The sequence below is a fragment of the Microcoleus sp. B4-C2 genome (assembly GCF_036705265.1).
GTDB lineage: Bacteria > Cyanobacteriota > Cyanobacteriia > Cyanobacteriales > Microcoleaceae > Microcoleus.
The window spans coordinates 1-57,671 of record NZ_JAUBUB010000012.1 but is presented as its reverse complement, the minus strand read 5'-3'; the positions used below and the strand labels follow the sequence as shown (position 1 = coordinate 57,671).

Annotated in this window: 52 protein-coding genes (1 of these 52 running past the window's edge); 26 read left to right on the top strand and 26 right to left on the bottom strand. The window is 45.9% G+C overall.

The window, feature by feature from the left end; genetic code table 11:
- From QUB20_RS06770 to QUB20_RS06730, 9 genes are all read right to left on the bottom strand, one after another.
- Nucleotides 1–184, bottom strand: partial view of a CO2 hydration protein gene (locus QUB20_RS06770; RefSeq protein ID WP_333209656.1) — the 5' portion only. The gene continues 1,139 nt to the left of window position 1, outside the view; 184 of the gene's 1,323 nt are visible here — the first part of the coding sequence; the start codon lies at nucleotides 182–184; its stop codon lies beyond the left edge, outside the window.
- A gap of 109 nt (nucleotides 185–293) precedes the next feature.
- Complete coding sequence (locus QUB20_RS06765) at nucleotides 294–680, bottom strand: NirD/YgiW/YdeI family stress tolerance protein (RefSeq protein WP_333244901.1); 387 nt, start codon at nucleotides 678–680, stop codon at nucleotides 294–296.
- A 151-nt stretch (nucleotides 681–831) separates the two neighbouring features.
- A complete protein-coding gene (locus QUB20_RS06760) occupies nucleotides 832–2,385 on the bottom strand; it encodes an NADH-quinone oxidoreductase subunit M (protein WP_333055349.1) in 1,554 nt (517 codons plus the stop codon).
- A 271-nt stretch (nucleotides 2,386–2,656) separates the two neighbouring features.
- Nucleotides 2,657–3,376: a carbonic anhydrase gene (locus QUB20_RS06755; protein WP_333244904.1), complete on the bottom strand. Its 720-nt coding sequence runs from the start codon at nucleotides 3,374–3,376 to the stop codon at nucleotides 2,657–2,659.
- A 104-nt stretch (nucleotides 3,377–3,480) separates the two neighbouring features.
- Nucleotides 3,481–5,340 carry an NAD(P)H-quinone oxidoreductase subunit F gene (locus QUB20_RS06750; protein ID WP_333244906.1) on the bottom strand — a complete coding sequence of 620 codons (1,860 nt, stop codon included), beginning with the start codon at nucleotides 5,338–5,340 and terminating at the stop codon, nucleotides 3,481–3,483.
- A gap of 497 nt (nucleotides 5,341–5,837) precedes the next feature.
- Nucleotides 5,838–6,779 (bottom strand): glycosyltransferase, encoded by a 942-nt coding sequence (locus QUB20_RS06745; RefSeq protein ID WP_333244909.1) that lies wholly within the window; start codon nucleotides 6,777–6,779, stop codon nucleotides 5,838–5,840.
- 196 nt (nucleotides 6,780–6,975) lie between these two features.
- Nucleotides 6,976–7,107 (bottom strand): hypothetical protein, encoded by a 132-nt coding sequence (locus tag QUB20_RS06740; protein WP_333291253.1) that lies wholly within the window; start codon nucleotides 7,105–7,107, stop codon nucleotides 6,976–6,978.
- An 11-nt stretch (nucleotides 7,108–7,118) separates the two neighbouring features.
- The gene (mraY, locus tag QUB20_RS06735; protein WP_333244911.1) at nucleotides 7,119–8,234 is read right to left on the bottom strand and encodes a phospho-N-acetylmuramoyl-pentapeptide-transferase; all 1,116 of its coding nucleotides are present in this window, start codon (nucleotides 8,232–8,234) and stop codon (nucleotides 7,119–7,121) included.
- A 130-nt stretch (nucleotides 8,235–8,364) separates the two neighbouring features.
- Nucleotides 8,365–8,604: a DUF3134 domain-containing protein gene (locus QUB20_RS06730; RefSeq protein WP_006631296.1), complete on the bottom strand. Its 240-nt coding sequence runs from the start codon at nucleotides 8,602–8,604 to the stop codon at nucleotides 8,365–8,367.
- Between the two features lie 412 nt (nucleotides 8,605–9,016).
- Between QUB20_RS06730 and QUB20_RS06725 the strand changes: the two genes are divergently transcribed.
- From QUB20_RS06725 to QUB20_RS06700, 6 genes are all read left to right on the top strand, one after another.
- The gene (locus QUB20_RS06725; RefSeq protein ID WP_333244914.1) at nucleotides 9,017–10,693 is read left to right on the top strand and encodes a glycosyltransferase family 4 protein; all 1,677 of its coding nucleotides are present in this window, start codon (nucleotides 9,017–9,019) and stop codon (nucleotides 10,691–10,693) included.
- A gap of 255 nt (nucleotides 10,694–10,948) precedes the next feature.
- Nucleotides 10,949–11,533 carry a PAP/fibrillin family protein gene (locus tag QUB20_RS06720; RefSeq protein ID WP_333105632.1) on the top strand — a complete coding sequence of 195 codons (585 nt, stop codon included), beginning with the start codon at nucleotides 10,949–10,951 and terminating at the stop codon, nucleotides 11,531–11,533.
- Between the two features lie 321 nt (nucleotides 11,534–11,854).
- Nucleotides 11,855–12,115 carry a hypothetical protein gene (locus QUB20_RS06715; protein WP_333244917.1) on the top strand — a complete coding sequence of 87 codons (261 nt, stop codon included), beginning with the start codon at nucleotides 11,855–11,857 and terminating at the stop codon, nucleotides 12,113–12,115.
- Between the two features lie 223 nt (nucleotides 12,116–12,338).
- Nucleotides 12,339–13,007 (top strand): Uma2 family endonuclease, encoded by a 669-nt coding sequence (locus tag QUB20_RS06710; protein WP_333244919.1) that lies wholly within the window; start codon nucleotides 12,339–12,341, stop codon nucleotides 13,005–13,007.
- 122 nt (nucleotides 13,008–13,129) lie between these two features.
- Nucleotides 13,130–13,423, top strand: a complete 294-nt coding sequence (locus QUB20_RS06705; RefSeq protein WP_333140545.1) for a DUF433 domain-containing protein — start codon at nucleotides 13,130–13,132, stop codon at nucleotides 13,421–13,423.
- A complete protein-coding gene (locus QUB20_RS06700; protein WP_333244922.1) occupies nucleotides 13,420–13,764 on the top strand; it encodes a DUF5615 family PIN-like protein in 345 nt (114 codons plus the stop codon). Before QUB20_RS06705 ends, QUB20_RS06700 begins: the two co-directional genes overlap by 4 nt.
- 120 nt (nucleotides 13,765–13,884) lie before the next feature.
- Here the strand turns inward: QUB20_RS06700 and QUB20_RS06695 are convergent, their stop codons facing one another.
- A complete protein-coding gene (locus tag QUB20_RS06695; RefSeq protein ID WP_333244925.1) occupies nucleotides 13,885–16,977 on the bottom strand; it encodes a type ISP restriction/modification enzyme in 3,093 nt (1,030 codons plus the stop codon).
- A gap of 186 nt (nucleotides 16,978–17,163) precedes the next feature.
- Between QUB20_RS06695 and QUB20_RS06690 the strand changes: the two genes are divergently transcribed.
- The 4 genes from QUB20_RS06690 (at nucleotide 17,164) to QUB20_RS06675 (ending at nucleotide 25,968) form a co-directional block, all read left to right on the top strand.
- Nucleotides 17,164–18,003 carry a PD-(D/E)XK nuclease family protein gene (locus QUB20_RS06690; protein WP_333244928.1) on the top strand — a complete coding sequence of 280 codons (840 nt, stop codon included), beginning with the start codon at nucleotides 17,164–17,166 and terminating at the stop codon, nucleotides 18,001–18,003.
- A gap of 287 nt (nucleotides 18,004–18,290) precedes the next feature.
- Nucleotides 18,291–20,846: a DHH family phosphoesterase gene (locus tag QUB20_RS06685; protein ID WP_333244930.1), complete on the top strand. Its 2,556-nt coding sequence runs from the start codon at nucleotides 18,291–18,293 to the stop codon at nucleotides 20,844–20,846.
- Between the two features lie 478 nt (nucleotides 20,847–21,324).
- On the top strand, nucleotides 21,325–23,628 hold the full coding sequence (locus QUB20_RS06680; RefSeq protein WP_333244934.1) for a serine/threonine phosphatase: 2,304 nt from the start codon (nucleotides 21,325–21,327) through the stop codon (nucleotides 23,626–23,628).
- 1,098 nt (nucleotides 23,629–24,726) lie between these two features.
- Nucleotides 24,727–25,968, top strand: coding sequence for a protein kinase domain-containing protein (locus QUB20_RS06675; RefSeq protein WP_333244938.1), 1,242 nt, complete (start codon nucleotides 24,727–24,729; stop codon nucleotides 25,966–25,968).
- 193 nt (nucleotides 25,969–26,161) lie between these two features.
- Here QUB20_RS06675 and QUB20_RS06670 read toward each other — a convergent pair whose 3' ends face one another.
- Nucleotides 26,162–26,380, bottom strand: a complete 219-nt coding sequence (locus QUB20_RS06670; protein ID WP_193973492.1) for a DUF4327 family protein — start codon at nucleotides 26,378–26,380, stop codon at nucleotides 26,162–26,164.
- 639 nt (nucleotides 26,381–27,019) lie between these two features.
- Here QUB20_RS06670 and QUB20_RS06665 point away from each other — a divergent pair.
- Nucleotides 27,020–28,000 (top strand): aspartate carbamoyltransferase catalytic subunit, encoded by a 981-nt coding sequence (locus QUB20_RS06665; RefSeq protein ID WP_333055331.1) that lies wholly within the window; start codon nucleotides 27,020–27,022, stop codon nucleotides 27,998–28,000.
- A gap of 280 nt (nucleotides 28,001–28,280) precedes the next feature.
- On the opposite strand, the gene QUB20_RS06660 is transcribed toward QUB20_RS06665, so the two are convergent.
- On the bottom strand, nucleotides 28,281–28,685 hold the full coding sequence (locus QUB20_RS06660; RefSeq protein WP_333055329.1) for an SH3 domain-containing protein: 405 nt from the start codon (nucleotides 28,683–28,685) through the stop codon (nucleotides 28,281–28,283).
- Between the two features lie 636 nt (nucleotides 28,686–29,321).
- Here QUB20_RS06660 and QUB20_RS06655 point away from each other — a divergent pair.
- The 3 genes from QUB20_RS06655 to QUB20_RS06645 all read left to right on the top strand — a co-directional run bounded on the left by QUB20_RS06655 (nucleotide 29,322) and on the right by QUB20_RS06645 (nucleotide 31,293).
- Nucleotides 29,322–29,813 carry a molybdenum cofactor biosynthesis protein MoaE gene (locus QUB20_RS06655; RefSeq protein ID WP_333228440.1) on the top strand — a complete coding sequence of 164 codons (492 nt, stop codon included), beginning with the start codon at nucleotides 29,322–29,324 and terminating at the stop codon, nucleotides 29,811–29,813.
- A 93-nt stretch (nucleotides 29,814–29,906) separates the two neighbouring features.
- A complete protein-coding gene (locus QUB20_RS06650; protein ID WP_041622468.1) occupies nucleotides 29,907–30,566 on the top strand; it encodes a sigma-70 family RNA polymerase sigma factor in 660 nt (219 codons plus the stop codon).
- A gap of 139 nt (nucleotides 30,567–30,705) precedes the next feature.
- A complete protein-coding gene (locus QUB20_RS06645) occupies nucleotides 30,706–31,293 on the top strand; it encodes a zf-HC2 domain-containing protein (RefSeq protein WP_333244943.1) in 588 nt (195 codons plus the stop codon).
- A 233-nt stretch (nucleotides 31,294–31,526) separates the two neighbouring features.
- Here QUB20_RS06645 and QUB20_RS06640 read toward each other — a convergent pair whose 3' ends face one another.
- A complete protein-coding gene (locus QUB20_RS06640; RefSeq protein WP_333244946.1) occupies nucleotides 31,527–33,944 on the bottom strand; it encodes an NACHT domain-containing NTPase in 2,418 nt (805 codons plus the stop codon).
- A 526-nt stretch (nucleotides 33,945–34,470) separates the two neighbouring features.
- On the opposite strand from QUB20_RS06640, the gene QUB20_RS06635 reads away from it, so the two are divergent.
- Nucleotides 34,471–34,758: an ATP-binding protein gene (locus QUB20_RS06635; RefSeq protein WP_333244949.1), complete on the top strand. Its 288-nt coding sequence runs from the start codon at nucleotides 34,471–34,473 to the stop codon at nucleotides 34,756–34,758.
- Nucleotides 34,759–34,817: 59 nt separating this feature from the next.
- Complete coding sequence (locus tag QUB20_RS06630) at nucleotides 34,818–35,558, top strand: response regulator transcription factor (RefSeq protein ID WP_333244952.1); 741 nt, start codon at nucleotides 34,818–34,820, stop codon at nucleotides 35,556–35,558.
- A gap of 20 nt (nucleotides 35,559–35,578) precedes the next feature.
- Here the strand turns inward: QUB20_RS06630 and QUB20_RS06625 are convergent, their stop codons facing one another.
- Entirely contained in the window at nucleotides 35,579–35,983 is a 405-nt protein-coding gene (locus tag QUB20_RS06625; RefSeq protein WP_333244955.1) for a gamma-glutamylcyclotransferase, read from the bottom strand.
- A gap of 120 nt (nucleotides 35,984–36,103) precedes the next feature.
- On the opposite strand from QUB20_RS06625, the gene QUB20_RS06620 reads away from it, so the two are divergent.
- On the top strand, nucleotides 36,104–36,703 hold the full coding sequence (locus tag QUB20_RS06620; protein ID WP_333244958.1) for a glyoxalase-like domain protein: 600 nt from the start codon (nucleotides 36,104–36,106) through the stop codon (nucleotides 36,701–36,703).
- Between the two features lie 150 nt (nucleotides 36,704–36,853).
- Here the strand turns inward: QUB20_RS06620 and QUB20_RS06615 are convergent, their stop codons facing one another.
- From QUB20_RS06615 to QUB20_RS06580, 8 genes are all read right to left on the bottom strand, one after another.
- On the bottom strand, nucleotides 36,854–38,131 hold the full coding sequence (locus QUB20_RS06615; RefSeq protein WP_333244961.1) for a bifunctional sterol desaturase/short chain dehydrogenase: 1,278 nt from the start codon (nucleotides 38,129–38,131) through the stop codon (nucleotides 36,854–36,856).
- A gap of 73 nt (nucleotides 38,132–38,204) precedes the next feature.
- Nucleotides 38,205–38,639, bottom strand: coding sequence for a hypothetical protein (locus tag QUB20_RS06610; protein WP_333244963.1), 435 nt, complete (start codon nucleotides 38,637–38,639; stop codon nucleotides 38,205–38,207).
- Nucleotides 38,640–38,948: 309 nt separating this feature from the next.
- A complete protein-coding gene (locus QUB20_RS06605; protein WP_333244966.1) occupies nucleotides 38,949–39,845 on the bottom strand; it encodes a polysaccharide deacetylase family protein in 897 nt (298 codons plus the stop codon).
- A 256-nt stretch (nucleotides 39,846–40,101) separates the two neighbouring features.
- Entirely contained in the window at nucleotides 40,102–41,745 is a 1,644-nt protein-coding gene (locus QUB20_RS06600) for a family 10 glycosylhydrolase (protein ID WP_333245001.1), read from the bottom strand.
- A 358-nt stretch (nucleotides 41,746–42,103) separates the two neighbouring features.
- Entirely contained in the window at nucleotides 42,104–42,502 is a 399-nt protein-coding gene (gene psb27 / locus QUB20_RS06595; RefSeq protein WP_333055314.1) for a photosystem II protein Psb27, read from the bottom strand.
- A 148-nt stretch (nucleotides 42,503–42,650) separates the two neighbouring features.
- Nucleotides 42,651–43,883 carry an AAA family ATPase gene (locus QUB20_RS06590; protein ID WP_333209625.1) on the bottom strand — a complete coding sequence of 411 codons (1,233 nt, stop codon included), beginning with the start codon at nucleotides 43,881–43,883 and terminating at the stop codon, nucleotides 42,651–42,653.
- A 380-nt stretch (nucleotides 43,884–44,263) separates the two neighbouring features.
- Complete coding sequence (locus QUB20_RS06585; RefSeq protein ID WP_333244969.1) at nucleotides 44,264–47,089, bottom strand: cation-translocating P-type ATPase; 2,826 nt, start codon at nucleotides 47,087–47,089, stop codon at nucleotides 44,264–44,266.
- Nucleotides 47,090–48,027: 938 nt separating this feature from the next.
- The gene (locus tag QUB20_RS06580) at nucleotides 48,028–48,267 is read right to left on the bottom strand and encodes a hypothetical protein (protein WP_333291250.1); all 240 of its coding nucleotides are present in this window, start codon (nucleotides 48,265–48,267) and stop codon (nucleotides 48,028–48,030) included.
- Nucleotides 48,268–48,553: 286 nt separating this feature from the next.
- Here QUB20_RS06580 and QUB20_RS06575 point away from each other — a divergent pair, with 286 nt between their 5' ends.
- The 6 genes from QUB20_RS06575 to QUB20_RS06550 all read left to right on the top strand — a co-directional run bounded on the left by QUB20_RS06575 (nucleotide 48,554) and on the right by QUB20_RS06550 (nucleotide 53,319).
- Nucleotides 48,554–49,072: a phycocyanin subunit beta gene (locus QUB20_RS06575; protein ID WP_333037001.1), complete on the top strand. Its 519-nt coding sequence runs from the start codon at nucleotides 48,554–48,556 to the stop codon at nucleotides 49,070–49,072.
- A 102-nt stretch (nucleotides 49,073–49,174) separates the two neighbouring features.
- Nucleotides 49,175–49,663, top strand: coding sequence for a phycocyanin subunit alpha (gene cpcA, locus QUB20_RS06570; protein ID WP_006631256.1), 489 nt, complete (start codon nucleotides 49,175–49,177; stop codon nucleotides 49,661–49,663).
- 148 nt (nucleotides 49,664–49,811) lie between these two features.
- Complete coding sequence (locus QUB20_RS06565) at nucleotides 49,812–50,627, top strand: phycobilisome linker polypeptide (protein ID WP_333244975.1); 816 nt, start codon at nucleotides 49,812–49,814, stop codon at nucleotides 50,625–50,627.
- Nucleotides 50,628–50,820: 193 nt separating this feature from the next.
- A complete protein-coding gene (locus QUB20_RS06560) occupies nucleotides 50,821–51,690 on the top strand; it encodes a phycobilisome linker polypeptide (protein ID WP_333157465.1) in 870 nt (289 codons plus the stop codon).
- 172 nt (nucleotides 51,691–51,862) lie between these two features.
- Complete coding sequence (locus QUB20_RS06555; RefSeq protein WP_333244978.1) at nucleotides 51,863–52,147, top strand: phycobilisome linker polypeptide; 285 nt, start codon at nucleotides 51,863–51,865, stop codon at nucleotides 52,145–52,147.
- Between the two features lie 332 nt (nucleotides 52,148–52,479).
- On the top strand, nucleotides 52,480–53,319 hold the full coding sequence (locus QUB20_RS06550; protein WP_333244981.1) for a HEAT repeat domain-containing protein: 840 nt from the start codon (nucleotides 52,480–52,482) through the stop codon (nucleotides 53,317–53,319).
- A 60-nt stretch (nucleotides 53,320–53,379) separates the two neighbouring features.
- Here QUB20_RS06550 and QUB20_RS06545 read toward each other — a convergent pair whose 3' ends face one another.
- Nucleotides 53,380–53,523 (bottom strand): hypothetical protein, encoded by a 144-nt coding sequence (locus QUB20_RS06545; RefSeq protein WP_333244984.1) that lies wholly within the window; start codon nucleotides 53,521–53,523, stop codon nucleotides 53,380–53,382.
- An 18-nt stretch (nucleotides 53,524–53,541) separates the two neighbouring features.
- Here QUB20_RS06545 and QUB20_RS06540 point away from each other — a divergent pair, with 18 nt between their 5' ends.
- Complete coding sequence (locus tag QUB20_RS06540) at nucleotides 53,542–54,168, top strand: HEAT repeat domain-containing protein (protein WP_333244987.1); 627 nt, start codon at nucleotides 53,542–53,544, stop codon at nucleotides 54,166–54,168.
- On the opposite strand, the gene QUB20_RS06535 is transcribed toward QUB20_RS06540, so the two are convergent.
- Nucleotides 54,157–54,450, bottom strand: coding sequence for a DUF2103 domain-containing protein (locus tag QUB20_RS06535; protein ID WP_333055302.1), 294 nt, complete (start codon nucleotides 54,448–54,450; stop codon nucleotides 54,157–54,159). The two genes, QUB20_RS06540 and QUB20_RS06535, sit on opposite strands and share 12 nt — an antisense overlap.
- Nucleotides 54,451–54,550: 100 nt before the next feature.
- A complete protein-coding gene (locus QUB20_RS06530) occupies nucleotides 54,551–55,018 on the bottom strand; it encodes a response regulator (RefSeq protein ID WP_333244991.1) in 468 nt (155 codons plus the stop codon).
- 170 nt (nucleotides 55,019–55,188) lie between these two features.
- Between QUB20_RS06530 and QUB20_RS06525 the strand changes: the two genes are divergently transcribed.
- Nucleotides 55,189–56,196 (top strand): Rpn family recombination-promoting nuclease/putative transposase, encoded by a 1,008-nt coding sequence (locus QUB20_RS06525; protein ID WP_333244995.1) that lies wholly within the window; start codon nucleotides 55,189–55,191, stop codon nucleotides 56,194–56,196.
- Between the two features lie 123 nt (nucleotides 56,197–56,319).
- Nucleotides 56,320–56,646 (top strand): antibiotic biosynthesis monooxygenase, encoded by a 327-nt coding sequence (locus QUB20_RS06520; protein ID WP_333055299.1) that lies wholly within the window; start codon nucleotides 56,320–56,322, stop codon nucleotides 56,644–56,646.
- Here the strand turns inward: QUB20_RS06520 and cas6 are convergent, their stop codons facing one another.
- Nucleotides 56,647–57,528: a CRISPR-associated endoribonuclease Cas6 gene (cas6, locus tag QUB20_RS06515; RefSeq protein WP_333244998.1), complete on the bottom strand. Its 882-nt coding sequence runs from the start codon at nucleotides 57,526–57,528 to the stop codon at nucleotides 56,647–56,649.
- Nucleotides 57,529–57,671 lie beyond the last annotated feature (143 nt).

Genomic DNA, 57,671 nt, shown 5'->3' with positions numbered 1-57,671 from the left:
GCAAATCCCGCCAGTAGAAGTCCATCGGCACCGCGTAAGCTTTCCAGATAGCGATGATTTGCATCAGATTTTCCGGCGTATCTGGAATCATAGCGCCGCCCGCTTCCAGTCTGTGAATTATTTCGGCAAATTCGTGTTTTGAAGGCGGTAGTTTAGTTGCTGGTTTATTAGGGGTTTGTACCATTGTTTCTTCTTTTGTTTGACTGAATTTTACAATTTATAAATTGCTCTATTCGGGAATTAGGTTCTCCCAAATCTCATGCTTTTCGGAAAGATAGCGCTGCTTTTTACAGTTATTTTTCCTCTTTTCCAGCCCAAGGAGGCGGGCCTTGTGGAGAGCGGATGTTGATAATTGATCCGTTCGACAGAGTAATCGAAAAAGCATCAAATTCGCCGTCATCCATTTCGCCAACAACGGTAATTGTTTCCCCTTCTGATAGATTAATATTGCGCCACCTGCGCGGGCCGGCATCGACTTTAACTTGACCGCTGCCGTCATTTAAAATCCACTCATTTTCATCAGCTTCTCCAAAAGCGACTACTCGGCCAGAGATGGTAATTCCTGTTTTCGATGCTGGCAAATCGCGAATGCGAGTTATAGCTTGTGCAAAAGCAGAAGTTGCCACTACTAAAAGAAGGGTTGTAACTGCGGATACACTGAAAAGTTTTTTCGGTTTCATGAGCGCTCATATCCTGGTATTTATCTGGAGGCTCTGCGTCCAAAATCTTTCATTAAAATTGGATACAGAGCCTAGTAACGAGTAGATATTTGTGAGGCAGCATAGTCGGACACAAGGCAAGTGCCGACCCTATTTTAATCGCTGAGCTATCTCAGTCTGCGGAGACAGACTTCGTTTGTGTAAAGGCGATTTCAATCGCTGATTTTTTCCAAGGATAGCTAATAGCAACTTGGGTATTCCTGTCAGCCGGCAGAGTAGCAACGATCGCATTTGTAGTCGATTCGCTCCACTTGAGCAGCCAAGCAGGTTGAATTCCCAACACGAAAATGATGCCCGCCAAAACCAGCGCCGGCATATTTTCAGCAAACGTAACTGGAGGGTAGTAAGCCGTGGCATTGTCCAACTTCCCAAAACAGGTGCGGTTGAGCAGAATCACAAAGTAAACGGCTGTTAAACCCGAAGCTAAAATGCAGATTAAAGTGGGAATTGGAAAGATAGAGAAACTGCCTTGAAATACTAAAAATTCGGCAATAAAACCCACCAAACCCGGAATGCCGGCGCTTGCCATGCCGCCCAAAACTAACAGGGAACTAGCCGTGGGTAAACCCCGCATCGGATTCATCAAACCGTTGAGCACGTCCAAATCTCGCGTGCCGACTTTGCTTTCGATGATGCCTACTAAATAAAATAGCAAAGCTAAAATTAAGCCGTGGCTTACCATTTGCCCGACTGCACCGATTAATGCCAGCTTCGTACCCGCAGCGCAGGCAACGAGGATGTAGCCCATATGCCCGATCGAACTATAGGCTACCATGCGCTTGATGTCTTTTTGGGCGATCGCGCTCAAAGCACCGTACATCACGCTCACAGTCCCGATAATCGCTAAACCGGGAGCTATAATCGACCAAGTTTCGGGAAACATCTGCAAGCCAAACCGCACTAAACCGTAAGTTCCCAACTTCGCCAGAATCCCTCCCAGCAAAATTGCTGTTGCTGGCGAAGCTTCCACGTAAGCATCGGGTAGCCAAGTATGCAGCGGCACCAAGGGAATTTTAATTCCCAACCCAATTAGCAAAATTGTTAGCAGGATTAACTGCACATTTCTCGGCAATTCTTGAGTGGTAATCGCACTGTAATCGAAATTTAAAGAACCGCTCAGCCAAGCAACACCCAAAAATGCTGCCAGCACTAAAAGTCCCGAAACTGCCGTGTAGATCAAAAACTTCATGGCAGCGTATTCCCGCTGCTTTCCGCCCCAAATCGCAATCAACAGGTAAAAAGGAATTAATTCTACTTCGTAAAACAGTACAAACAGCAGCAAATTTTGAGACATCAAAGCTCCGGCAATACCAGCATTGATTAGCAAAATCAAAGCGTAGTAAAGCTGGGGGCGCTCCATCTTTTCGCCAGTGCCGTAAATGACTAATAGCGTCAGCAAAGCACTTAAAACCAGCAGCGGCAAGGACAAGCCATCAATGCCCAAGTTGTAGCTCAAACCTAATTGGGGAATCCAAGGCAAATATTCTTGAAATTGCAGTCCAGAATTTGCTGGATCGAATTGAGTTAACAGCCAGATATTCAATATGAAAATAGCTGCTGCAAAAGCCGATGCTATTGAACGCAGGCGCATCCCATTTATGTTTCCGGGCAGGAACCCGACTACCGCAGCGCCCAACGCGGGCAACCAGAGCAAGGCACTAAGCATAATGTGTGAAGAGTAAAGAGTAAAGAATCTATTGAGAGTTGATAGTTGATAGTCAATCTTTGAGAGTTGATAGTTGATAGTTGATAGTTATCAAGCGTCAATTGTCAAATTTCAATTTTTCGCTGTTACAAACCCCTCGCTGTCAATTGTCAACTGTCAATTGTAGGCTGTTAAAACCCCTTGCTGTCCCAGGTCAACTGTCCCAGGTCAACTAACTCTGGGGGCACAGCCCCTACCAACTGTCAACTGTTAACTGTTAACTGTTAACTGTTTAAGACTCAACCAACCTATTGATGAGACCCGTATCTAAATCGTAATAGCCACCCACCACTTTCAGTTTATTCTCCAGAATTAACTGAGAGATCACTGGAGATGCTTTTAATTTTCTAGTTTGCAGGATAACATTTGCTTTTGAAGCATTTTCTAGATGATCGCCCGTTTGGTTTTTCGAGCTTTCTACAGCAGGCTTAATGGCGTCGAGCAAACTGCCAATTTGACCGGGAACTTGAGCGCCTTTAATGGTAGCTTCTACCGCACCGCACCTTTTATGCCCGATTACCATCAGCACTTTTGCTCCCAACACCAACGTGCCAAATTCCAGGCTGCCAATTTCTTCGGGAGTCGCCACATTGCCGGCGACTCGACAGACAAATAAATCTCCAAATCCTTGGTCGAAGATAATCTCGGAAGGGAAACGGGAATCCGAACAGCCGAGAATAGCAGCAAAAGGTTTTTGAGATATGGCAACTTGGGCGAGATCGGATAAGTTTTGGTTAAAACCTCGGCGTTTTTTTTCAACAAACCGCTTGTTCCCGTTCATTAACTTTTGCAAAGCTGCATCGGGAGTCATGTCATTTTGAGCAATTGCTGGTTCGGGTGCAGCCAAATCAGCGCCTGCTCCTGCTGCGAGTATCCCTGTACCAATGGCACCTGCGACAAATTTGAGGGAATTGCGTCGGGAAAGATTGAATTGTCTGTTGTTTGAGGTCATTTATGCTGCCTTATTGGAACGAGTTGGAAATCTTTGTTCAAGACTTCAGGTTTTTAAGATTTTAGATTAAAACTGTCACCTAAAATCTTCAATCTTATATCTCTTTACCCGCCTACAATCAGCGACAAGCGAGCTAGCAAAGGCCAGCTTATGAGTAGTCCCAAAACTGCTACTCCGAACAGAATTGTCAGGGCGTAAAACTGAGTTTGACCGTTAACGTTGTATTTGAGGCTTTGCCCGCCGAAAACCGTTGCAAAACCGATTAAGTTCGCGAATCCGTCAACAATATTGCGATCGAACCAGGAGATGATTTGAGCAACTAAACCGACTGCAAATATCACAGTCACCCGGTAAAGTTTGGCAGTGTAAAAGTCGTAAGCAAAAAAGTCTTGCAAAGCTTCAGAACCAATTCGTACAGGTTTTTCCCATTTTTCGTTCAGGTAAACAAATGCTCCGGCACCGATGCCGATCGCCGTTGACAAAACTAGCAATCCAGTTGCGGTATAATTCAAACTTGCCCCCGGCAATAAATGCCACGCAGCCAGCAAGTGCGGAACGTGCAAAGTAAAGCCCATTAAAACAGTCATCGGCAAGATAAAAGGCCAGTGAACTTCCGGCGAACGTTCGGTCATTTGCTTTGGTTTGCCGCCGAAAACTAAACCGAAGACGCGCACCAAGCCAAAAGCAGTTACACCGTTTACAAACAGCACTATTCCTAACAAGGAAGGGTGAGCTTCCGACAGTCCTGATGTGAATTCTTCTAAAGCCCAGAAGCAGCCGAAGGGCGGTAGTCCCACCAATCCAGCGCTACCGACAATAAACGATATGGCCGATATCGGCCGCTTTGCCCACAAACCGCCGAGAGAACGGACATCCTGAGTGATGCTGTTCCAAACTACCGAACCGATGCTCATCACCAGCAAACCCATTGCCAAGCTGTAGGCAAATATTAATGTCAGGGCTGTCTGGGCTTGTCCGGTGCCGACGGCGATAAATACTAAGCCCATGTAAGAGCTGACTATATAGGAAAGCGTGCGCTTGATGTCAATTTGGGCGATCGCAATTAATGAAGCACCAACCGCCGTCGCAGCGCCTACAATAATAGTTGTCTTCAGTCCGATCGGCGACAAAGCAATCACCGGCTGCAACTTAATCAATATCCAAGCACCAGTTTCCACAACTACGGTGTTCCGCAAAATTGTCGCAGGCAGGGGGCCTTCCATCGCCTCATCCAGCCACAGGTGCAAGGGAAACTGGGCGCATTTGCCCATCGGCCCGGCAATCAAAGCTAAGCTCAACAGCGTCGCTACAGTAGTGTCAAGCTTTGCAGTCTGAGCCCAAACAGCCAACTCGTCAAAATTCCAAGTTCCAGCCAGTGGCAGAATTGCGACTACTCCCATCAGCAGGAATAAATCTCCCACCCGCTTTGTTAAGAAAGCGTCGCGGGCGCCTGTCACCACCAAAGACTGATTGAACCACAGCCCGACTAGCAGGTAAGTACCCAAAGTCAGAACTTCCAAAATCATGTAGCTGAAGAAGAGAGAATTGCACAGTACCAAGCCGCACATCCCCGCTTCAAATAGCCCCAGCAGGGAAAAGAACCGAGCCCAGCCCCAGTCCATTTCCATGTAACCGAAAGCATAAATCTGTGCCAGAAAGTTCAGTCCGGTAATCAAAACTGTCGCCCCAACGGTGACAGCAGAGATTTCTACGGGAATGGTTAAGTCTAAACCTGCTACATTCAGCCAGGGAATGAACTGGTGTTGCGCCGGTTGGTTCCAGATAGCTGCGAGGGCGATGACGCCGTGTAGGAAAGCGAACAAGGTTAATATGGCGTTCACATAACCGGATGGTCTTGGCCCTGTGCGGCGGGTAACAGCCGGAAACCACAGCATCGACAGAACTCCGCCGATGAGTGGATAGCAAGGTATAAACCAAACCGTCTGGAGTAAGATTTGAGCCATTGGCATTACCTGTAAAGGTTACAAAAATTTAAAATTCTGAGAATAATTCCGATCGGGCAAACGACAGCACTGAAAACCCAGAAGGCAGAATTAGAGGCTATTTTGGCGTCAGTATTCGAGTTACTCGTTGTTTTGATACTAGGCGGGAAGAATAGACTTATTAATTTTATATTAAGTATTGCGTTAAATTTTCATATTTCTGATTCAGCATACTTATCTATACCGATAACCTCTACTTATAGGTATATAGGGGGGGGATGGTGTACAAACGAATATTTGTCGATCGCACATCTTGCACCATTTTGAGGAACAGGCAAGATGCCTGTTCCACAAAGAATTCAATTTTTTTGTGGGGAGTAGGGGTTGGGCTTCCTGCCTGCCCGTGAAATGCTTATTTAGAACAGGCAAGATGCCTGTTCCACAAAGAATTCAATTTTTTTGTGGGGAGTAGGAGTTGGGCATCCTCCCCGCCCGTGAAATGCTTATGGTCTAAAATATTAAAATCGCTCAATCTGCCAAGCTGCTAAAGGAAGTTTGGCTTGGCGCTGCCCCATCGCCCTTGCCCTAACATTCACTAGACCGATCGGCGTATTAAACAAATCTACCATATCGGCTTGGGCCATCGCACTTTTGGCAGCAGCCACAGGCAATTCTTTTAACAGCCATCTAGCCAGCCGATAAAAATATTCCGGTGCTGTCAATTCTCGCATCAAATCGACACCGTGGAGTTCGTGCAAATATTTATTAGATTCGCCGTACCGATACCATTGACTTTGCAACTGTTTTATTGTAGAACGGTGGCGGTGTCGGACGATCGCATTTTCGGCAAAATACATTTTATAGGATGTTTCCCGCAAAATCCGCCAACACAAGTCAGCATCGCCACCGCTGGTGAGGTAAGGGCGAAATAATCCTATTTGTTGTAAAACTAACCTCCGTACAGCTAAATTTGCAGTTTGGCCGTAGGGACAAAAAGGGTGAGCGAGAGTATGTTTTTGAGATAAAGTATTTTGGCGATCGGCGTGTTGTTCTAAGATAGTTTTACCGGGTAGTGCGACTATTTCCCCAGCGCTAATTCCTACTTCTTTGTCAACAAATGGCTTAACTAAATTTTCCAGCCAGTCAGATTCCGGGCGACAGTCTGCATCGGTAAATGCAATGATTTCGCCTGTGGATGCGCGAATTCCTTGATTGCGGGCGGCGTAGGAACTTTGAATCTGATTTTCGGTGAGGTGGCGAATGGTTATTTGATTTAACTTAGCTGCTGTTTCGAGGATTGCTGAAGTGCGATCGCGACTGTTGTTGTCTACTAAGAGATATTCTACTCTGTGTGGCGGATAAGTTTGCGATCGCAGGCACTCGATCAACTCCGGCAAATCCATCTCGCCGTTGTAAACAGGCACAACCACCGAAACTTGCGGTAAAAACGTTTTAGTCATTCACAAACAACCGTAAACGATAGCATAACTAATATTGAGTAAGATTAAACGAACCGCGAAGGCGCTAAGGACGCTAAGGAAGATAAATAAGCAAATGTAGTTCTTACTTTGTCCTATAAGCGTCTTCGCCGTTCTTCAAATAATTAAAAAGCGTTATTAAGTTCCATTGCATTAACGGGGATATAAATTGTCAAAATTATAACTTCGGCCCCTTAAACAGGCAAGATGCCTGTTCCACAACTGCATTCAGTCCTTGTGGAACAGGCATCTTGCCTGTTTCTTTGAAATAGTAGAAAATATCTCTTACATCCCCTGTACAATCCGTCACGCAATCCCTTCTCAACTGTTGCTAGTCAACATCAGAACCATTAACACTAACGCGCCGTTAGTTATATAAAAAATGCCAACAACCTGAGTTTCCAACCAGCCGCACAACTCTAAATGATGGTGCAGCGGAGCCATTCTTAACAGACGCTTGCCGATTCCATCAGGCCCTTTTGTAGCTTTGTAATAACCTACTTGAGCAATTACTGACAGCGTTTCAATAAAGAAAATCCCGCTGATAATTAATAATATCCAAAGGCTATTTGTTAATAAAGCTACCGCACCCAACGCACCGCCCAAAGCTAAAGCACCTGTATCGCCCATAAACACCTTGGCTGGATTGCGGTTGTGTGCTAAGAAACCGAAACAACTGCCGCTGATGCAAGCGCAAAAAATCATTAATTCTGGCGAAGTTGAGGCTACAGATGCGCCCAATCCCAAAAGTGCGATCGCCCCCAAACCTCCCATCAACCCGTCAACACCATCGGTAAGATTAGTAGCATTGCTTTCGGCAACTAGCACAAAACCAGCCAGCGGCCAGAACAGCAAACCTAATGGCAATACCCAACCGAAAGGCAAAGCAACATTCGTAGAAATTGCAGGTTGATGAAACATCAGCCACAGACAAAATAGAGCAGCAAAACCTATTTGCAAAGCCAATTTCATCCGAGGTGAAATACCTTTGTTCGACTTACGTCGCAGAATTTGCCAGTCATCGAGCCAGCCAATGAAACCGTAAGCTAAAGTTAAAGCCGATACGGCAACAACATCTGAGTTAAACTTAGACCAAAGTAAAGCGACTGCTACCCCAGCAGGTATAAAAAAGATGCCTCCCATTGTCGGCGTTCCCGCTTTTTTCAAATGGGCTTGGGGGCCGTCTTCGCGAATTATTTGTCCTGCTTTTAGTTGCTGGAGTACGGGCACCACTGCATAGCCCAACCCCGACGCAACTAAAGCACAAACAACTAGCGGCATAAATAGCGATGCAGGTAAATTCAAAAATCTACCCGCTACTACATCTAAACCGATCGCTACAGTGCCGAGCCCCAAACCCAGCAGCAGGAATAAATTCTTGCCTGTAAGTTTGAAAGGCAGACTAAAAGGGATTTTCTCATCCAAAAAGTTATCCATAACACTCCTCACCACACACTATTTGAGAATAAGCAATTGACAATGGGGGAATAGGGTGCGATACAGGAGATTGAGAAATCTCTGAGTTTTTCTTCCCTGTTTCCGGTTGATTTCTTCACCCTTTTACCCGTTATTCTTCGCCTACACTCACATCCTCTTCTACTTCCTCTTCTAAATCATCGTAAGGACTGTCGTCAACTGCCATCAGTTCAGAAATTTCTTCTTCGTGCAGATAGTCGGGTTCTTGGACATCCCTTGCTAACAGGCGATTGTTAGATTCCAACCAGTCTAAAAGAGAAGATTGCTGTTTTAATGGAATTACATCCGCAGGTAAATGGCGAGGAATTTGACGCAGAGATGGGTTGTACATGATTATCGGTTTTTAAAGACAAAGACGCGATCGAGTAGAGGTAACGTTTTGCCGACGAACTGCTGCTTTGATCAAGCACTTGCAAATCGGGCATTTAGCAAGGCTAAAGCATTATACCACAGGCACTGTTTGGTTCCGGATCGGATAAGATGGGAGACCCAAAAGGCGATCGCCCCCAAGCATGGGCATGAGGATAGCACTAAAATCCGCTCTTGCCAATCCTTCTTTAGCCGTAAGCATTGTACTCTAAGACGATCGTCTTTAAGATATCGCGGGACAAGCGGCGATCCTGTTCTGCAAGCCTCCCTAACAGCAAGGGTTTGATTCACAACAGTCTCCTGGATTTTCATCAAAGCCTGAGCTCGAATGCCCTCTGGCTTCTTCAGTCAACTCTCAAGCAATAAATCTCAGAATGGATATAACGGCAGCGGTTTTATACAACAAAGAGGGCTACCACACCGGAGGCAAAAAACTTCTGGGGCGTCATTCAGCCGGAGAAGGGTTTCTCAAAAGCTTAGTCCAACACGGAACCGCCGACTCTCTCTACTGTTGCGCCGATAGCGAAACAACCTTTAAGGAGTTTTGTTCGCACATCCAACCTTGGCTGCAAACACCTCGGAAAGTCCGCTGGATTCCCATGGAACGACCGGATTTGCTATCTCAACCGGGCACAATTTACCGACCCGATCCGGTTCTGTCGCAGATGGTTTGGGCGCGCAGATTTGTCGATCAGCGGGCCTACAGCGTTTGCGGCGTTACTCACACGATCGGTACAAAATACATCATGGAGGCGATCGGCGATTTGATCACCGCACCCATGCAGCCTTGGGACGCCCTGATCTGCACATCTGCCGCCGTGAAAACAGCAGTAGAAGGAGTTATGACTGAGTGGTCTGAATATTTAGCCCAGCGCAACGGCGGTAAACCGGAAATTTTGGTCAAATTCCCCGTTATTCCCCTCGGAGTCGATTGCAGCGCGTTTCCGCAGGGTGTGGAAGCCGTTAATAGTCGCCGCCAACTGCGACAAGAACTCGGCATTTCTCCCGAAGATATTGTTGTGTTATTTGTCGGTAGATTGACTTTTTCTGCAAAAGCTCATCCGGTACCCATGTACATCTCCCTAGAACGGGCGGCACAACAGACAAAAGCCAAAATCCACTTAATTCAAGCCGGTTGGATCGAAGATCCGAGAGAAGAACCCGACTTTAAAAATAGCGCACAAATATTTTGTCCCTCGGTGAATGCTATTTTTTTAGATGGGAGACAGCCGGAAATTAGAATAAATATTTGGTCTGCGGCAGACATTTTCATTTCGCTTTCCGACAACATTCAAGAATCATTTGGACTGACACCAATAGAAGCCATGGCGAACGGACTGCCGGCCATAGTCTCCGATTGGAACGGATACAAAGAATCTGTACGCCACGAAATAGACGGCTTCCGCATTCCCACACTCATCCCGCCCCCGGAATCTTGTTTAGATTTAGCCCTAAATTATCTTGACGACAGCTTAAATTGGCCGACTTACATGGGTCACACTTCCCTCGCGACAGCAGTAGACATTGATGCTTGCACCCTGGCGTTGTGTGAATTAATTGAAAACCCCGAATTGAGAAAGCGGATGGGGGAAAATGCCCGACAAAGGGCGAGGGAAATTTATGATTGGAAAGTAGTAATTGCTGCTTACGAACAATTGTGGCGGGAATTAGCAGAAATTCGCCAGGGGGCACCGGAGTCAGCACCTTTAAAACCTGGGAAGCCGCCTTATCCCCTAGGCGACGATCCGTTTCGGGTATTGGCTAATTATGCGACTAGAAGTTTAAGCAATGAGATGATGCTGAGTCTGGGTGCGATCGCCACACCAGAACTTTTAAAGCAGGTACAGACAATTAGGTTTACCAGTTTTGGTGAGGATAGGAGAACATCTGTTAGCATTCAGATGGAGATATTGGAGACAATTAAGCAGGAAGGTGCGATCGGCGTGGGGGAACTTATCCGACGCTACGTTAAAAACGAGCAAGAATTAGCCGACCTGTATCGGACTTTGCTTTATTTGGTGAAATTTGATATCTTAGTTATTAGTTGTTAAGCTGTCACGCATTTAAATTGCATATTCAGGGCGGGCGAGACGCCCACCCCACAAGAATTAGATTGTTTTTTGACATTCTATTTAAATGCACAACAGCTTAATACTCTGCGGAATCGGCGATTAATATCGCTACTACACAAAATTTCCTCCCTCTCGCTTGAGACAGAAGAAAAGAGCGGTCTGACTTTTGCCTCACCTTCGATAATTAATCCGTGTATTCGTGTCAAAATCCGTGTTCTTCCTTCTTAAAAAATCATGCTTAGAAAATCTGCACTCTTAGAGATAATTGCTGGTAAGAATCGCGGTTTGCTGGCTACGGCTAGCGACAAGCAAGCGATTTTAAGTGCGATCGCCCAATTGGAAGATTACAACCCCACACCACGCCCTGTCGAAGCCGCAGAGCTTTTAAATGGTGATTGGCGGTTATTGTACACCACCAGCCGCGAACTGCTGAATCTTGACAGTTTTCCCTTGGTAAAATTGGGTCAAATTTATCAATCTATCCGCGTCAAAGAATCTAAAATTTACAACATTGGCGAACTTTACGGCTTGCCTTATTTGGAAGGAATTGTCAGTGTAGCAGCAAGATTTGAGCCAACTTCGGAACGGCGAGTGCAGGTGAAGTTTGAGCGGTCTATAGTAGGTTTAAGCAGGTTGATTGGCTATGAATATCCGGGGAAGTTTATCGATGAGATTGAGTCGGGGAAAAAGTTCGCTGCTGTAGATTTCGGGCTGGATACTCGCGAACAGCAGGGATGGCTTGATATCACTTATTTGGATAAAGATTTGCGGATTGGACGGGGGAATAAAGACAGTGTTTTTGTATTGACAAAAGAGTGATTTTGTGATGTGTGATTAAGTGCGATCGCCCCTTAACTCATACTAAATTTATCTTTCCTTCATCCGCGTTTATCCGCGTTCATTTGCGGTTAAAAATCAAAAATATATCACTTTTGCAAACAATTCAACACTTACTAAAACCCTCAAATCCATAGCCGATAAAAGCTTCAGATAGGATAACCGTTAAAACTTAGCGTTAAGAATTGACAATTGACAAATCTTGTGATATGTGCTTGAATTTTAATGGAAAAGACGTTAGTACATTCCCGCCAAGAAACTTACTAACGCCTTTTGTGTACTCCTTACGAATACAACACGATTATGCCACAAAACGGTTATCAACAGGGATTCACAGCGAATCCTGGGGCGATCGCGTACCAAAAACGCCTTTACCCTTGGGCGATTGCCAAACTCATGCCCAGTATGCAGCGGGCGATTGTGGGGCGATTTCGCAGTCGATCGGATGCTGACGGGCACTTGCTGTGTCTGCGTCAACTCATGCCTCAAGCAACACTTGTCGTAGTCTTTGACTTGCAACCAGACTTAGAAGTACCAATGGCGGCGCCCACAGTAATTCAATAAGCACAAGCATTGCGATCGCCATTTGTAGGGGCGGTGCCCCCGTGCCCGCCCCCTTCGTCTGACTGCAAGTCGATCTTTCTTGTATTTATTTTCCTTCTTCCTTTTTAAGAATGACTCAGACTCGATAATTCATCCGTGTATCCGTGTAGTGCCTTCCTTCTTCCTTCGGCTATAAATAGCGATTTAAGTTAGGATAAAAATATCCTCAATTTGCTTTTAAATCATGACTTCTACAACTGTAAAATTCATCTTGCCTCAAGTGGGAGAAATTCCCCAATGGCAAGCCGCGACGTGGGAAGATTATGTAGCGGCTTGCGAAGATCCATCTTTGGAGGAAGCCAGAATATTTTTTTATGAAGGATATCTTTGGATAGACATGGGTAATGAAGGAATTAATCACGCCAGATTTAACAACCTCTTGACTCTGGTGTTTGGATTTTGGTTTGTCAGCAAAGGAGGACAAGCTTTCGATGATTTGGGTGGATGTGTAATTGAGAAGCCAAAGGTGGGAGGAGGTGCGCCCGATCGCATTTTATATGTCGGCGGAGAATTCATCCAGTGGCAAAAAGGGGAACCGCGCCGACTTAATCTAAATAAATCGCGAATTCCAGATTTAGTGATAGAAACTTCCGATACGACTTTGGCCAGCGATTTAGATGAAAAAAAGCGGTTGTATGCTGCTTTGGGAATTCCTGAGTATTGGGTAGTAGATATTAAGGGCGAGAGAGTTTTGGCATTTCGCTTGCAGGAAAACGGGAAATATCAGGAATGCGAATTTTCCGGTGCGCTTGAGGGATTGCCAATTGCTTTGCTATCGGATACTTTAAAACTTTTGGGTGAGGGAAATGGGACGGCGGCGATGTGGTTTGCTCAACAAATTGGGAAGTTGTAGAGAGGTTGGTGAAAAGTACGCGCGTGCATAGCTATCCCGTAGAGAATCGCCCTTAATTTTTTACACACTTATAGCCTCAATCATAACATATAATAAAAATATATCTGCCCTGTTAATCTGCCATGAATGTACAATCTGTTTCGCGTTATGTCGCACGTCACCCTGAAATTTTGCAAAGCGAACCAATTATCGCAGGAACCAGGACTTCCGTTCGGGCGATCGTGGAATTGTGGCGTTTGGGTATTACTCCTGAAGAAATCCCCATGCACTTACCTCACCTGAAATTAGCTCAAATTTTTGACGCGCTGAGCTTTTATTTGGATAACCAAGAAGAAATAAATACTTATATTGAGCGCAATCGAATTCCTGAAGAATTGATTCATCCTGCTGTTAAAGCTGCAATGAGAAAGCCGTGAAACTGTTTGCAACTATTTATACAGATGAAGATGTTTCAAGGCTTGTAGCTAATTTACTGCTCGCTAGAGGGTTCGATGTGACGACAACCAGCGAACAGGGAATGCTGAGTAAATCCGATAGCCAACAATTAGCTTACGCAGCATCTATTGAGCGATGTTTGCTCACCCATAATCGCGTAGACTTTGAGCGACTGCATCTAGATTATATGACCGAAGGAAAACAACATTCGGGGATTATTGTGATTCCTCAAAAGAACGCCTATGAGATTGCTCAACGGGTTGCCATTTTATTAAATACCCTAACGGCTGATGAAATCGCTAATCAGCTTTTATATGTATAAAGCGATCGCACTTGGGAAACACAAGGGCGATTCCCTACGGGATAGCTACGCACGCGCGTACTTTTAGATTTGGGATGGGAGATGTGAGAGATCAAGGGCATTCCAGCCATAACTCAACATCTATTCCCAAGGAAAATCCGGTATCACCTCATCAATTTCAGCCATAATTTGCATTGTCTCTTTCAAAGCAACCACGACGCGCTGATAGTGCAGCACCTCATCAAAGGATAAACTGCGATTTGCTTTTTTGCGGTCTTTCAACCATTTATCCAATACTTGATATCCACCTATTTTAAACGCCCAAACTTCGGGGAAAACACCTTCAAAATATTGCTGTTTGTTAATATACACCCGCCGTTCCGATTCATTGTAAGTAACTTGAGTAACAGCATTATCGCCGCTAACAGGATATTTAGTAATTACCTTATTTAATTTTTTAGATTTCATCAAGTGCAGTGCTACCAATTCCTCACCTTTTTTAGCGAGTGTTTGAAAAAGTTCATTGTCGGAAGTTAAGGGTAAGCGGGGAAAGTCTATTTTGAGGAATTCTGCATAACGCTGGCGGTAGGTAGGACTGTGAAAGACAGCATAGGCGTAATAAAAGATTGCTTCGGGAGTTGGTACATAGCCTAGTTTTTGACGAACTGCACTGAGAAAGTTTTGGGAGAAATTGGGAGTGCGATCGGTAAATAAATTACCTTGTTCGTTTTTAGTATCGGGGTAAGTATAGAGAGGAAACAGATAACCGCGCTCTCGGCTCTTATTAGAAACGTAACAATCATCAGTAAAATTATTGGTTACTAAAGAATGCTGCCATGATTCGCTTACGATCTGACGGCACATATACATTCCTAAGTTTTCACCTGTCAGCATATGACGCATTACTTCAAAGCGAGGCATGCACAGAAAGCCTCTCGTCTTTCCTGTATAGTAGGTGTAGCGTTTGTCAAAAGGACGGTATAAGATAGGGACAATCTTAGAGTCTTCAAGGTTATTGCTGCGTAAATCATCTTGAGCAAGTGATACTTGCCAATCTCGCGAATCTTTCCCCAGTTCATACTTTTTCCTAGCTTCCTCAACAGGAAGTGACACAAAATCTTTAACTGTTTCTTTTACTTGTTGAACTGACCATTTGATTGTCAGATCATCCCTAGCAGTTACAATACCAACAGAGTTTACAGGCATGATATCTGTGATTTTCCAGCCGTCGTTATACTCAGCAAATAAATCTCGATTTTGCGGAATCAATAAATAAAAAGGTGATTGAGGATGAATTATTTTCCATTCAGTTGAATCAACATCGAGGAAATTCAAAGCTTCATATTTAGCATCCCGACTTCCCCATAACTCCGCATGATGAACTTTTGCCGGAGTAGACTTACCAGGTTCTTTAATAAAAATACCAATACTGACTCCCTGCTGAATATCAAACACATTTTGGTCAGATGAACCATCTGGAGAAACTTCTTTCTTTTTAGAATTACCGTGCAAATCTAAAACATAAATATCAGTAAAAGTTTGCATCAAATTTTGACGCATTCCCCGAAAAGTCGGGTTATCGAGATAACCGTGATTAGTCACAAAAGCCAAAACACCAAACCCAGTTTGACTGACTCGCCACTGTCCAAAACGAATAAATTTTACATAATCATCTTGCAGCCATTTAGAATTGCGCTCTTTCAGCGGTACACCATCAACATAATAGTAATCTTTTACCAATCCTGCTATCCATTCACTCTTATTAGCAGAATGACCAGAATAAGGAGGATTTCCCAACACAACCATCACCGGGACATCCCGCTTAATTGCTGAAGCTTCATTAGCTTCTTGCGCCACAAATTGAGCAAATAGAACCTCTGATTTTTTTAAAGCTTCATCTAACGTATTCGTGAGATAAACTCCTAAACGCTGCTTGCTGCTAAACTCATAGCCGAGATTTTGCAGTTGCAAACCTAGTTTGAGGTGTGCTATCGCATAGGGAGCCATTAACAACTCAAAACCAAATAATCTGTTTAATAAATTCTCCTGTACATACTGATTCCAACTCCCAGATATCCCCATATCTGCCAAATTTTGATAAATGCGATCGACAACTCCGTAAAGGAAAGTACCCGTACCCGTTGCCGGATCTAAAATTTGAACTCGCGGCTGTTGCGTATCTGGATTTTTGCTATTATCTGCCAATCCTAAAGGTAGATTAAAACGGTTTTTCAGGATAGCATCGACAGAGCGAACAATATAGGAAACAACGGGTTCAGGAGTATAATAAACGCCGCGACTTTTCCGCAAAGCTGAATTATAAGCTGCCAGAAAGGTTTCGTAAAAATGAACAACTGGATCGGATTGCCGAGTGCGGCTACCAAAGTTTTCCAGAATAGCAGTCATGTCAACTCGCCCTAGTAGCTCGACTAAATCATCTATTGCCCAATTAATTTTGCCGAGTAAATCCGTCTCGATAATACTGTTAAATAATCGCCGCAAAAACGGATTAGTGGCTGGGATGTACGTGCTCGCTGTCCGGCGGTCAAAAAGTTGATTGCCGGGATTTTGAGCGTGACCAACTCGCGCCGCAAATAAACCATAGGAAATAGTTTGAGCGTACATATCTGCAAAAGCCGCATCATTGAGATCCGGCAGCAATATCTCATTAAATCCACGCTTGAGTTGATGTAACTCTCCGGTTTCAGTTTCGATTTGCAAAGCTGATTCTGTCGCGAGTAAAATTGATTTGGTTAAGCGCGCCATCTGCTTTGCCAAATCTTCAGGACTGTTAATTGCTGCACCGGCGAAATTAAGAAATCCCTCGATTAATTCAAGAGTTTTGTCAGAATTGCAGAGAGTAATTTCGTTGCCTGTTCTTTCGGCTAAAACGGCGGTCAATCTGACTTTCCCCTCAACATACCAGCGAAACTCTAGATAATTCGTGAGAATTAAATTACCGTTTAACGATTCTCGATATCGCTGCAACTGTTCGGTTTTTTCAACAGGATTCAAATCTAAGCCGACATCCTTAGCTTCCACATAACCGACGAGTAAATCCCTGCGCCTGACAGTAAAATCTGGAACGCCAGCTTTATTACCTTTTTCTTCTATGATTGCTACCAAACTAGCCGCCGGATTATCGAGTAAATTCTTGATACTTGGGTAATGGGTGCGCTCGCTTCCCCGCTGGAGATTGCTCTGAATTGACTGGATGTAGGTATCAAAACGCATTGGCTTCGCCGTTAACGGTATGAATCATTATATAATGGTAAGTGTAGAGCGATCGCACTCTCCTCCAAAAATGCGATCAAAATTATCGGCGTCCATCTGCGTCATCAGCCTCAATCTGTGGTCAAAAAAAAGATTAATCGCCTCGCTTACCAGCATAAAAAATATAAAATCTAAAATCCTAAAAAAATGCTCCGACTATCCCAAACCCAACTCAAAATCCTCGAAGAATGCCCCCGCAAATTCCAACACAGCTACCTCGAACTACTCGCCACCACAGCCTCCCCAGAACACAAAGAAAAACTCACATGGGGAAGCCACTTTCACCTATTAATGCAGCAGCGAGAACTCGGACTTCCCATTGAATTCATCATCCAACAAGACCCCGAACTGGGACGCTGTGTGGCAGCATTTATCAACACCGCACCCGAACTTTTCGCCAATTCAGAAAATAGCGATTCCCTACGGGATAGCTACGCTTCACGCATTTTCCGCCAAGCCGAACACCCCCGCACCCTAATTTTCCAAGACTACCTATTCACCGTTATCTATGACTTGCTAATAGCAGAACCAAACGCCGCCCAAATTCTCGACTGGAAAACCTATCCCCGCCCTCAAAAATCAAAATGGATAGCCGAAAGTTGGCAAACTCGCCTCTATTTATACGTCTTAGTAGAAACCAGCGACTATTCCCCCGAACAAGTTTCTATGACATACTGGTTTGTACAATTGCAAGGAGAAGAACCGCCGCAAAAACTCACGTTTTATTACAACCAAACAGAACACGATCGCACAAAACAAGATTTAACCAACCTATTGCAGCAGCTAACCGACTGGCGACAACGCTATACCGAAGGCGGCGAATTCTTACCCCAAGTAGAAATTAGTTCCAATCTTTGCGATTCCTGTCAATTTGCCACTCGCTGCAACCGCACACAAGACACAAAAACTCCCTCACCAGATATTCTCGCAGAAACTCCCACAGATTGGCTGCCAAATCTTGCTATAATCGATGAAATATTTATTTAATATATAAACAAACCCCCCAAATTTTACTCGTTACTAGGCTCTGCCTGGTAACGCAGATACGGAGGCTCTGCCTCCAATTTTCCAGATCGTAAGCGAGGCAGAGCCTCTGGAAATGGGCTCCCAGGCAGAGCCGGGGAACCAGTGACTCGCTTAAGTTTTATTCCGGCTCGTAAGCGAGGCAGAGCCTCTGGAAATGGGTTCCCAGGCAGAGCCGGGGAACCAGTTACTGGCTTCATCTGTGGTCACAATCTAAAATCTAAAATCTAAAATCTAAAATCTAAAATCGAATGACAGAACTACTTCAAAATTTGCCAACTCAACCCCTATCCCAACCCCCAGATTGGCTGATCCAAGCTGTCAGAAACCATGCACCCGAACTCCCCGGAAACTATGCCGCTGCACTTCTCTGGTATAGAGGAATTCACAACCCCGAAGAAATACCCGGTTTCTTAAATCCCCAACTTTATCAACCAGCAAGCCCCTTTGAATTCGGGCGAGAAATGAACTGGGCGATAGAAAGAATCCAGCAAGCACGAAACAGCGCAGAAAAAGTCGCAATTTGGGGAGACTTCGACGCCGACGGCATTACCTCAACCTCCGTACTTTGGGATGGACTGGGAGAATTCTTTGCTCAAAATGACAAACTAATTTATTACATTCCTAACCGCTTAACCGAATCTCACGGACTCAATATCACAGGAATAGATGCCTTAGCAAAATTTGGAATTAGCTTAATTATTACCTGCGATACCGGCAGTACAAACATCGCCGAAATCGAATATGCTACCAGCTTAAACATCGATACAATTATTACCGACCATCATACATTACCAGACGATCGCCCGCCAGCTACAGCCATTATCAATCCCCGCTACTTTCCCCCAAACCACCAACTATTTAACCTTTCAGGAGTTGGAGTAGCTTACAAATTAGTTGAAGCATTATATCACACCTTACCAGATATTCCACAGCGCCCGATCGCAGATTTATTAGAATTAGTAGCGATCGGCTTAATTGCCGATTTAGTCCAACTTACAGGAGACTGCCGCTACCTAGCACAACTCGGAATCGAACAACTGCAAAAACAACTCACAAATCCCACCCGCCCAGGAGTTGCAAAATTGCTCGAACTGTGCAAAAGATCGGGCGATCGCCCAACCGACATTTCCTTCGGACTCGGCCCCCGAATCAACGCCGTCAGCCGCATTCAAGGTGACGCCAGCTTCTGCGTAGAACTCCTCACCAGCCGCGACAAAAAACGCTGCGAAGAACTAGCAAATTTAACCGAAATTGCCAACTCCCGGCGCAAATCTTTACAAAAAGATGTTGCCAAAGATGCGGCCGCCAAATTAGCCAAACTCGACCTCTCAACCACCAGCGTCATCGTCCTCAGCGACCCCCAATGGCCCGTAGGAGTATTAGGATTAGTAGCGGGACAAATCGCCCAAGAATACGGCCGTCCCGTGATTTTATTCAGCACAGAAGGAAGCGAAGAAATTAACGAAAATTCCCCGAAAACACAATTTACCTCTTTCTTAGATTCAGAACCGCAAACACTTTCCCCATCCAAAATTGCCAGGGGTTCGGCGCGTTCCGCCAATCAAATCGACCTTTACCAATTAGTCAAAGATCAAGCGCATTTATTGCACAGATTTGGCGGTCATCCCTTCGCCGCCGGATTGAGTCTCCCCGTGGAAAATATCCCCCTATTTACCGATGCAGTTAATCAGCAACTGCGACAACAATACAGCACCGATAGTTTAACAGCCGCCCCTGTTCAAGCAGACCTAAAAATTACTGTCTCCGAATTAGGCAAGGACTTATTTCAAGAACTAAAATTGCTCGAACCTTGTGGTATGGGCAACGCCGCACCCAAATTGCTGATTGAAAACTGCTGGTTTGAGAATTTGTGGAATCAAAAAATCAAGGATTTGAAAGGGCAAAAAATAGAATATATCAAAACAGAATTTACAATTAGGGATGAATCTACCGATATGGGATTTCCCGGCATTTGGTGGGGACACAATCAAAACGAAGTTCCCCAAGGCCGCTGCGATGTCACAGTGGAACTCGATTTTAATACTTACAAATCTCGGTATGAAGTGCGTCTCATAGCAGTGCGGGAACGCACGGAAGACAATCAAATCAATTCCCCAACTAAAATAGATTGGATCGTAGACTGGCGCAATACAAATAATGATGAAGAGTTGTTAGCAGCCAGCACAAACTTAGAATCTCCAATGCCGATCGACAATCTAGTTGACAATTCCCAAAAGGTCGATCGCGAAAACTCGATCGTCCTCAAAGAATGCCCCGCAAGCTGGGACGAACTGCGGATCTGGTTTCGGCAAGCACAGCACACTCAGAAAAAACTCGCGATCGCCTATACTTTACCTCCACTCGTACCCCCACAGCAAATCTGCCAACAGCTAATCGGCATCGCCAAATACCTCAGCCGCACCAAAAAACCCGTCACCAGACAGCAACTTCGCCAGAAACTCGGCATCAGCGACACATCCCTGCAACTGGGGTTCAAAACCCTAACATATCTCGGTTTTAAAATCAATTATCGCGATCGAGCTTTCCACATCACCAGACAACCCGAAACCGCACAGCAGGAAGACGCGCCAAAGCAAATCCCCCCACAGTTATTACATAGTCAATCCATCCAATTCTCCGTGCCAAATTACCCCATCGCCGCCCGTTTTACAGCGCAATTCCTAGCAGCAGTCTCCGAAGAACAATTCCGGCGGAAATATTTCTGTGAAGTACCCCTTTCCACCATTGTGTCGATCGCCCGAGAAACCGTTTTCCAAGAAGATTCTACAGCAAATCCCTTCTAACTGAGATATGGCACTATTGTCAAGAACGGGCAAGATGCCCGTTCCACAAGAAAATTCACTCTTTGTGGAACAGGCATCTTGCCTGTTCATAAAAAGCTTATTGAGAATGGTGCAACACATGAGTTCTGACTGACATATTGCACCGTTGTTAAGAACGGGCAAGATGCCCGTTCCACTTATGAGATAACTTTTATTGTCGGGCCCGCGCTCGCTCGCGCCGGTGGGGCTGGCTTTTTGGCCTGTGAAGCGAGAGAGGTTGTTCTAGATGTGGCTGAAGAAGCCTATTCCTGACACGAATGCAACATCTCTGTTCTAAGAAATATCTTACTTCTGAATTCATCCCGATAAAATAAGGCATAGGGCAATGAGAGTTATCCGTTGCGAGTCAGGCCCAAAACTCATAACTCCTAACTCACAAGCCAAAACCCAACAATCCCCACCGCCAAACTCGATCGCCCATCTCCAATTTAAAACCCCTATGCTTCTCTGTCCCCGCTGCCAATTTGAAAATCCCAATCCAAACAAGTTTTGTCAACAATGCGGAAATTCCCTAATTTACAAACCTTGCCACGAATGCGGTGCCCAAGTCGCTTTTAGCGCCGCATTATGTCAGAATTGCGGCGTCGCAACAGGTCAAGTGTGGCGGGCGATTATCTGCGGTCGATCGAATTTTCCAGCAGTCGAACCAGACGAGTCAACCCTACCCCCACCCGAGTTTCCGCAAAAATCAGACATCGTTCCACAAACTACATCGCCCCAAAACTCTGCTGAACCAATCACAGACAGCATTCAAACAGAAATAACCACCCCAACCGAACCCCCAAAAGCAGTCGAATCAACTTCTCCACTGACCGAAGTCGCCGAATTCAGCAGCCCAGAAATAGACGCTGTGGTAGCCGTGGGGGCGATCGTACCAACATCCTTTCAAACAACAGAAAAAAGCTCTACTACAGCACCAGAGCGCGAAATAACCGCATCTGAGCCGAATTTTACAACCGCACCACAGCCTAAACAAATCCAGGAAGCAACAGAGAACTCCGACAGCCCAAACATAGCTGACATCTCCCCCCCATCTCCAGAATTCCCCATCCCCAATTCAGAATATTTAATCCCTTCCCAGCCAGCAGGAGCTTATTTAGACACTCAGCAGCGCTACCAACTCCTAGAAACCGTGCCGCCGAGAAAACGCTCAGACACAGTAGCAGTAACAGTCTTGGACTGTCAGCCGCTGGAAATGTCACCCCTCAAAGCCATGCTAGCAGCCAACTCTGCCAGCGTCGCCAGACGAACCTCCCCCTACACCGCAGCAATCAAAGGCGGAGAAAATTCAACCAATCCCGCCTTAGCAGAGCTTTGCCAAGGCATAGCTGAACCTTATCTGGCACTCCGGTGGCAATTCTCTCAAAACCTGCCAGTCATTCACGATAGCTGGTCAGAAAACGAACAGGCAGTGCTGCTGCTAGAAGACTGCTCCCAATGGCCACTGCTGGTAGAACGCTGGAATCAACCCGAAACTTCCACCCAGCAAATTTTATACTGGCTGCACGAAATGACAGAACTGTGGGCTGCCCTAGAACCCTGGCGCTGTCGGCAAAGCTTGTTGGAACTGACCAATTTGCGAGTCAACCCCGACTCTTCCTTTTCCTTGGCTTCTTTGCGACTGCAATACCTCTATCCCGAACCCGCCGGCTCCAACCTGCAACTGGTAGATTTGGGGCAATTGTGGCAGGTGATATTTAGCCAGTCCGATCATCGCACTCAGTTTGGCGCCTTGCTCGAACTGCTGCAACAAATGTATAGAGGCGAGATTAACACGATCGAAGAATTGCGATCGCGCCTAGAAACAGTTCCCCTCGAACTCCAACCCGCACCTTCACCAAGCTCAACCCCGACACGCAGGCCTTACCGCAGCCCCGACGAGTCGCCCGCCGACGTTGGCGAGGTCTTAACCCAGCCCATGCCACTCCAGATTTACAGCTTAGAAGACGCAGGCCTCACCGATGTGGGCCGCACGCGCGACCACAACGAAGACTTCTTCAGCATCTGGACTCAGCTCAACAAACTCGAAAGCTGCTTCGGTCGCATCTTTCAAACCAAAGGGCTTTACATTCTCTGCGACGGCATGGGCGGACACGACAGCGGAGAAGTAGCCAGTCAACTAGCGGCTGAAACCCTCAGAGAATTCTTTCAAACCCGTTGGGAAAATCAACTACCTCCGGCAGACACCATCCGCGAGGGAGTCCTGCTAGCCAACAAAGCCATCTTTGAAATCAATCAAAAAGACGGACGCTCCGGCAGCGCCCGCATGGGTACAACTCTAGTCGCAGTCTTAGTTCAAGACACCCAATTCGCCGTTGCCCACGTCGGCGACAGCCGCCTCTACCGACTGAGAAAGGGACAAACCCTAGAAAAAATCACCTCAGACCACGAAGTCGGCCAGCGCGAAATTAAGCGCGGAGTTGACCCGGAAACTGCTTATGCCCGTCCCGACGCCTATCAACTAACTCAAGCCATCGGCCCGCGAGACAGTAATTTTCTCAAGCCAGAGGTGCAGTTTTTAGACTTGTGCGAAGATACTTTGTTGATTTTGGCTTCCGACGGCCTGACAGATAATGATTTGTTGGAAACTCACTGGCAGAACACTCTCGAACCCCTGTTCAATCCCCAAGCTGATCTCGACCAGGGAGTTGCCCAATTGATTGAACTGGGCAACAAACGCAACGGTCACGACAATATCACGGCAATTATCATTCGGGCGCAGGTAGGCGCATTTCGATTTTAGAATTTGGATGCTGCCAACTTTTTCAAAGGTGGCGCCTTTGCCCCGCGACAAGCGAATTTCAAAGGTGGTACCCGCCACGTGATTTATCCGTGGAATCAATCCAAAATCTAAAATCTAAAATCCTCAAGCCCCCAAATTTATCCGTGGGGTCGCCTCTAAAATCTAAAATCTAAAATCTAAAATCGAATGACCGCCTGGGTTAAACCTGCAATTGTTGCAGAGCAAAAAAACAGCTTCTGCCGTTTCCTGGCAAGGCTTTACTGCTCGCTCTGTTCTTAGGTATCCGGTGTTGAAACAGCTTGGGTTTGAGTGCTAAAAAACTGATTACAGACCCATACAATTGCAGAAAAGCTGTAGAGTACCGACCATTTATCCGTAGCTTTAATTTTGAGACTCTGTTCAGGGAATCTACCGGAAAAAGTTGCTTTATAGTAAGTGGATTCATCATAGTTGAAAGAGCTTTCACTTACAAAAATAGTTAGTCTAATGAAAAAAAATCAACTAAAATGAAGTGAGTCAATCGATTTTAGATTTTAGATTTTAGATTTTAGAATTGAAGCATTGACCCCACGCATAAATACGTTCGGCAAGTTTCATCTGATACAGGTTTTTTATTTCTGGACGGATGAATCACGTGGCGGGTATCCTGGATTCTTTCGGTCAGCAGGCGGGCTGATGCGAAATCTGTTTTATACTCGATCGCTCTTGGGGCAATTTGGGTCTAGGCCGGAACTGCCGGCCCTACCTATAGATGTGGGGGTAAATCACAACCTGCTGCTCCAGCAAATTTACGTAAAAGTTTAGCGATTGTTTACCTACTTTTTATAGTTTCAATTTTTAAATCGATCTACTGTGTTTTAAGGAGCGATCGACCCCTCAGAAATTTTACGGATAATTGTTCCCAAAAAAGTATTTATAACTTAATTGTTTATGAAATCTTTAATCATAATCAGGATATTATAAAGTTTTCCTGAAACTAACCTGTGAAGCTCATAATTAATTTTTAATTTCTAATTTTTCAAAGCCCTACGTCCCTAATCTGTAAATTCTTGCCACCTCTCACTGCCACATCAGGGAGTTCAACCACATCAATCGAAAATGCTGCTGACTCTTTTAGATCCAGAAAAACAAACCCCCCTGCAACAGTGGAGTTTCCAGAGCGAATCCATTATTCGCATCGGCCGCTCTCCTGAAAATCACGTTGTGATCCCCAATGCTCTAGTGTCGCGGCAGCATCTGGAATTGCAAAGAGTTAATAGCGGGAAGTCCAGCCAATGGTACTTAGTCAATTCCGGGACAAATGGCACTTTGGTTAACGGTATTCTCATGTCTCAGGGTTGGATATCCGACGGTGCCCTGATCCAGTTGGCGCGGGGCGGCCCAATTCTGCATTTCCAAGTTATTACGATTGAAGTCGGCGGCAAGATTGAGGCGAACCCCAACGTCAATCTCGTGACACCAAGGTGTACCCACGCGGGAAACCCGCCGGGAAATTTATTCTGCATCCACTGCGGCGAACCGATTAAAGTCGATCGCACGGTGCGTCACTACCAAGTGCTAAGAACTTTGGGCCAAGGCGGTATGGGGACAACGACTTTAGCCTGGGATCGAGAGAAAGCGAAAGCTCAACAACCCGGAAGTTCCCCCGCCGCTTCTCTGGTAGTCCTCAAGGAAATGAATGCTGATATGGCTCAAATCGCCAAAGCTCAAGAACTGTTTGAACGTGAAGCTAAAACTCTCAAGGCCCTCCACCATCGGGGAATTCCTCAGTTTTTTGACTTTTTTGTGGAAGGGGGTAAAAAATACTTGGTGATGGAAATGCTCCACGGCGAGGATTTAGAAAAACGCATCTACAACCGCGGCCCTGTTGCTCCCCAACAAGCAATAGAGTGGATGATCCAAACCTGTGAGGTTTTGGACTACATTCACTCTCAAAAACCCCCGATCGTCCATCGGGATATTAAACCTGCTAATTTGCTGGTGCGCCACCGCGACAATTGCATTACAGTGCTGGATTTTGGCGCCGTTAAAGAAATCGGCACTCCTCCGGGCACTCGCATCGGCGTTGAAGGCTACACCGCACCAGAACAAGACCGGGGACAGCCTCTCCCTCAGTCGGATTTATATGCTATTGGGCCTACTTTAATTTTTTTGCTAACGGCCCAAAGCCCTCAAAACTTTTACGGGAAAATAGCTGGAGGTTACGGCTTTAAGCTCGAAAATATTCCGACGATCGCTCCCAAGCTGCGGGACACCATTTTGCGAACCACGGCAGCTAAGCCTGGGGATCGCTTTCAAACTGCTCAACAATTAGCTCGAGCTTTAGCAGCTTCCCTTTAATAGAAGTCAGAAGTCATTAGTCATTGGTCATTAGTCATTAGTCATTAGTCATTAGTCATTAGTCATTAGTCATTAGGAACAGAGCAAAGGGAAGAGGGAAGAGGGAAGAATTTAGCAACGGAAATTTATGAAAGAAAATTTACCCGATCGCCTCAAAATTTCTCTCCGACACCCCAGTCCTCCGTCTCCTCTGTTATTCTTCGTCCCAAGCTTCTACAGCTATCAATTCGCTCACGGGGTCTTGCATAGAAAAATCAAACTCTAGCAATTGCTGTTTCCAGTACGGCCATTCGTCGCCGTAAAGCAGAGCAATTTTCCAAATACTGTCTGTGGGCTTGATAATGTCAGACGTGACGAGAGAATGCACCTGACGCTGGAACTTAACCATCGGCTGTATCACCTTCTGGCTCATAATACCTCTTGAATTGTTTAAATCTTGTGTAATTACCACTTCCCAGCGCACACTCTTTATCGCAGTTTCGCCAAGAACAGTCTAGCCAAGATACGTGTAGATTTTAGTCGGGAAGCTACATATTCAACTTGTATCTCAACACTGTTCGTTTTGACAAGGCCCTATAAGCAAGACTGAATAGTCAAGACCGACTTCAAAGAATTAATCATCTGTGAAATGTCGCACTGTATGCTGTCGATCGGCAGTGGAAGGTTTGCCGCCTCAATTGTTTCCACATAGTAGTAGATGCAAGGGCTGCGCTCGGCTTGTTCTGGAAAAGGCTGAGTTTGCGTAGGAGAAACTGCAACTACTGCGCTTTCGCTGCTACAGCGTAATTTCCGCTTTCCTGCGGGTAAACCACACCTGTTTCACCTTCGACGCTGGGTTCGCTGTGAGAGTGGGATGTGAACTACATAAACCGATTATAACTCTACTGACCGCAAAAGCGATCGAAAATTGTTGGATACTGTTGATCGCCACCCCTAAATGTCGATCGAACATTCAAAGGCGACAGCACAGCGGGCGTACCAGCAAGTTCCAAACCCATCGTCCGTCCTGATTGAGTCCATCTAAAATCTCAAATCTCAAATCTAAAATTGTATGACTTGGACAAGGCGACACATTCTCACTCTGGCTGATTTTACCTCGGACGAATACGATACGGTGCTGCAAACAGCAGCCAGTTTTCGGGATGTGCTCGGCCGCCGCACGAAGAAAGTGCCGGCCCTGCAGGGTCAAGTGGTCGCGAATTTGTTTTTTGAACCTTCTACCCGGACTCGCAATAGTTTTGAGTTGGCGGCGAAACGGCTGTCAGCGGATACGCTGAATTTTACCCCTGGAAGTTCTTCTCTAACGAAGGGGGAGACTATTCTGGATACGGCTAAGACTTATCTGGCGATGGGAACGGATTTGATGGTAATCCGGCACGAACAAGCTGGAGTTCCCAGCACGATTGCTTCGGAAATGGATCGCTTGGGGTCAAGAGTCAGCGTTCTCAATGCTGGAGACGGCCAGCACGAACACCCATCGCAAGGTTTGCTAGACTTATTTACTATTTGTGTTCTGTTAGATAACGAAAATCCGCGGCTGGAACTTTTAGCGGGCAAAAAAATTGCTGTGGTGGGCGATATCTTGCATTCGCGGGTGGCTAGGTCTAATATTTGGAGTTTAACGGCTTCTGGGGCAGAGGTTCATTTGGCCGGGCCGCCGACTTTGCTGCCGCTGTTGTTTGCTGAGTGTGGCGATGGTAGGGAAGGCAAGTTATTTTTGCACTGGCAGCTTGAACCTGCTTTGGCTGATGCTGATTTTGTGATGACTTTGCGGCTGCAAAAGGAACGGATGAGCGACCATTTGCTGCCGAGTTTACGAGAGTACCATTCTTTGTACGGGATTACGCGCGATCGACTGAAACTCTGCAAGCCGGATGTGAAAGTGTTGCACCCAGGCCCGGTTAACCGTGGCGTAGAAATTAGTTCGGATTTGATGGACGATGCCCAGTTTAGCCTGATTTCTCAGCAAGTTACCAGTGGCGTGGCGGTGCGGATGGCATTACTTTATCTAATCGGTGGCGGTAAAGTTTAGGCTATTAGTTGTTAGTCAATCGATTTTAGATTTTGGATTTTGGATTTTCGATTGACTTGCGCGAGATAAATGCTCTTTCTTGAGGATTTTCGATTTTCGATTTTGGATTGATTCCACGGATAAATCCGGGGGCTTGATACCACCTTTGAAATTCGTGGTCATGAATTTCGGAGATTCCATGATTTTCAGGATCGATCGCCTCTTTACAATAATCGTTACCCAGTATGGCCGGGTAACGATTAAAACTCTTTCTAGAAATGTCAAGTGCTCTAGTTAAGAGTTAGGAAAGCCAGGACGCAGATACCCAGCCGCCACCTTTGACTTGTGCCCAGCCGTTTTTGTAACGACCGGTTAATTTTACGTGGTCTCCACGATATAACTTGCCGATTACATGAGAACAGCTACTGGGGCGGTTGCGGATATTCAGTCGGCCCCCATTGGTGACAACTTTGGCGTAGTTGTGATGACCGTGATGGGCGCGATGGCCACAGTGTTTGCGGTAGCAACCTGCTGCCTGGGCTTCGCCACCGACACTCAGAACAGATAGGGCTACTGCCATACCTGCAACGCCTATCCATGCAGAATTAGGAATTTTCAAGCCCAGTTGGTCTAACGACTTGACTTGGAGTTCGGACTCTGGAGATTCATAAGCAACAAAAGAGTGGCTCAATGCTAGTGCTTCCATAGTTTCCTCGTGATTGTTGTTAACCTTTATTGGTGCAGACTCAGGTCAAAACCTCAATTAACAGCCCAAATTATTAACTTATGTTTCATAAAAGCCACAAAAGGGCGTTAAGGTCTTGCTTTTGCCGAGTATTGGCTAATTTTCCTGAACCCTGCACAGGTATATCATGTCATTGATGTAGCTTTCCGGAACAAAAAAATAAATAAAGTTTACATCGACTGCTCAAAATTTTGCAGACGCGGATCGGAACTCCGGGCTCAATTAAACTTAACTGTTTCATTCAAAAGGGAACGAAGTTATCGATTGGGGTTGGAAATTGCTTGTACTGAGTTGCGAATGACACTACTTATTTTGGTGCTGATTTATTGAATTGCTACAGCAATATCGGCAGTTAATTCGATCGAACAAGCATCCGGCTCGTCTTCAATCACGATATTAATTTGTTTCGGGCCAGTCATAGTGTAGCCGATCGCACTGGTGCAGAAGTTCGGGGCGATGGCGTCGGGCCCTCGCCCGTGCTACAAGATGGGTCTCAAGATTAGTCGCCCTATGTCCCCGACAAGAATGCAAGACAAATCCATCGCGACTTGATTTGTGTCAAGATCAATTAACTTCTCCAGCACCAATTCTTTCGCAATGAACTCCTTCGCTGCACTTTCGATCGGCACAATTCCTCAACGCCATGAATCAGACAGCTTCGCCATTACCTTAGCGCCGTTGTCTGTAGAGGAAATATACGCTTTGGCAGATGACCCCGCGAACGGAGCGGTGGTAATGATGAGCGGTACAGTCCGCAACCAAACTGACGGTCAAGCTGTAGTTTCCCTAGAATATCAAGCCTACGAACCGATGGCCGTGAGAGTATTCCAGCAAATTGCTACTGAAATCCGCCGCCAGTGGGCCGATGTCAATCGGGTCGCCATTCACCACCGCGTCGGACACTTGCAGGTAGGCGAAATCAGCGTACTGGTGGCTGTTGGCTGTCCCCACCGGGACTCGGCCTTTGCAGCTTGCCAGTACGCCATAGATACGCTCAAACACAATGTACCGATTTGGAAAAAGGAACATTGGGCCGACGGTTCTAGCAGTTGGGTTAGTATTGGAGCGTGCGAGGTTGTCGGGCATTAGTCAATCGATTTGAGATTTGAGATAGAAGAGGGGAACTTGTTACGATCTCCTAACGTCAAAAAGTGTGGAATGTTCGATGAGCCAATTCCACCGATGAGCGACTTTATTTCCGTGTCCTGGTCTGCGGTTGTGGCGACCGTTCAAAGAGTGCAATTGCCAGCCGAAAAACTCTCTAATTATGACTTGGTGTTGCGGTGTCAGGAAGGAAATCGACCTGAGACCACGGCCTTTTCAGAACTGTTGAAGCGGTATCAGTCCCACGTAGACAGGGTTCTCTATCACTTGGCCCCTGACTGGCAAGACAGAGCAGACTTGGCTCAGGAAGTGTGGATTCGGGTCTACCGCAATATTAACCGCTTGCAAGAGCCTGTTAAATTTCGGGGCTGGCTGAGCCGCATCGCCACTAATTTGTTTTACGATGAGTTGCGGAAGCGCAAACGGGTGCGAACTCCGCTGTCGCTCGACGTACCTCGTACTCTGGAAGATGGCGAGGTTGATTGGGAAATTCCGGCAGACAGTCCGGGGCCTGATGAAGATTTGACGACGAGAGAATTTTACGACCAGTTGCGGGTGGCGATCGCAGATTTGCCGGAAGTCTTCCGCACTACTATTGTTTTGAGAGAAATAGAAGGTTTAGCCTATGAGGAAATAGCCGAAATGACCGGAGTTTCTCTGGGAACTGTCAAGTCGAGAATTGCTAGAGCTCGCCAAAGATTGCAGTTGGAATTGCAAAAATATCTTGATGGTAATTAGCAAGAGTAATTTCAGAGGCGGGTTAAGAAGATTTGATGAAGTTTGCTGTGACATCAAAACTTCTATTTTAAAATATAAATAAGCAGTAAATCATTCTAATAGCGAGTGCGTGATTCCCCAATTAGAGCAAGTGTGAAATATGAAGGGTAACTTTGAATCCGATAAAAATCAAAATCAGCAAGGCGTCGGGGATTCACTCGCCCAAAATCAAGTTAACAACAATTATGCCCAGGGCAATGTAACTACTATGATGCGCGATCGCTTTGAATTGCTAAGTGCCTACCTCGACGGTGAAGTGACGGCGACAGAACGTCGGCAAGTTGAGGAGTGGCTGACAAATGACCCCACTACGAAGCGTTTGTACTCGCGACTGCTGATGATGCAGCAGAGCTTTCAGGCAATGCCGGTGCCTGCTGCACAACAATCTGCACAGGAGTTGGCGACGAAGGTTTTGCAGCGGGTGGAACGCAAGCCGAAACGGACTTGGATTTTGGGTGGAGGTGCGATCGCAGCTTTGTTGGTTGCGGTGGTGTCCGGTGTCGGTGGTGGCCGCCAATTGTTTGCTCCTCAGTTTGCTCGATCGCCCGTTCCTGCTGAATCTGACGGTTTGATGATGGCTTTAAACGAGCCTCTGGTGGAGATGGTTAATCCCAATGATTTGATGCTTGGGGTGAATGCACCGATCGTGGATATTCCCAAAGTTGGTGTAGCAACCCCTCAAAAGTAATTGCTAAAGGCGCAGTAGGATTTCTGTTTTGAGCAATAACGAAAGTTGCTAAGCTCCCTAAAAAAGGGGGCTTTTTGCCGTTTTTCCCAGTTTTTTAAGGTGATATATCCTTTGACATTTTCCCGCCTTTGAATGACGAATTGTGGGGCGATCGCATCTTGATATCGGAGTAGGTAGCGAGTGGAATTAGAGCGGGCGATTCCCTACGGGATAGTTTCGCACGCGCGTACTTGTCACCGATTTTTTTTGATATTTGCGATCGGCAACAGCAATGTCTCCTCAATTTCCTGCCGCACCGTAGGAGATACATTAGAAGCGCTATTGAGGCAATATACCAGCAATTTATTAGCATCGTAATACTCCCTCAGCAATGACTTCTGCTGTTCGCTAAATTGCCAAACGCGAGTCATATCGCGATACAAAATCATCATTTGTCTTAATCGCTTATCCCAAGCCTGACCGTTATCTTGCCACCATTTCGCAAATATCTCTTTGTCACTTTTTGGATCGGGCAGTTGTTCCAGAAGTTCTTGTATCGCTTGCCTTTGTTCAGGCTTAAGGGCAGGTACAAGGTCGCAGTCAAGAACAAGGTCAAGGGTAGGGACAAGGGTACGTTCAAGGGTAAGGCGGATGTAACCAAGGGTAGGCTCAAGCGCATCCTTAAGCACGGTATTCAGGGCAAGGTCAAGACCACCTTCAAGTGCAAGGTTAAGAACCTGTTCCAGAGCTTGTCCCACAACTTTTTTCAGATAAGGGTCAAGAGAAAGGGCAAAGCCACAGTCAAGGAGGGGATATTCAAGGGTCAAGTAAAATGCTCTAACTGCCGCAGGTTTGTAGGGAAAATCAACCGAAAGGGATTTTTTTTTGAGCCATTTTAGGAATTGCTGTAACTGCTCATTGTCAGCGACAAGTGCATCAACTTGCTGTTTCATTAACAGCAATAAGTCATCAGCTTTTCGCAACATCCCAACCGCCAACAAAAAGACTTCTCGCCAAGGCTTCTCGGTCAGGTGGCTGACCATTTTTTCCAAAGCTTGTGGAGCGGAATTAGTAACAAGTTCTCTAGCAGTAAAATACTCTTGAAATGTTAGATGAGAAAACGAATAAATCCCTCTTGCCCTTTCCACTAATAATCCATGTTGTGCCTCGATCGCCTTCAGGACAACCTCACTATCCATTTCTAACTGAACGCGGTCAGTTGTGGCATCGGGTAAGTTAGCCAGATAGTCGGCAATCACTTGTTGGATTTGATTCTTTTCAATAAAGTAATCGCCCCGATCAAAAGTAATAGCTGCCACAAAAGCAAGTAAATGTTTCTTGCGGCACAAATTCAAATCTCGATAAACTTCATCCCGTTGAATGCCTCTAGTTTCATCCCATTTTCTGAGCATAATTTCCAGTCCTTCCTCATACAAGTTGGCTCGGTTGGATGGGAAATTTGCTTGGGCTTGGAATACTAAACAAGTCAGATTCAACAAGATAGGCGTTACTGCCAGTTCTCGGATTTGCTGATTTTTATTCATTTTTAGCTGCTCTACAAATTGAGACGCTAAAGCTTTCCCGGCCTCCATATTCTGGGAAAATGCCACAAACCAATTGCGAGCAAAGGCAGCGATTTGCTTGTTATTAAAATCTGCTACCTCAACACAGGTAAACGCTTCGTCGTGAAATCTGTACTTAGAAGCGGCAATTCGACAGGTAATAATAAACTGATTGTTATAATACTTTTGGACAAACTGACGAATCTGTCTGACGACTGCATCGCTATCTGATTCTGGGACTTCATCTAAGCCGTCCAGCAAAATCAGCCCTCTGCCTTGACTGATTGCGAATTCAGTTTGCGATCGCGCCTCAACTCCGCAACTGGCAAATTCGTCGCTGATATATTCTAATAAGTCAAGATTAGCGACTTCAGCAAACGTTTTCAGAGAGATAAAAATCGGTATTTTGTTTGTTTCAAATTCCGAGCGATCGCACTGAATGGCGATATGTTTCAAAAAGGTAGTTTTACCGGAACCAGGTTTGCCGAGTACCATCAATTTAGAGTGAGATTTCACCGCATCCAACCCAGGGACTCGTTTCTGGCATACTTTACCTAATCCCAAGCGGTTAAAGTTATCCGCATCTGGGTTGAAGCCTCTGAGTAAATCGCTAATTTCTCCCGGCTGCCAACTGGTAATTTCCTCCAAAATGTTGACTTCAACGTAGAGCTTGCTGACATCAACGGGCTGTGCAATATCCAACAGTTGCATTTTGCTGTAAAGCTGTTGGATTTTGCTGTGGCATTTTTGCCGTATCTCTTCCACTACCGAATCAATATGCTGTTGGCAAAAATCTCTAACCCCCCCAACCCTCCCTTGGTAAGGGGCGGCGAAAGGACGATCGACAATTTCTTCCCAATTCAACTGCAAAACCGTGCAGAAAGCCTTGAAAGCATTGGCTTTAATGGGTTCTTGTCCTCGTAAGAAACGCCTCCAAGTTGGCAGCGACAGACCATCGGCATAAGGGCCTGCCTCTGTCCAAGTTCGATCGGGTTCTAATGTTTGACTAGCTTCTACTAACCATCTGGGGTCTTCTATCGTCGATCCCCTTTCTCTTCTAGCTTGCCTAATTTTTACTAATCCCTCCTCAGAGGCTTTGAGGGTCGTCATTATATAATTTACTTCTTTAATTGTCAATGTCAATTTTAGATCAGTTTAGCGATCGCAAACTGAGTTTGTCAAGACCCCAGCAACCAAGAGAAAATGTTCCTGACAGCAACTGCACGGCACAGGCGAAAATTCAGACATAAATCATGCAAAATTAATCCTTCAGAATGCCAGTCTCTTGTGTGTCTAAAAAATACCTATTAAATGATGAGGAAGGATAGCAAGATGAGCAATAATTTCAATGAAATTCCCTCCCGTGGTATCGGCATAAAACTTATTAGCAAAATTGCCGATAAGCTAAGCTATACACGCACTTGTGACCAGCGAAACTGTCTGTTAATTGTGAAAAGTTTTCATCCAGGTATAATACCAGCCCAGCAGACCAATCAATCTGGTTATTTGAATCGGGCAGTTGGTTTGTTAAACAGTTTTAATTTGGGATTAAAAAAAAGACAAAATCGAGACTTTTATCCGATTTATCCTCATCGAATTAAAACAATCCATTTGCAACTAAATACTGACCTCAAGAGTGTTACGCAAGTTTTATGGTGGGTCGAGCAGTTTTTTAGAGTATCTACCCATTCCCGAAGCAGTTTTGCAGCAGTGCAAACTTGCTACGATCGAAGGGTTTACAAATGCTGTTCGCCACGCCCACAAAAATCTGCCCTTTGAAACTCCGATCAACCTTGAAATAACCGTATTTAGCGAACGCCTAGAAGTCAAAATTTGGGATATGGGAGAGCCTTTCGACCTCCAAGCTAAGTTGATTGAAGAATTACCAGCTATTTGGAGCGAGCTGGGGTTTATGCTTGACTAAAGTAAAGCTGTTCTGTAATTCCCAGCTTTCAATTGACAAGAAAAAGAAACTTTTTTGGTATGACTACTGATACTACTCCCAAGATTCTTGTGGTGGATGATGACCCATCCATCCGCACTCTAGTTCATCGCTTTTTAAATCAGAAATATCAAGTAGATTCGGCAGCAGATGGCGAGACGGCTTTAACATTGTTTGAGAAATTAAAGCCACTGCTAGTCGTTCTTGATTGGAATTTGCCGGATACTACAGGCTATCACCTCTGCCAGGAAATGCAGCGCCGTACTAATGTTTTTGTGATTATGCTAAGCAGCCGCACCGACGAAGCCGATCGACTTAAAGTCCTGTCTGCAGGTGCTGATGACTATATCTGCAAACCCTTTGGACTGGCGGAGTTGGCAATTCGTATAGAAGTTGTGTTGAGACGCATGAGGCCTGTCACTTCATCACGTATTGTATTCGATCAATTCGCGATCGATTCAGCGCGTCGGGAAGCAACACTCAACGATCGCATTATCAAGTTAACAGCCTTGGAATTTAAGATATTGTATTTTTTGGCAAGTCATTCCGGTCAATCTTGGAGTCGCCAACAGCTAATCGAAAAAATCTGGGGGTGGAACTGCGACGACACAGGAGAAAAGCAAGTTGTTAGCGTACATATTGGTCAGATTCGCAAGAAAATGATTGAAGTTGATGCTAGTGGGTCGCAGTTTATTAAAACAATTCGGGGTTACGGTTACAGATTCGAGCCGCCCGTTAGCGAAGCCCTCGAAGAGGATCGCACGGCAATGGCAATTTACTAAGCTCATCGGCATTAACCACCTTATTTGGTGAAAAACATATTTTCCCACCTGCCGTCGGGCAGCCAGATGCCTCCTAGGGAACGAACGCGATCGGGTAACATGAAGTAAGCCCAAGCCGTGCCTAAAGGTTTGAGGTGTCGATCGAAGATTTCGATTTCCTGCCGCTGATATTCGTTTTGTGTCGGTTCCCGCAGCGGATGATAGTCTTCCAATCGGTCTAAATCGTCCAAAATAGCCGAGTTTGCGAAACAGAGGAGAAAACCGCAGACTGTGCCATCTCCGGCCATCATCGCAGGATAGCCGATCGGCAGCGCAAAAAGTTGACCGCGGGCGATCGCGGGGTAAGCATCCACAACTTTTCCTTCGCAGTAGCGGAGGTAGTTGCACTCCCCCGGTTTGAGTGTGCCGTAGACAAAGACTTTCATCGGGTAGGGCCTAACCGCTAGTTTTTGCTAACATAGATGGCTAAGCTAATAGTTTAAGTCTCGCGGGCGATCGCGACTGCAATCTTGATAAATTTCGTTGTTTACCCTTTCTTATAATTCATGACTCTAGCAGTTAGTTTTATTGCTTTTGGACTTCGGCCTTTGTACTTGAGCTCTTTTTTGCCGTCCCTGCCCCTGGACAGCTTGTTTTCGACTCAAGGGATTATGGTGATGCTGCTGGCGGCCTATGCGGGGGCGATGTGGATGTTTCTCACCAGTGCTCCGAAGGTACACACGGTGATGGTATCGGATCTCGGACAGGCGAGGGAGTTCTATGAAGGTATGCTAAACCTGCCCGTAGCAGAAGTGCCGCTGCACTACTACTACAATTACGAGCAAACTTTGGGGACAACTGGTATTGATCCGCTGTATTTGTCGCCGAATGTCGGGAGGGCAACGACCTCTCAAACGCTGGGGAGTCCCGATGGTTTGTGGTATCAGTTGATGAAAAATACCCAACTGCACATTATTAGCGGGGCCGGTGTAGGGGAAAAAAATCGCCCGCGTCACGTTTGTTTCGATCGCGAATGTTTGGATCAGCTATTGATGAGGGTACAAACTCGCGGCATTAGTTATAAAATTCGCCGGGAAAAGCCGCTGAATTTTTTGGTCAAGGATTACGATGGTCGCGTGATTGAAATGGCTGAGGTTAGTAATTAGAAAAGACTCAACGGTTAAAACCGATCCTACACAAAATTTAGTCTCCGCAGAGAGGGACAAAAGAATCAAAGGGGTATTAAAGCCTAATTTGGTATTACAGCCCAAGTTAGAAACCCGGTTTATCTACTAAAAAACCGGGTTTCTTGTTTGTCAATTAATCTTAGATTCAACGCTAGATTTTTCCGATGTCGCCACTGCTTTAATCTCTGAAATCGCTTTCCGGCTGAAGATTTGGAAGTAGAGAGAAACAAAAAACTCTTTGACTGGAAAAATGATAAAAGTCAAAGGATTAATTGTCACGATGATATTGCGGGCATCACCTTTAGCTTGTTTGACAACTTGCTGCGCTACCCAATCTGGAGACATAATGCCGATCGGGTTTAAGTTGCTTTTAAACGGCCCTAAAATCAGTTTGCGAACGATGCAGGGTGCGTCTAGCCGCCGCAGGGTGACTAAATCTCCCAGGGCGCGTTTGCTGAGTTCGTACAGGGGACTGACAGCGGGAATTACTTCGGCTTCTGAAGTGTTGATCCAGACTTCTTTGCAAGCGATGTTTTCGTTAGTACGGACTGTTAAGAAAAAGAGTTCCATCAGCCGCCACGCGGAAAAAGTGTTAATTTCGTATGACTTGGCGATCGCCTCTCCTGTTCTTTCTCCCTGTACGTTAATCCCGTGATTAATGACGAGAATATCGATTTTTTCTAACAATAGGGCTAAGTCTGCCTCTTGGCCAGCTTGCCAAGTTACGGTTTTTACAGGTAAATTTTCGCCGTCTACATCCAAAATAATTTCCTCATTTCCAGAGGAGAGGGCGATCACTTTTGCACCAGCTTTGTGCAGGTGTTTGAGTAGCAAACGCCCTAAAGTTCCCGATGCACCGGTGACGGCTACAGTTTTGCCTTTGAGAGAAAGTGCTGTACCCATAAGTTTATCTATTAAGGTGAAAGTACCGCAATAGTAAGCATTTTGATTGTCGAAGTGATGTCGCCAGTGATAAGGTTTATTAACTAACCACTTGCCAGGGGGAGTCAGGAAGTCTCCCGGTTGGTGGGTGATGTCGGTTAATTCGTCTGCACCTTTGATGCCGCACGCGCGGGCGATCGCGCTCAACAAAAAGCCTAAAGTATAAATACAACCCGCTGCTGCGCCCCAGTGATATTCCGGCAGCCCAAAATAAGCTACAACCCACAGCAACAAGCCCAAAACCATCATCGCCGCACCTTCGGGCACGTCGTGACGCCAGTGTGCTTGCTTGTAAATTGTCTCGCTGACGGGGGTCAAATTCGGGCGGAAAACGCGGTGATGCCAAGTGTGCAGCTTTTGCAGGGGTGCCCAATAATGGGACACGACGTGATAAAAGTCTCGTATTATTTCTGCCCAGCAGACAGAAGCTATTGCCACAGCGCCGACTATCGAGTAATTTACCATGCTCACATTAGTTTGAAATTTGAGATATTAGAGATTGTCTGTTTTGAAAGATAACTCAAAATGGCTTTTATTGCTAGTCTGGAAGTTGACTCAGGCGTTTTAAAATCTGCAAAACGCGGTACAATTCATTGCCGGGATTGGAAATAACAAATTCCGCCGATCGGGCATACTGGGGAGTTTCGCCTCTAACTAACTTGACAAAACTAAAGTTAGCACCTGTAGAAATCATGCCAAAAGTAGGACTTTCAAGATTGGGATCGGCGAGCATATATGTCAGGAGTTGGGCAAGTGCTTGGTCAGTTGAAAACGAAAGTTGTTTGGATTCAATTACTGTCACCCATAAGTTTGCTTTCATAATTAGGATATCTATTCTGCCTTCGATGATTCTGCCTTCGTCTTCCTCTTGAATGGCGATAGACTTTTCGGCTTTGACTTGAAAAGGAGACTCATACAGACCGGCAATAAACAAAATGGGGCTGATGATTGTTAGCTTGACTGCATTTTCCAATACAGGCGGGGTGTCTACGAAGTTGAAGTATATGTCTTGGACGCGATCGAGTAATTGTTTTTCTGAGTCGGTTACTTCGGGTAAGTTTTATTGCCATTCTCGAAAAAATTCGCTGTTGCGAACTCGCTGCAAGCCGAAGTTATCAATTAGATAGCGGAGGTTGATGTCTCTTGATTGAATTTTTGGCATTATTTTATCAGAATTTATATGGTTGTCAATAAGTTTAGCCTAATTGGATTTTTAACCGCAGATGAACGCAAATGAACGCAGATGAAATTCTGAGTAAGTTAATTGGGTTCAGAGGTCTGTTTATGGGGATTTTTGATCGGCAATTCGCTGTTTTTGTCCAGCTTGCATTTGCAGCAATTGCGGTACGGTGACAAAACGATATCCCTGCTGTTTGAGTTTGGGAATAATTGCAGATAGCGCCTCGACTGAATGCTTGCGATTTCCGCCCCCGTCGTGCAACAATACGATCGCCCCCGTTGAAGCTTGGGATAGCACGCTACGGGCGATCGCAGCGGCCGGAGGTTGCAGAAAGTCTTTAGGGTCGATCGACCACATCACCACTACATAATTCTTCTTTTTAGCGTAATCTGCCAAACCGTTATTTAAGCGGCCGCCGGGAGGGCGAAACAAGAAACTTTTTGCCCCTGTCGATCGATAAATATGAACACCAGTATTATCAATTTCATCCGATGCTGTTTTTTCGGTAACATTGTGAGAATAGTGATGCCAAGTATGATTGCCGATCGCATTTCCCGCTTGCACAACTCGCTTCGCAATTTCTGGATACTCCCGCAAATTTGCACCCAAGCAGAAAAATGTGCCCACAACTTGATGTTTGTGCAAAACTTCTAATATTTTCAAAGTTTCAGGCGAAGGGCCATCGTCAAATGTCAGGGCGATAACTTTTGAGTTGTTAATACTGGCTTTATAAACAATTTGGCTGCGAAATTGCGCGGGCGGTGCGAAGACTAAAGGTTGTTGGGAAGGTTTGGGAGAGGGATTTGCGGGGGGAGAAGGGGGTGTTTTTAGTTTTGGGGGTTTCAGGAGGTTTGGAGGCGGATTTTCAACGGGTGCGATCGGTATTAGCGGATTTGAATTGGCGGTTTTTCGGTTTTCCCACAACAGGGAAATTGTGAGGCTCAATCCGATAAGTATAACGGTTTTAATTACCGATTTTTTATTGCGTTTGCGACTCATCAGGTATAGGATTTATTTTGAACAATCTCATTATGCCTGGTTCTGCTAGCTTAAAAGTTGGGTAAATTATTTTTTTGGCAAAAGGTCGATCGCACTCAAGCAAGACTTAGGCAAAAACCGGGTTTTCTTAGGCAAATCACTCGTGATTCGCCGCTGATTCCCATATAAAAACCCGGTTTATTGATCCAAAATCTACGCTTTTAGGCTCCCAAACCATAAAACTAGATGATGACACCCTCTGCGTCCAGAAATGTATCTACAATCGGCAAGTTTGCCGCGCCCTTTCATCCTCCGGTTCTTGCCACCCAAAAGCAAAATGACTCACCGCATTAATTTGGGGAGTCGCGGCGCGAATTGCCTGCATTTGAATCTCCAAAGACGGCCGATTTTTGAGAGGTTTTCCCCAATCTCCAGCAATGGCAGGAATGATTTTTGCTCCCGCAGGCGCTAAACTCACCGTCCGCTGCACTTGTGGGACAATGCAGCTTACATCCCCGCAATTTCCGTAAGACATGGCGTGGAATTCTACGGCAGCCGGAAAGCTGTCCCAAGGCTGCAATCTCGAATCATATCCTCCTTGATTTATCGCTTGATTTGCAGTAGGAAAAAACACGGCTCCTACAGGAATTCCCATCCTTTGAGCTGGTTGAATTGCTATCCCCAAAAAATCTAAAATCCCTTGGACTGCGTGAGCAACGCTCAGTTTCCACAGGTCTTTTTGCAGAGTGCCGGTATCGGGAAGCCGAGGTGTCGGTTTTGGTGTGGGAGTTGCAGGGTTGGGCTTGTTAGTGGCGGAAGTTGTGGAGGCTGATCTTGATGCGGCATTCTGGCTTCTAGAAGGTGGAGTTGCTACTGACATCGCCTGCGGAATTCGGCCCTGCCAAAGAGGTTCTCGCTCAGTTGGATACTGTTTGACTACTGCTTGAACGTCAGTAGTATTGATAAATCCTTTAGTCAAATATCGCTGGATTAAATTTCGCCCTTGCTGATTGCTAGCCCGCTGTAAAAGAACTTGCTGCGATGCTGGGCCGTAAATCCACAAGTCTTGAACTTTGGTAGCAACTGAAGCGGGCCCGATGCCCCTTAGATAGCGAATGTAGTCGAATAACATTCCTTGTGGCTTGCGCTTGACTATTTGATTTACTAACAAAGTATAGTCTTGCCGTGCTTGTGGGTTGTACGGATCGATAAAGGCTTGATTGCCCGGAACTTCTCCGAAGTCCTCGTTAATTGCTGCGTATTCGCTTACTGTTAAACTTGTCTGATTTTTACCGTTGATAGCGAGGGTTTGCTGTCTGTCTGGACGCTGAGCATAGCTATAGCCAAAGTTCATGGTAAATAACCAGGCGTATACTTTTAAACCTCGTTGTTTACCTTTGGCGATCGCCTTTTCTAACAAATCGTATTTCTCGTAACCGCGATTTCTCACAACAGAAGGCCAAGCCGTTGGATTGTCGGCTGCTGGGAGAAGCACTTGACCATCGTAAAACACTTCGACATAGACTTGGTTGTAGCCTTTATTCACAACTTTGTCTAATACTCGATCGAGTTCTCCGGGTCTGACATCGCAGGGATACAAACGCAGCCAAACTGCTTGGGTTTCGGGCCAAGTTTTTTTACGGCATTCTGCTATTTCCCGCGCGTGTTTGTTCAAAACAGCAAAATATGCTTGCTGAGATTCCCGTTTTCCCGACAGCGCGGCGCGGCGCAAGTCTTCTTTTTGATTGACCTGTTCTGGGGATAATTGGCAATAGGCTGATGTTTGGGCAAAAGCTGGTTGATTTCCGATAAACGGCCACACAAGTTGGCTGATGAAGCTACTGGTTAAAACAGCAGTTACCGCACTTAAAAAGCGTCGCTGGTGTTGAAAATTCGCGATGCGAGTTGGTGCAATTTTCATGGGAGAGTTGAATGGGGTTTCTGGTTTAAATTGGGTGGCGATCGCAAAAATGCGATCGCGCTCCACAAGCAGCTACAAATTTTCTACTTTTTTCTGTTGACTTAGTTATGGCACAAGTCGATCGCACAGTGCAAATTCTATCTGGCGGCTATTTAAATTCAATAAGGGCGATCGGGTAAGACAAGACTCCGCGATTAAACGGTTTTGCAGTATTTTTTCCCTAACTGCTGCATAAAAAAGCGCCTGAATACAGTGGGCGCTAAAAGCAGTTGATATTTCTACTAAAAATTGTTAACACTCAAATATCAAGGATGAAAGATGAATTAGTGAAATTTATCCTTGATCCTAAATTTTGAGATTAAGCTCCTCTGTTAAGAGCAGCTTCTACTTGCTGAAATTCTGACTCAAGACGCTTTTTCAATTTTTCAGGAACGGGACGGTTTGGATAGGAACTGTAATGTCCTGCCAAAGAGTTTAATGCCGTCCGCATTGTCGTGAAAGAGGCCAGCTTGGTAAGAGCGGGATCGCGGCGGTATTCAGCAAAAAAATCGTTGATACTCGTGCGAGCCTTGGCTTGAGCTGCTGCTTTTTCCGGCGTGCCCTCTGGCAAAGTGAGCGCTGTTCTCAAGCTGTTCACTAATGCTAATGTGTCTTGACCATAATCTCCACTCAGAGTGGCGGGAACATTGGTACAGCCCGCTACGCCGATGACAACAACTAATACCAGGGCTAACAGACGGGAAATGTAATGCTTCATAAGGGTTAAGAAAAATGGAAGCGAAAGCTGCAATCAAAATTAACCTTTATCCTATCTCGAATGGAGGTAATAATGCCAATTTTTCAAAATCTTTGCATCGATACCATGAAACATAAAATTTGTCAATCTAAAATCTAAAATCTAAAATCTAAAATCGATTGATTTGTCCAGCAACGACGGAGAGAATTTGGGTTTGTCGCAGCCACTGAGCATCAAAAGCGCCTAAGTGAGTTGTAGTAATCAGAGTTTGAAATCGTTCTTGAATTGTTTCTAAAAGTTGATTTTGGCGGCTCAGATCGAGTTCTGCAAGTACGTCGTCTAGCAACAGTAAAGGCGCTTCGCCGACGACTTCTTCAATAAGCTGCAATTCGGCTAATTTTAATGCTAATACCAGAGTTCGCTGCTGACCTTGGGATGCGTATTGACGAGCTGGGGTATTGTTAATGGTAAATGTAATGTCGTCGCGGTGGGGACCGACTAAAGTGGTTCCTTGAAACTGTTCTGCGATCGCCCTTTTTTGAATTTTCTCTAAAAATGCTTGCCGCACTCCTTCGAGATTGTCTTTAGCGATAAATTCTGAACTTACTTCAATATTAGCATCGTATTTCACATCTAAAATTTCTGCTGAACCGCTAATTGAACGGTGCCAATTTCGAGCTAAAGGCATCAAACGCTCCAAAATTCGATCGCGCCTGCGGATAACGCGAGCGCCCGCTGTCGCCAACTGCGCGTCCCACAAAGCTAATTCTGAACTGGGAATGGGGAATTGGGAATTGGGAATTGGTAAGTCTTCTGTATTTTCTGGTTCGGGACTTTCGGGTGCAATAAATCGCATCTTGTCAAAACTGTCGGAAAATTCCGCTTTCCTGATTTCTTTAGAACGTTTCAACAGAGCGTTTCGCTGGCGCAAAATTTGGTTGTACTGCTGCAAAATGTGAGCGTAAATCGGTTCTAACTGGATGACAAGGCGATCGATCCAATTACGCCTTCCTTCGGGCCCGCCCCGCACTAAGTCCAAATCCAAACAAGAAAATTGCACTACATTTAAGACGCTCAAAAAGTCTAAATGGCGGCGCAGCGGTTCACCGTTGAGCTTCAGTGTCCGACGCGCCCCTGAGCGAAGAGTTAAAGCTAAGTCGATCGCTCCGGTTTGACGTTCGAGTGTAGCATCAATTTGCCCGATCGGCTTTGAGTCGAGTATTAAATCGCGATCGCGCCCTACCCGGTGGCTTTTTAATGTAGAAAGCAACTCTACCGCTTCTAACAAGTTAGATTTTCCTTGAGCGTTATTTCCTACTAAAATGGTTTTGGGAGCGTCAAACGCTACCTTTTGATCGAAGTAGTTCCGAAACTGCCGTAGGTGCAGCGTTTTCAAATACATAATATTAGTAATTGGTAATTGGTAATTGGTAATTGGTAATTGGTAATTGGTAATTGGTAATTCGTAATTCGTAATTGGTAATTCGTAATTGGTAATTCGTAATTCGTAATTCGTAATACACTCATCGTAGGGCGCACCTTACGGGTTGGTAGCCACGAACGAGCATTTACGATTGCGATTTTCGCCGACCGTTGCGCTCGCAATGACATTATAACGAACTAATAAATGCTTAATCGTGACACAATCTATTTAGTCGGCGGAGGAATGAGTTTCGCTGTGAGCCAGGGGTTTCAACCCTGGCGGATCTTCTTGAAAATAGTACCCAATCGAGCGCTCTAGCTAATAATCAAACTTAGCTCACTATCCGTCAGCCGTTAACACTATTTCCTAGATTTGTTGTAAAAGCGCACAAACAGTTTTTCCATTTCAATCCAGACAAACATCAGAGCGCTGAAACCGAAGCAAACTAGCAATTCAAAAGGCGACAAATAGTGAGTGCCGAAAAATGCTCTCAGTGGCGGAACGTAAATCAGCATTAATTGCAAAGCAGTAGTAACAATCACAGCTCCCCAAACAAAAATATTAGTCAAGGGATTTAACTCGATAGTTAGCTGAGTGTTAGACCGAATTGCGATCGCGTGACCCATTTGTGCCAAACAAAGAGTTGTAAACACCATTGTTTTCCAAGCTTCGGGATCTCCAACATGGTTAGGGTTGGTGGTATATCCATAAGCCCACGACATCATCGCGATCGTCAAAATTGCAAAAATAATCCCGATGCGAATTATGTAAGAACCCAAACCCCGCGCAAAAATACTTTCTCGCGGACTGAAAGGAGGCTTTTTCATCACGTTCGGTTCCCCCGGTTCCACAGCCAAGGCCAAAGCGGGAACGCCGTCTGTTACTAAGTTCATCCACAAAATTTGCAGAGGCGTCAGCGGCACTCCTCCCAAACCGATTAAAGGTGCGGCCGCAATTGTCAAAACTTCGCCGATGTTGCTGCCCAAAATGTATTTAATAAAGCGGCGAATATTGCTATAAACCACTCGCCCTTCTTCAGCGGCGGCGACAATAGTGGCGAAGTTGTCGTCGAGGAGCACCATATCGCTAGCTTCTTTGCTGACATCGGTGCCGGTAATCCCCATGGCGATGCCGATATCGGCTTGTTTCAAGGCGGGGGCGTCGTTAACGCCGTCGCCGGTCATGGCGACAAATTTGCCCCAACTTTGCAAAGCTTGGACAATCCGCAATTTGTGTTCGGGGGAAACGCGGGCGTAAACGCTAACCTGTTCGACTTGCTGTTTGAGTTCTTCTTGGCTGAGCTTTTCTAATTCTTGACCGGTGAGAACTCGATCGCCCTCTGTTGCAATACCTAAATCGTAGGCGATGGCTTTTGCCGTCAACTGGTGGTCTCCTGTAATCATCACCACCCGAATGCCTGCATCGCGGCACTTCACCACTGCTTCCCGCACTTCCGGGCGGGGCGCGTCCAGCATACTGACGAGTCCCAGCCAAATCATGTCTTGTTCGCTGGTTTCCTCAGAACCTTCGGGCGGCAGGTTTTCCCAGAGTTTGTACGCAAACCCGAGGACTCGCAAACCGCCGCTTGCCATGTTGTTGTTTTCGACGAGGATGCGATCGCGCATTTCCTGGGTTAAAGGTTGTACTCGATCGCCGACTATAATGCCTTTGCAGCGCTCTAAGGTCAACTCTGGAGAACCTTTGGTCAGCATCAAATAATTCGCCTGCTGTCCTTCTGCTGCAGGAAATCCCGAATGTCCTGATCGGCCGGGCACTTCGCAAATCACGCTCATCCGTTTGCGTTCGGAAGAAAAAGGAAATTCCGCCGTCCGCGGCAGCAATTGAGACTGTTTTTCCTTATAAATGCCTGCTTTTCCCGCTACACAAAGCAGAGCTCCTTCTGTGGGGTCGCCTAAAATCTGCCATTCTTGTTTTTCTTGTTGCAATACTGCGTCGTTGCACACTGCACAGGCAATTAATAAAGATTCGAGTTCTGGATATTCCTCTAAATTATTAATTTTGGCCGCTGTCAGGCGATCGGTAAAATCTCCGATCGGGGCATAGCCATCCCCTGCGACGGCGACTGTGCAATCGCCCGTAGACACTAGCTGAACTACCATTTTATTTTGAGTCAGAGTACCTGTTTTGTCAGAACAAATGGTTGTTACCGAACCCAAAGTTTCTACTGCAGGCAGTTTGCGAATCAAGGCGTTTCGCTTCACCATCCGCCTAGTTCCGAGTGCCAGAGTAACTGTCACGACTGCTGCGAGTCCTTCGGGAACCACAGCCACAGCCATGCTCAGAGAAACTTCTAACAACTCTTCAAACCTGCTGGTATCGAACCCGATGCCGCCGTTTTGGAAGGTAATCATGCCGCCGATGACGACTATTGCGACTAAGGCTAGGGCACCGGAGACTAGAACATTTCCCAACTGGCTCATCCGCTGTTGCAGGGGAGTCGGTTCGGTTTCTACTGACTGAAGCATGGTGGCAATTTTGCCCAGTTCAGTTTTCATTCCGGTGTTGGTGACGATCGCCTTTGCTCGTCCCTGAACAACTTCTGTGCCCTGAAAAATCAGGTTGAGTCGATCGCCCAAGGAAGCATCTTCTGGAAGTTCTAGATCGGCTTGCTTGGTTACTGCTAGGGCTTCTCCTGTCAAAGCAGATTCTCTGACTTGCAGATTTGATGTTTCGATCAAGCGTGCGTCTGCTGCTATTTTTACCCCAGCCTCTAACAGCATCACGTCTCCAGGTACGAGTTCCTTGGCTGCTATTTCCGAAGTTTTGCCGTCCCGCAGGACTCTGACTAGGGGGGAAGCGAGGTTTTTGAGGGCTGCGAGGGCTTTTTCAGCACTTTGCTCTTGGAAATAGCCGAGAATGCCGTTGAGTATGACGATCGCAAAAATGGCGATCGCATCTTTGGGAAAAGTATTCGACCTGATGTCCAAAAAACCCGAAATCACGGCCACACCCATCAGCATCAACAACATGATGTTGGTGAACTGATCGACAAAAATCGACCACGGACTGCGGCCTCCTGTTTCTTCGAGTTCGTTGGGGCCGTATTGCTGCAAGCGTTCTGACACCTGTTTGCTGCTCAAGCCAGCGTCTTTGTTGCTGTTTAGCTGCTGGAGAGTTTGGTCAATTGCTACGGTGTGCCAAGAAGAGGGAGAATTTGAAGACATAAATTACGATCGATCGTGGGGCATAAAGGTGGTTGCGGCCGGACAGCTACAGCCGATCCATCTGGCTGATTACAGAGAGAGAGTTTTGAGTTCTGAATAAAAAACTGTTTAACTTGCTACTCGTTTTGGGCGGTTCGATGCCGGGGAAGCAAAAAGCTTTTAACTTCAATGCGTCTGGTGGCTCGATCGCGCCGTTTGTAGACCTACGGCTGTTTTCGTATAGTAAACGAATTCTTGTAAACTCTTAGAAGATAGCGGTAGACATTGGTAGTATGTAATAGGATAGGCTACCGTTTAAAACCAGCGCCGAAGCATCGGACTAAGCGAAAAAGTTTCGTAGTAAGCGTAACGGCTCAGCCCCCAAAAACGTAACGCATTGAATAGCGCTTTCAATATTTTGTTGAAAGCTTTGAGAGATACCTCCCGATCAGGGTTCGCTAAAAGCGATGCCTGATCTGCCATACACAGTAGATCGAGGCGCAATCCTGGATTTACCGGGTTAAATGTATCTGATAGCACCTATCCACCTTACCAAAAATAATGGGTTTAAAGCCCCGTCCTTCGCTTGACGGAAGGCCAAGCAGTGATTCTTGGAATCCCGCGGTACGGCCGGGGAGGATGTCAATATATAGATGAAGAAAGTTTTTTTGCAACCGCTGCAGGACAAACAGTAGATGCTTCCTCTGGGGTCAAATCCAATGACTCCCCAGACCAAGCATCCCCGCGTTATGAAAGACCGGGCCGGGTCTTTCAACTTCCAACGGCTGAGTTTTGTCACTAAATGCTGATATTTCCGGCAAAAGCTGAGGCTGTGGCGATCGGGTTGACAATCTTTGGGATTTTTCCCACACGCAATTCTGCCGCCATCCTGACATGGGGCAGAATTTTTGCTTGTTTCCCTATTCCCCCAGCCTTCTATTACCAAAACTTTAATTTACTTAACACTTCTTAACAATCCCGCTTTTCCACAGAAAGCTAACAAAGGCGATCGGCCCACGGGACGGTTCCTGGCAGTTGCACCCCCACAGCAGGGCGATCGAAGCAAACTCTGCGTTTATTGTTGCCCTCTCGCATCTACCCTCAGAAGGAGATTTGCCCGTACTTTCCCCCCCGATATTTACCTTCTTAGAGAGATAAGTTTCTGTAATAATTTGTAATAAACAAACGCAGGCGAGCATTGTATAAAGATTATCAGAGGGTTGAAACGACAGGCCAAAGTTAACAAAAACCCTGATTGACAAGGTTTGTCGCATCTCATAAAAGGTGTAAAATTTTCTAAGGTTTCTTAAACCTCCGTTGCAATGTAACAATAGTGCAGGTAGCGGAAAGGGAGAGATCGATGGGACCAGCAGATTAGCTGGCATCAAATTTCAACCCTTGCAGGCACTCGTAGCCTGAACAAATTTAACTTAACGGTTTTATACCGCAACCAAACTCAATTAACTCAAATAGGAGAGTTCTTTCATGTTTGACGCATTTACAAAAGTGGTTTCCCAATCTGACGCTCGGGGCGAATTTCTAGCTCAGGGTCAACTAGATGCTCTCAGCAGCATGGTTTCCGACGCCAACAAGCGGATTGATGCAGTAAACCGCATCACCGGCAACGCATCCAGCATCGTAGCCAATGCAGCTCGCACCCTGTTCGCTGAACAGCCTCAACTGATCGCTCCTGGTGGCAATGCGTACACCAACCGCCGCATGGCAGCTTGCTTGCGCGATATGGAAATCATTTTGCGCTACGTCACCTATGCAACATTTGCAGGCGACGCCAGCGTTTTGGACGACCGCTGCTTGAACGGTCTGCGTGAAACATACCAAGCTCTGGGAGTTCCCGGTGGCTCAGTTGCAGCCGGCGTGCAAAAAATGAAGGAAGCAGCGATCGCGATCGCTAACGACCCCAACGGCGTTACCCGTGGTGATTGCAGCTCGCTGATGTCTGAAATCGGCAGCTACTTCGACCGCGCAGCCAATGCAGTCGGCTAAAAATAGCCAAGCGAACCTTTCTTGTAAAGAAGCGAGCATCGCATTTTTGCAAACAATCATTTTTGTACAAAAACAACACAACATTAGGGAGAAACCAGAACAATGAAAACCCCTTTGACTGAAGCAGTAACCGCAGCCGATTCTCAAGGCCGTTTCCTCAGCAGCACTGAACTGCAAGTCGCCTTCGGCCGTTTCCGCCAAGCAGCAGCAGGTTTGGAAGCAGCCAAAGCTTTGACCGCCAACTCTCAGCGCTTGATCGACGGTGCAGCTCAAGCTGTGTACAACAAATTCCCGTACACACAACAAATGCAAGGCCCTAACTACGCTTCTACCCCAACCGGTAAAGCCAAGTGCTCTCGCGACATCGGCTACTACCTGCGGATGGTAACCTACTGCTTAGTTGCAGGCGGCACCGGTCCAATGGACGAGTACCTGATTGCAGGTGTTGACGAAATCAACCGGACATTTGAATTGTCTCCTAGCTGGTACGTTGAAGCTCTCAAGTACATCAAAGGCAACCACGGTCTGAGTGGCGACGCTGCAACTGAAGCGAATTCCTACATCGACTACGCAATCAACGCTCTTAGCTAGATTTGCGTGATGCCCGGAATTGTAAGCTGCTGTTAGCTTAAGTGTTAGCGGTTGTTTAGAATTCCGGGCATCTGCGATCTAAGCCTAGTTTTGCAAATACTTTTTTAAGCAGTTTTCAGTTTTTAAAGCAAAAAAGGGAGAAGCGAAGATGGCGGGATTAGGTGCAGCAGAACGGTTGGGAATAAAAGCATTTGAAGAAGCGGGACGAGTAGAACTGCGCCCCCACTGGACGCAAGACGATGCAAAAGCAGTTATTCGCGCTGCTTACAGCCAAGTTTTCGGCAACGAGTATTTAATGTCGAGCGAACGACTTACCAGTGCTGAATCTCTGCTGATGCAAGGGCAGATTTCAGTGAAAGATTTTGTGCGGTCAATTGCACATTCCGAAACTTATCGGAAAAAGTTTTTTTATCCGAACTCGCAAACGCGCTTAATCGAGCTTAATTACAAGCATTTGTTGGGTCGCGCTCCTTACGACGAGTCGGAAATTGCTTTCCACGTTGATTTGTACAATGCAGAAGGCTACGAAGCTGAAATCAATTCTTACATTGACTCAGTTGAGTATGAAGAAAATTTTGGCGACAGTATAGTGCCTTACTATCGCGGTTTCGCGACTCAAAGAGGTCAAAAAACCGTCGGTTTTAACCGGATGTTTCAATTGTACCGGGGTTTTGCTTCTAGCGATCGCTCGCAAAACCAAACCCAAGCCCGCCTGACTTGGGAAGTAGCGAGAAATATGGCTTCGCCGATACACACAGCCTCCACCGGAAAAGCCCTTGGCGGCACCTCCGGCGGTTCTCGCGACCAACTCTACCGAGTCACCGCAATGCAAGGTGCGGCTAAGTTTTCGCCTCAAGTGCGGCGGACTACTACCGAATATCTCGTGCCTTACGAGCAACTTTCGAGCCGCTTGCAGCAAATCAACAAACGTGGCGGCAAAGTGGTAAGTATTACCACAGCTTAAAGTTTGTGTATTGACGTTTTTTTGAAACGTCTTTAGCAAATTAGGACTAAGGCTAAAAAATTCTTCAATTTTATGTGGATATGTAAGGTGTGCAGTGTACACCCTACTTTGAGGCATATTATCCTTAGTCCTAAAAATTTCAAGTGCAACCAAGCATTAAACTTTTGTCATTAATAATTTAGGAGAAAATCTGGTGGCGATTACAACAGCAGCGTCCAGACTAGGAACATCCGCATTGAGCGATGCGCCGAAGGTAGAACTGCGCCCGAACTATAGCAAAGACGACGTTGAAACTGTGATTCGTGCGGTTTACCGTCAGGTGCTGGGCAACGACTATTTAATGAAATCCGAGCGACTTACAAGTTCCGAGTCTTTGCTGCGGGACGGAAGTTTGACGGTACGAGAATTTGTACGCGCTGTAGCTAAGTCAGAACTGTACAAAACCAAGTTTTTCTACAACAGCTTCCAAACTCGGACGATCGAACTAAACTACAAACACTTGCTCGGTCGCGCTCCCTACGACGAATCTGAAGTGGTTGAGCACTTAGATTTGTACCAAACACAAGGCTACGACGCTGATATTGATTCTTACATCGATTCAGTAGAGTATCAAGAAAACTTTGGCGAAAGTATCGTCCCTTACTACCGCGGCTTTAACACCCAGCGTGGTCAAAAAACCGTTGGTTTTACCCGGATGTTCCGCCTGTATCGCGGCTATGCAAACAGCGATACATCTCAACTAGAAGGCAATAACTCTCGCTTAGCTGTCGAACTCGGCACTAACAGCGCTACGGCTGTAGTTGGGCCTTCTGGCGGTAACGAAGGTTGGGCATATCGGCCTTCTGCCAGAAACGTAACTCCCAGCAGCACTTTCGGCGGCGCGGCAGCTTACGGCAAAGAAGGGCGGCTGGTGCGCGTGGAAGTTTCGGGCATTCGCACGGGCGGCTATCCCAGCGTGCGCCGCAGCAGCAAGGCTTTCATCGTACCTGTTGAGGAGTTGTCCTCGCAAATGCAGAAATTTCAACGCATGGGCGCGAAAATCGCCAGCATTACTCCAATTTAGTTGTTAGTCATCAGTCATTAGTCATTAGATAATTAGTTTCTGCGTAAGGTGCGATGTGCACGGAAACCTACATAATTAGGTTCTGCGTAAATTCTGAACTAGAGACTAAGGACTAAGGACTAAGGACTAAGGACTAAGGACTACTGACCAATTACCAATTACCAAGAAGCTTATGTTGGGTCAAATTGTAGGTGGAAAAAGTGGCAATACAGCTTCGGCTGGTCGCTGCTTTCGGTATGAAGTTGTCGGCTTGCGCCAAAGCGATGAAACAGATAATGTGGATTATTCGATTCGATCGAGCGCGAGTACATTTATCACTGTGCCTTACAATCGGATGAATCAAGAAATGCAGCGGATTACTCGCATGGGCGGGAAAATTGTCAGCATTCATCCTTTAAACGCGGGTGCAGAATCATCCCATGACTCATCCCATGAATCATCCCACGATCACCAATAGTTTGGTTGCAGGGGCGATGAAAATCGCTCCGACACAAGCTAGAAGGGGCGATGAAAATCGCTCCTAGACAAACTTTCGTCCACTCCAAGCGGACTAAGAGTTAATGTAACCCGCCCCGGCGGGTTTTGTCTGTTTAGTAGCGATTTTAATCGCCAAGTTTCCTTGCAGGTTTTGTCTGGGTAGCAGCGATTTCAATAGCCGAATAACTAACAACTATAGCAATCCTCGCATCATTTGTGAATTTCTTACTCCCTCCCCTTGATAAGGGGAGGGTTGGGGTGGGGTAAAAAGTTTACGACTCCTGCAAGGATTGCTATAATAACTAATAACTAATGACTATGAATTATTACGAATCCGACTCACCGCCGGCGGGTGTAGCTGAGGGCGAGTCTTTAACTGTTGAACAGGCGATCGCAAATTTGCACTCCCAAGATTACAGTCTCCGGTATTATGCTGCTTGGTGGGTGGGCAGATTTCGAGTCAAGGAACCGGCAGCTATTACAGCTTTAATTGCCGCATTGGAAGAAGAGTCAGAACAAACAAAAATTGGCGACTATTCTCTATTACGAAATGCGGCGCGGGCTCTGGGTAAATTGGGCGACAAACAAGCCTTACCGGCCCTGATTCGTTGTTTGGAATGCGCTGATTATTACGTGCGGGAAGCGGCGGCTCAAGCTCTAGAAATGCTGGGCGATCGCGATTCTATTGTGCCGCTAATGAAGCTATTGGATGGGGGCGTAGCTGTGGCTGTGCGAGTGCCGGGAAAATCGCACCTCGTGCAACCTTACGACTCGGTAATTGAAGCTTTGGGAACACTACAAGCGACAGAAGCAATACCGCTAATTTCACCTTTTTTGGAACATTCTGTGGAGCGGGTGCAGTACGCTGCGGCGCGGGCGATGTATCAGTTAACTGGTGAGCGGGTTTACGGAGAGCGGTTGGTAAGTGCTTTGAATGGGGCTAATTTGCAGTTGAGGCGATCGGCTTTGATGGACTTGGGGGCGATCGGCTATTTGCCGGGAGCGCAAGCTATTTCTGAAACTTTAGCAGAAAATAGCCTGAAATTGATTGCGCTCAAAGGAGTTTTGGAGCATCACCTCAATCAACAAGAATCACTATCTTTATCAGATGAAGCTATCCGCGTTATGGATTTAATGGATAGTTTACTTTGAAAAATTAGTTCACAACTAAAATAGGATTGCTGTAGAGATTCTCAATTGTCTGCCGTATATTCAGGAGACAGCACATTTCAGGAGACAGCACATTTCAGGACACAGCAGTGCTGTTTCCCTACCTATTTTGATGGGAATGTTGGTGGGTGAGGCTGCAAAAAGTTCGATCGCGCGATCGACCCAACCTACAATTACAATAGTCACGGTAAAGCTTACAAATAAATGGCATTAGAACTAATTCAGGCTGTCGAACAAGCAGATTCTTCCGAAGGCTTGTTAAACGCAGTCAAAGCACTGGCGGCGACTCCCTCAACACAAGCAATTCCTACCTTAATTACAGTGCTCGGTTACAACAACCCAGGCGCCGCTGTTGCCGCCGTTGATGGGCTGATTCAGCTCGGAGAAGCTGCGGTGCTGCCGCTTCTAGAACAGCTTGACGGCTACAATTACGGGGCGAGAGCTTGGGCTGTTCGGGCTTTGGCGGGAATTGGCGACCCCAGGGGTTTGGAGATTTTGCTCGATGCAGCGGCGAATGACTTTGCTTTGAGCGTGCGGCGGGCGGCGGTTAGGGGTTTGGGGACGATTTGCTGGGAATTGATGCCGGCAGAACAAATTGCAGATGCTCAACTTCGCGCTGTGAAAACGCTACTGCAAGCGTCCCGAGATCCAGAATGGGTGGTTCGCTACGCAGCAGCGGGGGGTTTGCAAGCTTTGGCGGGTGCTGCGACTGTTAAACCGGATTGGTTAGCGGAAGTTTCGGCCCGGCTTGAGGAAATCACCCAAAGCGATGAAACTACTTCAGTTAGGGCTCGGGCTTTGCTTGCTAAGGAAAAATTGTCACTTGGGTAGGGTTTGGGCGATCGTCTCTTCCAAGTCCCCTTGAGTGAGAGTCGTTAATATAAAGACTTCTTGTACGGTTTTGCCCTGTCTGGCGATGATTTTAAATCCCCCGCGGATGGGTACTGACACTCTTAATGTCATGCGGGGGATGTGTCCTTTAACTTTGTTGATGACCCCAGGCGTGACTGTTTGAATGCCCATTTTTAGGGTGAGGCGCTCTAAAATTGGTATCAAACCGGGAAGGTGGGTAGAGTGGTTCCAAACTAGGCGGCCTTTGGGTTGTGCGTTCATAAATATTTAACCAAATTCAACATACCCAGTCTAAGCCACCCCTGGGGGGAACCAATTTGAATTTGCCTCAACTTATTTATCAATAACGTTACTGTGAGTGTCATTGCCAGCAAACGGAGACAATCTCAAACCGAGATTTTTGAGTGCTGGCGCGCAAGCTAAGATTTGAGGGCGCAGAATTGTCCTGTACTTTTTGATGTTGTGGGTTGCTAACTGCCGGTTTTTCTAGTTGAGTTGCGATCGCCGCAAGCATTTCTGCGAGGCTGCAAGGTTTCTTGAGATAGCCGTCTGCTTTGAGTTCCAGGGCTTTTTCCATTTCGGAGGCTGTCATAAAAATAAACGGAATGCTGGCAGTTGCAGGGTGCGATCGCACGGCTGCGAATACTTCAAAACCGTTTAGTTCCGGCATCATGACATCTGACAAAATTAAATCGGGAATTTCGGCTGCTAACTCGATACCGACTTTTCCATTTTCAGCACCCACAGCTTCAAAACCGCGCGATTGCAGAAGTTCTAATACCGTTTCTCGGATTAAGTTATTGTCTTCAATTACTAATATTTTGGTCATTTTTGTTACTTTTATGTTGGTTTTATTTTTACTTGTATGTTAAATTTATATCACCCGTATTTTCATAAATTCAAGTGGGCTATTGCAGCTACCCAGTTTTCGCAGCCCCGAAGCGATCGCACTAGCTCAAAATCTTTCATAAATCAATAAAACAGTTCGGGAAAAATATCATGAAATTTATCAGCCCTAAAACAGACTTTGCCTTCAAAAAAATCTTTGGTTCCACCGACAGCCAAGACATCCTCATCAGCTTCTTAAATGCTCTAATTTACGCCGGTGAGCCAGTCATCCAAGACTTGCAAATTATTGACCCTTACTCGGCTGCTACCGTTAGCGGACTCAAAGATAGTTATTTGGATGTCAAAGCTCGAATTACGGGCAACAAGACGGTAATTATTGAAATGCAAGTTCTGAATGTAGCCGCTTTTGAAAAACGAGTCATCTACAACTTAGCCAAAACCTATGCCAACCAACTCAAAATTAGAGAAGGTTATCCTAGATTACAACCAGTAATAGCTTTGACAATTACTGATTTTGAAATGTTTAAAGAACAACCTGATGTTATTTCTCATTTTGTGTTCAAGGAAAAAGAGAAACTATTTGATTATCCCCATCTCCAAGTTGAAATGTTTTTTGTGGAATTGCCGAAGTTCAAAAAAGAGTTAGATGAACTCACAAGTTTGACTGATAAATGGATTTATTTTCTGAAAAATACTCCCGATCTAGAAACAATACCAGCCACAATGGAAACAGTTCCAGAACTAGAAAAAGCTTTTCAAATTGCCAATGAGGCTAACTTAACATTGAAAGAGTTCGAGGATATGGAAGCCCAAGAAATGGCGATCGAAGAACAGCGGGGAATAATTACTAGGGGCGTAGAAGAAGGTCTGGAGCGAGCTTTGGAGCGAGCTTTGGAGCCAGCTTTGGAGCGAGCTTTGGAGCCAGCTAGGATTCAAGCGATGCAAGAAGGGATTCAAGCAGGCCGTCAAGAAGGGATTAGAGCAGGTCAAAGAGCATTAATTCTGCGTCTGCTGGAGCGACGTGTAGGAGCCGTAAATCCCGATGTAGTTTCGCGGATTGGGGAATTATCGGTTGAGCAATTAGAGAGTTTGGTGGAGGAGGTAGTCGGATTTTCTAGTTTATCCGATTTAATGGTTTGGTTGGATAGAGCAGAATAAGAGAGAGAGCGATCGCTGTGAGGTTTTTTTAGGTCGATCGACTTATAAACAGCCATATTCACAAATTTCGGGCGATCGGGTAAAATATAACTTAGTGTATCGCTATTAAGTGAGGAAAAGGATATGTCAGAATTTCTCGACTTTCTCAGACATCAGTTTGCCTACGTTGCCATTGGCGAATTTAAACCAGGAAAATTTGAAGCTGCAGAACAACTTTTTGAAAAAGCCGTTGCAACTTATGCCACAGGTTTTAAGGGAGCATACCTGCTGCAATTGCCCAATACAGACAAAGGTATTGCCATCATTTTTTGGGAAAGCGTAGAAGATATGGCCGCCAATCAAAGCGAAGCTTATCAGGAAATATTGAAGCAGATGGCGCCTTTGTTTGCGAAAATACCAGACACTGATGTTTATGAAATCGTCAGTGAAATTCAGCCCAAAAGTGAATAATTAAAAATCCTGCAATCGGCGCGTCATTCCCATACCCATCGGCGTCTTTCGCCCGACTCCGCTATAAAGGGCAAAATCTGCTAAAGTGTTAATTTGCTTGATAGTAGCAGGAGCTATATCTCCCATAATTCGGTAACTAATATCGCCGACGCAGCCAATAAATTTACTGCGAGAATCTGTACTAACTTCTGTTCTGATATCGAAGAAACTGGGAAAAATAGCTTCTGTGAAAGTAGGTTCGATCGCCATCCGGCTGTACTTGTTCCAGCGATTAGCTAAACTGCCAAAAATACTCTCACGAGTGGGCATAGCACTATCGTAGACACCTTGCCGAAAATTAGTAGGAGTGCAAAAACTAAAAGCTATTTGGCGCTCAGTTTCCGAAGCTCTCTCGAACAATTCGGCGTAAGTACAAAAGTTGACCCAAGGCTGGTTGGATTGCGGTTCCCTCAAAATATTAGTAATGTATATATTTGTCGGGCCCAGATGCCAGGGGCGATCGAAATTGAGTTGCTGCCAAAGTTGAGTTAGGCGATCGAACAAACCGTCATCCAGCAGAGAAATTCGCCACCAAATCGGCGTATTTTCCTGAATAGCTTGCTTGTGTTCCCACTGTACAGCCGGAGATATTGTGCGGGAAGCCGGAGGCAAAACTCTCTTTTGTGGCTGGGGCGTGCTGCTTTTGTAAGCCTCTTTTCTGCTTACTTGAAAAGGGCTTAAAGTGAAAGCTTTTTCATGAGATTGGTCGTGCAAGTACGCGCTCAAATCGCTGTCTACAGCACTCACAAGGTTCAAAAACAAAGCGTGGAGATGCCGCCCCGTTAAAAACTGGGATGGAATTGGTGCAACTGGCAGCAGGTTTAAAACAAGGCTGTGCGGCATTTTTAAATTCTATACTGTGTCTCTATATATTTTCAGCTCGTATTAATATTACAGCTAAGTTGGCACTTAGGAATGAGAATTAAATAACTTCCACAAGTTTGTGGGATGGGCGTCCCGCCCGTCCTTTTTGGACGGGCGGGACG

Excerpts from the sequence above, each read along its gene's own strand:
- QUB20_RS06680 (WP_333244934.1), top strand. The coding sequence starts at position 21,325 with ATGCTTCTCTGTCCCCGCTGCCAATTTGAAAATCCCAATCCAAACAAG.
- QUB20_RS06580 (WP_333291250.1), bottom strand. The coding sequence starts at position 48,267 with ATGCTCGCCTGCGTTTGTTTATTACAAATTATTACAGAAACTTATCTC.
- QUB20_RS06585 (WP_333244969.1), bottom strand. The coding sequence starts at position 47,089 with ATGTCTTCAAATTCTCCCTCTTCTTGGCACACCGTAGCAATTGACCAA.
- QUB20_RS06665 (WP_333055331.1), top strand. The coding sequence starts at position 27,020 with ATGACTTGGACAAGGCGACACATTCTCACTCTGGCTGATTTTACCTCG.
- QUB20_RS06650 (WP_041622468.1), top strand. The coding sequence starts at position 29,907 with ATGAGCGACTTTATTTCCGTGTCCTGGTCTGCGGTTGTGGCGACCGTT.
- QUB20_RS06705 (WP_333140545.1), top strand. The coding sequence starts at position 13,130 with ATGAATGTACAATCTGTTTCGCGTTATGTCGCACGTCACCCTGAAATT.
- QUB20_RS06615 (WP_333244961.1), bottom strand. The coding sequence starts at position 38,131 with ATGGTAAATTACTCGATAGTCGGCGCTGTGGCAATAGCTTCTGTCTGC.
- QUB20_RS06575 (WP_333037001.1), top strand. The coding sequence starts at position 48,554 with ATGTTTGACGCATTTACAAAAGTGGTTTCCCAATCTGACGCTCGGGGC.
- cas6 (WP_333244998.1), bottom strand. The coding sequence starts at position 57,528 with ATGCCGCACAGCCTTGTTTTAAACCTGCTGCCAGTTGCACCAATTCCA.
- QUB20_RS06710 (WP_333244919.1), top strand. The coding sequence starts at position 12,339 with ATGACTTCTACAACTGTAAAATTCATCTTGCCTCAAGTGGGAGAAATT.
- mraY (WP_333244911.1), bottom strand. The coding sequence starts at position 8,234 with ATGGATAACTTTTTGGATGAGAAAATCCCTTTTAGTCTGCCTTTCAAA.
- QUB20_RS06745 (WP_333244909.1), bottom strand. The coding sequence starts at position 6,779 with ATGACTAAAACGTTTTTACCGCAAGTTTCGGTGGTTGTGCCTGTTTAC.
- QUB20_RS06675 (WP_333244938.1), top strand. The coding sequence starts at position 24,727 with ATGCTGCTGACTCTTTTAGATCCAGAAAAACAAACCCCCCTGCAACAG.
- QUB20_RS06645 (WP_333244943.1), top strand. The coding sequence starts at position 30,706 with ATGAAGGGTAACTTTGAATCCGATAAAAATCAAAATCAGCAAGGCGTC.
- psb27 (WP_333055314.1), bottom strand. The coding sequence starts at position 42,502 with ATGAAGCATTACATTTCCCGTCTGTTAGCCCTGGTATTAGTTGTTGTC.
- QUB20_RS06590 (WP_333209625.1), bottom strand. The coding sequence starts at position 43,883 with ATGTATTTGAAAACGCTGCACCTACGGCAGTTTCGGAACTACTTCGAT.
- QUB20_RS06625 (WP_333244955.1), bottom strand. The coding sequence starts at position 35,983 with ATGAAAGTCTTTGTCTACGGCACACTCAAACCGGGGGAGTGCAACTAC.
- QUB20_RS06555 (WP_333244978.1), top strand. The coding sequence starts at position 51,863 with ATGTTGGGTCAAATTGTAGGTGGAAAAAGTGGCAATACAGCTTCGGCT.
- QUB20_RS06660 (WP_333055329.1), bottom strand. The coding sequence starts at position 28,685 with ATGGAAGCACTAGCATTGAGCCACTCTTTTGTTGCTTATGAATCTCCA.
- QUB20_RS06655 (WP_333228440.1), top strand. The coding sequence starts at position 29,322 with ATGAACTCCTTCGCTGCACTTTCGATCGGCACAATTCCTCAACGCCAT.
- QUB20_RS06755 (WP_333244904.1), bottom strand. The coding sequence starts at position 3,376 with ATGACCTCAAACAACAGACAATTCAATCTTTCCCGACGCAATTCCCTC.
- QUB20_RS06530 (WP_333244991.1), bottom strand. The coding sequence starts at position 55,018 with ATGACCAAAATATTAGTAATTGAAGACAATAACTTAATCCGAGAAACG.
- QUB20_RS06685 (WP_333244930.1), top strand. The coding sequence starts at position 18,291 with ATGACAGAACTACTTCAAAATTTGCCAACTCAACCCCTATCCCAACCC.
- QUB20_RS06720 (WP_333105632.1), top strand. The coding sequence starts at position 10,949 with ATGCTTAGAAAATCTGCACTCTTAGAGATAATTGCTGGTAAGAATCGC.
- QUB20_RS06640 (WP_333244946.1), bottom strand. The coding sequence starts at position 33,944 with ATGACGACCCTCAAAGCCTCTGAGGAGGGATTAGTAAAAATTAGGCAA.
- QUB20_RS06760 (WP_333055349.1), bottom strand. The coding sequence starts at position 2,385 with ATGCTTAGTGCCTTGCTCTGGTTGCCCGCGTTGGGCGCTGCGGTAGTC.
- QUB20_RS06540 (WP_333244987.1), top strand. The coding sequence starts at position 53,542 with ATGGCATTAGAACTAATTCAGGCTGTCGAACAAGCAGATTCTTCCGAA.
- QUB20_RS06565 (WP_333244975.1), top strand. The coding sequence starts at position 49,812 with ATGGCGGGATTAGGTGCAGCAGAACGGTTGGGAATAAAAGCATTTGAA.
- QUB20_RS06765 (WP_333244901.1), bottom strand. The coding sequence starts at position 680 with ATGAAACCGAAAAAACTTTTCAGTGTATCCGCAGTTACAACCCTTCTT.
- QUB20_RS06750 (WP_333244906.1), bottom strand. The coding sequence starts at position 5,340 with ATGGCTCAAATCTTACTCCAGACGGTTTGGTTTATACCTTGCTATCCA.
- QUB20_RS06620 (WP_333244958.1), top strand. The coding sequence starts at position 36,104 with ATGACTCTAGCAGTTAGTTTTATTGCTTTTGGACTTCGGCCTTTGTAC.
- QUB20_RS06690 (WP_333244928.1), top strand. The coding sequence starts at position 17,164 with ATGCTCCGACTATCCCAAACCCAACTCAAAATCCTCGAAGAATGCCCC.
- QUB20_RS06600 (WP_333245001.1), bottom strand. The coding sequence starts at position 41,745 with ATGAAAATTGCACCAACTCGCATCGCGAATTTTCAACACCAGCGACGC.
- QUB20_RS06630 (WP_333244952.1), top strand. The coding sequence starts at position 34,818 with ATGACTACTGATACTACTCCCAAGATTCTTGTGGTGGATGATGACCCA.
- QUB20_RS06730 (WP_006631296.1), bottom strand. The coding sequence starts at position 8,604 with ATGTACAACCCATCTCTGCGTCAAATTCCTCGCCATTTACCTGCGGAT.
- QUB20_RS06715 (WP_333244917.1), top strand. The coding sequence starts at position 11,855 with ATGCCACAAAACGGTTATCAACAGGGATTCACAGCGAATCCTGGGGCG.
- QUB20_RS06695 (WP_333244925.1), bottom strand. The coding sequence starts at position 16,977 with ATGCGTTTTGATACCTACATCCAGTCAATTCAGAGCAATCTCCAGCGG.
- QUB20_RS06550 (WP_333244981.1), top strand. The coding sequence starts at position 52,480 with ATGACTATGAATTATTACGAATCCGACTCACCGCCGGCGGGTGTAGCT.
- cpcA (WP_006631256.1), top strand. The coding sequence starts at position 49,175 with ATGAAAACCCCTTTGACTGAAGCAGTAACCGCAGCCGATTCTCAAGGC.
- QUB20_RS06605 (WP_333244966.1), bottom strand. The coding sequence starts at position 39,845 with ATGAGTCGCAAACGCAATAAAAAATCGGTAATTAAAACCGTTATACTT.
- QUB20_RS06525 (WP_333244995.1), top strand. The coding sequence starts at position 55,189 with ATGAAATTTATCAGCCCTAAAACAGACTTTGCCTTCAAAAAAATCTTT.
- QUB20_RS06725 (WP_333244914.1), top strand. The coding sequence starts at position 9,017 with ATGGATATAACGGCAGCGGTTTTATACAACAAAGAGGGCTACCACACC.
- QUB20_RS06520 (WP_333055299.1), top strand. The coding sequence starts at position 56,320 with ATGTCAGAATTTCTCGACTTTCTCAGACATCAGTTTGCCTACGTTGCC.
- QUB20_RS06670 (WP_193973492.1), bottom strand. The coding sequence starts at position 26,380 with ATGAGCCAGAAGGTGATACAGCCGATGGTTAAGTTCCAGCGTCAGGTG.
- QUB20_RS06535 (WP_333055302.1), bottom strand. The coding sequence starts at position 54,450 with ATGAACGCACAACCCAAAGGCCGCCTAGTTTGGAACCACTCTACCCAC.